The 56,661-nt window shown below is 61.5% G+C and carries 51 protein-coding genes, 1 other RNA gene and 1 riboswitch (1 of these 53 only partly in view); of the genes, 27 read left to right on the forward strand and 25 right to left on the reverse strand.

Annotated elements, in window-relative coordinates:
• The first annotated feature begins 106 nt into the window (after positions 1 to 106).
• From VL202_RS11470 to VL202_RS11480, 3 genes are all read left to right on the forward strand, one after another.
• Positions 107 to 1,768 (forward strand): urocanate hydratase, encoded by a 1,662-nt coding sequence (locus tag VL202_RS11470; RefSeq protein WP_325464248.1) that lies wholly within the window; start codon positions 107 to 109, stop codon positions 1,766 to 1,768.
• Positions 1,769 to 1,870: 102 nt separating this feature from the next.
• Positions 1,871 to 2,860 (forward strand): threo-3-hydroxy-L-aspartate ammonia-lyase, encoded by a 990-nt coding sequence (locus VL202_RS11475; RefSeq protein ID WP_325464249.1) that lies wholly within the window; start codon positions 1,871 to 1,873, stop codon positions 2,858 to 2,860.
• 74 nt (positions 2,861 to 2,934) lie between these two features.
• A complete protein-coding gene (locus tag VL202_RS11480; protein WP_325464250.1) occupies positions 2,935 to 3,804 on the forward strand; it encodes an aldose 1-epimerase family protein in 870 nt (289 codons plus the stop codon).
• A gap of 1 nt (position 3,805) precedes the next feature.
• Here the strand turns inward: VL202_RS11480 and VL202_RS11485 are convergent, their stop codons facing one another.
• From VL202_RS11485 to VL202_RS11505, 5 genes are all read right to left on the reverse strand, one after another.
• Positions 3,806 to 4,567 (reverse strand): SDR family oxidoreductase, encoded by a 762-nt coding sequence (locus VL202_RS11485; protein WP_325464251.1) that lies wholly within the window; start codon positions 4,565 to 4,567, stop codon positions 3,806 to 3,808.
• 3 nt (positions 4,568 to 4,570) lie between these two features.
• Positions 4,571 to 5,395 carry an ABC transporter permease gene (locus tag VL202_RS11490; protein WP_325464252.1) on the reverse strand — a complete coding sequence of 275 codons (825 nt, stop codon included), beginning with the start codon at positions 5,393 to 5,395 and terminating at the stop codon, positions 4,571 to 4,573.
• Positions 5,395 to 6,261: an ABC transporter permease gene (locus VL202_RS11495; RefSeq protein WP_325464253.1), complete on the reverse strand. Its 867-nt coding sequence runs from the start codon at positions 6,259 to 6,261 to the stop codon at positions 5,395 to 5,397. Before VL202_RS11495 ends, VL202_RS11490 begins: the two co-directional genes overlap by 1 nt.
• A 197-nt stretch (positions 6,262 to 6,458) precedes the next feature.
• Positions 6,459 to 7,619 (reverse strand): spermidine/putrescine ABC transporter substrate-binding protein, encoded by a 1,161-nt coding sequence (locus VL202_RS11500; RefSeq protein ID WP_325464254.1) that lies wholly within the window; start codon positions 7,617 to 7,619, stop codon positions 6,459 to 6,461.
• Between the two features lie 42 nt (positions 7,620 to 7,661).
• Entirely contained in the window at positions 7,662 to 8,744 is a 1,083-nt protein-coding gene (locus tag VL202_RS11505) for an ABC transporter ATP-binding protein (protein ID WP_325464255.1), read from the reverse strand.
• A 203-nt stretch (positions 8,745 to 8,947) separates the two neighbouring features.
• Between VL202_RS11505 and VL202_RS11510 the strand changes: the two genes are divergently transcribed.
• Positions 8,948 to 9,751: a helix-turn-helix transcriptional regulator gene (locus tag VL202_RS11510; RefSeq protein ID WP_325464256.1), complete on the forward strand. Its 804-nt coding sequence runs from the start codon at positions 8,948 to 8,950 to the stop codon at positions 9,749 to 9,751.
• A gap of 43 nt (positions 9,752 to 9,794) precedes the next feature.
• Here VL202_RS11510 and VL202_RS11515 read toward each other — a convergent pair whose 3' ends face one another.
• The 6 genes from VL202_RS11515 to VL202_RS11540 form a co-directional block, all read right to left on the reverse strand.
• A complete protein-coding gene (locus VL202_RS11515; RefSeq protein WP_325464257.1) occupies positions 9,795 to 10,268 on the reverse strand; it encodes a 6,7-dimethyl-8-ribityllumazine synthase in 474 nt (157 codons plus the stop codon).
• Positions 10,269 to 10,360: 92 nt separating this feature from the next.
• A riboswitch (FMN riboswitch) is annotated at positions 10,361 to 10,519 on the reverse strand.
• Positions 10,520 to 10,648: 129 nt separating this feature from the next.
• Positions 10,649 to 11,713, reverse strand: a complete 1,065-nt coding sequence (locus VL202_RS11520; protein WP_325464258.1) for an ABC transporter ATP-binding protein — start codon at positions 11,711 to 11,713, stop codon at positions 10,649 to 10,651.
• 14 nt (positions 11,714 to 11,727) lie between these two features.
• Positions 11,728 to 12,519 (reverse strand): ABC transporter permease, encoded by a 792-nt coding sequence (locus tag VL202_RS11525; protein ID WP_325464259.1) that lies wholly within the window; start codon positions 12,517 to 12,519, stop codon positions 11,728 to 11,730.
• Positions 12,516 to 13,391 (reverse strand): ABC transporter permease subunit, encoded by an 876-nt coding sequence (locus VL202_RS11530; protein ID WP_325464260.1) that lies wholly within the window; start codon positions 13,389 to 13,391, stop codon positions 12,516 to 12,518. Before VL202_RS11530 ends, VL202_RS11525 begins: the two co-directional genes overlap by 4 nt.
• A gap of 124 nt (positions 13,392 to 13,515) precedes the next feature.
• Positions 13,516 to 14,622, reverse strand: coding sequence for an ABC transporter substrate-binding protein (locus tag VL202_RS11535; protein WP_325464261.1), 1,107 nt, complete (start codon positions 14,620 to 14,622; stop codon positions 13,516 to 13,518).
• Between the two features lie 231 nt (positions 14,623 to 14,853).
• The gene (locus VL202_RS11540; RefSeq protein ID WP_325464262.1) at positions 14,854 to 15,732 is read right to left on the reverse strand and encodes a MurR/RpiR family transcriptional regulator; all 879 of its coding nucleotides are present in this window, start codon (positions 15,730 to 15,732) and stop codon (positions 14,854 to 14,856) included.
• A gap of 259 nt (positions 15,733 to 15,991) precedes the next feature.
• Here VL202_RS11540 and VL202_RS11545 point away from each other — a divergent pair, with 259 nt between their 5' ends.
• The 8 genes from VL202_RS11545 (at position 15,992) to VL202_RS11580 (ending at position 24,435) form a co-directional block, all read left to right on the forward strand.
• Positions 15,992 to 16,759, forward strand: a complete 768-nt coding sequence (locus VL202_RS11545) for an N-formylglutamate amidohydrolase (protein WP_325464263.1) — start codon at positions 15,992 to 15,994, stop codon at positions 16,757 to 16,759.
• Positions 16,760 to 16,871: 112 nt separating this feature from the next.
• Positions 16,872 to 18,419, forward strand: a complete 1,548-nt coding sequence (locus VL202_RS11550; RefSeq protein ID WP_325464264.1) for an amino acid permease — start codon at positions 16,872 to 16,874, stop codon at positions 18,417 to 18,419.
• Positions 18,420 to 18,523: 104 nt separating this feature from the next.
• On the forward strand, positions 18,524 to 19,894 hold the full coding sequence (locus VL202_RS11555; protein ID WP_325464265.1) for a glutamine synthetase family protein: 1,371 nt from the start codon (positions 18,524 to 18,526) through the stop codon (positions 19,892 to 19,894).
• Complete coding sequence (locus VL202_RS11560; protein ID WP_325464266.1) at positions 19,881 to 20,012, forward strand: hypothetical protein; 132 nt, start codon at positions 19,881 to 19,883, stop codon at positions 20,010 to 20,012. The genes VL202_RS11555 and VL202_RS11560 overlap by 14 nt, the downstream gene beginning before the upstream one ends.
• Positions 20,013 to 20,028: 16 nt before the next feature.
• Positions 20,029 to 21,408 (forward strand): aldehyde dehydrogenase family protein, encoded by a 1,380-nt coding sequence (locus VL202_RS11565; protein WP_325464267.1) that lies wholly within the window; start codon positions 20,029 to 20,031, stop codon positions 21,406 to 21,408.
• 3 nt (positions 21,409 to 21,411) lie between these two features.
• Positions 21,412 to 22,557 (forward strand): iron-containing alcohol dehydrogenase, encoded by a 1,146-nt coding sequence (locus VL202_RS11570; protein WP_325464268.1) that lies wholly within the window; start codon positions 21,412 to 21,414, stop codon positions 22,555 to 22,557.
• 186 nt (positions 22,558 to 22,743) lie between these two features.
• Complete coding sequence (locus VL202_RS11575) at positions 22,744 to 23,529, forward strand: ParA family protein (RefSeq protein WP_325464269.1); 786 nt, start codon at positions 22,744 to 22,746, stop codon at positions 23,527 to 23,529.
• Between the two features lie 213 nt (positions 23,530 to 23,742).
• A complete protein-coding gene (locus VL202_RS11580) occupies positions 23,743 to 24,435 on the forward strand; it encodes a ParA family protein (RefSeq protein ID WP_325464270.1) in 693 nt (230 codons plus the stop codon).
• Positions 24,436 to 24,500: 65 nt separating this feature from the next.
• Here VL202_RS11580 and VL202_RS11585 read toward each other — a convergent pair whose 3' ends face one another.
• Positions 24,501 to 25,790, reverse strand: coding sequence for an FAD-binding oxidoreductase (locus tag VL202_RS11585; protein ID WP_325464271.1), 1,290 nt, complete (start codon positions 25,788 to 25,790; stop codon positions 24,501 to 24,503).
• 360 nt (positions 25,791 to 26,150) lie between these two features.
• Positions 26,151 to 27,521, reverse strand: a complete 1,371-nt coding sequence (locus VL202_RS11590; protein ID WP_325464272.1) for a L,D-transpeptidase — start codon at positions 27,519 to 27,521, stop codon at positions 26,151 to 26,153.
• A gap of 216 nt (positions 27,522 to 27,737) precedes the next feature.
• Here VL202_RS11590 and VL202_RS11595 point away from each other — a divergent pair, with 216 nt between their 5' ends.
• Together VL202_RS11595 and VL202_RS11600 are read left to right on the forward strand one after the other, a co-directional pair.
• Positions 27,738 to 28,589 carry a DUF4432 family protein gene (locus tag VL202_RS11595; RefSeq protein ID WP_325464273.1) on the forward strand — a complete coding sequence of 284 codons (852 nt, stop codon included), beginning with the start codon at positions 27,738 to 27,740 and terminating at the stop codon, positions 28,587 to 28,589.
• A 73-nt stretch (positions 28,590 to 28,662) separates the two neighbouring features.
• Positions 28,663 to 29,001: a TIGR01244 family sulfur transferase gene (locus VL202_RS11600; protein WP_325464274.1), complete on the forward strand. Its 339-nt coding sequence runs from the start codon at positions 28,663 to 28,665 to the stop codon at positions 28,999 to 29,001.
• A gap of 175 nt (positions 29,002 to 29,176) precedes the next feature.
• On the opposite strand, the gene VL202_RS11605 is transcribed toward VL202_RS11600, so the two are convergent.
• From VL202_RS11605 to VL202_RS11615, 3 genes are read right to left on the reverse strand one after another with little or no spacing between them, the layout of a single operon-like run.
• The gene (locus VL202_RS11605; RefSeq protein ID WP_325464275.1) at positions 29,177 to 30,823 is read right to left on the reverse strand and encodes a thiamine pyrophosphate-binding protein; all 1,647 of its coding nucleotides are present in this window, start codon (positions 30,821 to 30,823) and stop codon (positions 29,177 to 29,179) included.
• A 34-nt stretch (positions 30,824 to 30,857) separates the two neighbouring features.
• Positions 30,858 to 31,811 (reverse strand): DMT family transporter, encoded by a 954-nt coding sequence (locus VL202_RS11610; protein ID WP_325464276.1) that lies wholly within the window; start codon positions 31,809 to 31,811, stop codon positions 30,858 to 30,860.
• Between the two features lie 7 nt (positions 31,812 to 31,818).
• On the reverse strand, positions 31,819 to 32,757 hold the full coding sequence (locus tag VL202_RS11615) for an alpha/beta hydrolase (RefSeq protein ID WP_325464277.1): 939 nt from the start codon (positions 32,755 to 32,757) through the stop codon (positions 31,819 to 31,821).
• A 262-nt stretch (positions 32,758 to 33,019) separates the two neighbouring features.
• On the opposite strand from VL202_RS11615, the gene VL202_RS11620 reads away from it, so the two are divergent.
• From VL202_RS11620 to metF, 4 genes are all read left to right on the forward strand, one after another.
• On the forward strand, positions 33,020 to 33,718 hold the full coding sequence (locus tag VL202_RS11620; RefSeq protein WP_325464327.1) for a ribonuclease T2: 699 nt from the start codon (positions 33,020 to 33,022) through the stop codon (positions 33,716 to 33,718).
• 92 nt (positions 33,719 to 33,810) lie between these two features.
• The gene (gene ettA / locus VL202_RS11625; RefSeq protein ID WP_325464278.1) at positions 33,811 to 35,460 is read left to right on the forward strand and encodes an energy-dependent translational throttle protein EttA; all 1,650 of its coding nucleotides are present in this window, start codon (positions 33,811 to 33,813) and stop codon (positions 35,458 to 35,460) included.
• A 173-nt stretch (positions 35,461 to 35,633) separates the two neighbouring features.
• Positions 35,634 to 36,662: a metalloregulator ArsR/SmtB family transcription factor gene (locus VL202_RS11630; protein ID WP_325464279.1), complete on the forward strand. Its 1,029-nt coding sequence runs from the start codon at positions 35,634 to 35,636 to the stop codon at positions 36,660 to 36,662.
• A 1-nt stretch (position 36,663) separates the two neighbouring features.
• Entirely contained in the window at positions 36,664 to 37,584 is a 921-nt protein-coding gene (gene metF / locus VL202_RS11635) for a methylenetetrahydrofolate reductase [NAD(P)H] (RefSeq protein WP_325464280.1), read from the forward strand.
• Between the two features lie 513 nt (positions 37,585 to 38,097).
• Here the strand turns inward: metF and VL202_RS11640 are convergent.
• The gene (locus VL202_RS11640) at positions 38,098 to 39,033 is read right to left on the reverse strand and encodes a DMT family transporter (RefSeq protein ID WP_325464281.1); all 936 of its coding nucleotides are present in this window, start codon (positions 39,031 to 39,033) and stop codon (positions 38,098 to 38,100) included.
• Positions 39,034 to 39,128: 95 nt separating this feature from the next.
• Here VL202_RS11640 and VL202_RS11645 point away from each other — a divergent pair, with 95 nt between their 5' ends.
• Positions 39,129 to 40,526, forward strand: a complete 1,398-nt coding sequence (locus VL202_RS11645) for a cation:proton antiporter (RefSeq protein WP_325464328.1) — start codon at positions 39,129 to 39,131, stop codon at positions 40,524 to 40,526.
• Here the strand turns inward: VL202_RS11645 and VL202_RS11650 are convergent.
• The 4 genes from VL202_RS11650 to VL202_RS11665 all read right to left on the reverse strand — a co-directional run bounded on the left by VL202_RS11650 (position 40,523) and on the right by VL202_RS11665 (position 44,808).
• Positions 40,523 to 41,731: a lytic murein transglycosylase gene (locus tag VL202_RS11650; protein ID WP_325464282.1), complete on the reverse strand. Its 1,209-nt coding sequence runs from the start codon at positions 41,729 to 41,731 to the stop codon at positions 40,523 to 40,525. The two genes, VL202_RS11645 and VL202_RS11650, sit on opposite strands and share 4 nt — an antisense overlap.
• 149 nt (positions 41,732 to 41,880) lie before the next feature.
• Positions 41,881 to 42,675: a GH25 family lysozyme gene (locus VL202_RS11655; protein ID WP_325464283.1), complete on the reverse strand. Its 795-nt coding sequence runs from the start codon at positions 42,673 to 42,675 to the stop codon at positions 41,881 to 41,883.
• A 223-nt stretch (positions 42,676 to 42,898) separates the two neighbouring features.
• Complete coding sequence (locus tag VL202_RS11660) at positions 42,899 to 43,561, reverse strand: class I SAM-dependent methyltransferase (RefSeq protein WP_325464284.1); 663 nt, start codon at positions 43,559 to 43,561, stop codon at positions 42,899 to 42,901.
• Positions 43,558 to 44,808, reverse strand: coding sequence for a DUF3419 family protein (locus VL202_RS11665; RefSeq protein ID WP_325464285.1), 1,251 nt, complete (start codon positions 44,806 to 44,808; stop codon positions 43,558 to 43,560). Before VL202_RS11665 ends, VL202_RS11660 begins: the two co-directional genes overlap by 4 nt.
• A gap of 246 nt (positions 44,809 to 45,054) precedes the next feature.
• On the opposite strand from VL202_RS11665, the gene VL202_RS11670 reads away from it, so the two are divergent.
• Together VL202_RS11670 and VL202_RS11675 are read left to right on the forward strand one after the other, a co-directional pair.
• Positions 45,055 to 46,521, forward strand: a complete 1,467-nt coding sequence (locus VL202_RS11670) for a putative bifunctional diguanylate cyclase/phosphodiesterase (protein WP_325464286.1) — start codon at positions 45,055 to 45,057, stop codon at positions 46,519 to 46,521.
• 197 nt (positions 46,522 to 46,718) lie between these two features.
• Positions 46,719 to 48,068, forward strand: coding sequence for a serine hydrolase (locus VL202_RS11675; RefSeq protein ID WP_325464287.1), 1,350 nt, complete (start codon positions 46,719 to 46,721; stop codon positions 48,066 to 48,068).
• 41 nt (positions 48,069 to 48,109) lie between these two features.
• On the opposite strand, the gene VL202_RS11680 is transcribed toward VL202_RS11675, so the two are convergent.
• The 4 genes from VL202_RS11680 to VL202_RS11695 form a co-directional block, all read right to left on the reverse strand.
• Positions 48,110 to 49,084 (reverse strand): lytic transglycosylase domain-containing protein, encoded by a 975-nt coding sequence (locus tag VL202_RS11680; RefSeq protein WP_325464288.1) that lies wholly within the window; start codon positions 49,082 to 49,084, stop codon positions 48,110 to 48,112.
• A gap of 115 nt (positions 49,085 to 49,199) precedes the next feature.
• Positions 49,200 to 49,835, reverse strand: coding sequence for a LysE family translocator (locus VL202_RS11685; RefSeq protein WP_325464289.1), 636 nt, complete (start codon positions 49,833 to 49,835; stop codon positions 49,200 to 49,202).
• 101 nt (positions 49,836 to 49,936) lie between these two features.
• The gene (locus VL202_RS11690; protein WP_325464290.1) at positions 49,937 to 51,151 is read right to left on the reverse strand and encodes a pyrophosphate--fructose-6-phosphate 1-phosphotransferase; all 1,215 of its coding nucleotides are present in this window, start codon (positions 51,149 to 51,151) and stop codon (positions 49,937 to 49,939) included.
• 88 nt (positions 51,152 to 51,239) lie between these two features.
• Entirely contained in the window at positions 51,240 to 52,115 is an 876-nt protein-coding gene (locus VL202_RS11695; protein ID WP_325464291.1) for a DMT family transporter, read from the reverse strand.
• 306 nt (positions 52,116 to 52,421) lie between these two features.
• On the opposite strand from VL202_RS11695, the gene VL202_RS11700 reads away from it, so the two are divergent.
• From VL202_RS11700 to rsmH, 6 genes are all read left to right on the forward strand, one after another.
• Positions 52,422 to 53,144 carry a TerB family tellurite resistance protein gene (locus tag VL202_RS11700; RefSeq protein WP_414692841.1) on the forward strand — a complete coding sequence of 241 codons (723 nt, stop codon included), beginning with the start codon at positions 52,422 to 52,424 and terminating at the stop codon, positions 53,142 to 53,144.
• Complete coding sequence (locus VL202_RS11705) at positions 53,141 to 53,905, forward strand: N-acetylmuramoyl-L-alanine amidase (RefSeq protein WP_325464292.1); 765 nt, start codon at positions 53,141 to 53,143, stop codon at positions 53,903 to 53,905. The genes VL202_RS11700 and VL202_RS11705 overlap by 4 nt, the downstream gene beginning before the upstream one ends.
• A 229-nt stretch (positions 53,906 to 54,134) precedes the next feature.
• Complete coding sequence (locus tag VL202_RS11710; RefSeq protein ID WP_325464293.1) at positions 54,135 to 54,662, forward strand: lytic transglycosylase domain-containing protein; 528 nt, start codon at positions 54,135 to 54,137, stop codon at positions 54,660 to 54,662.
• A gap of 178 nt (positions 54,663 to 54,840) precedes the next feature.
• Positions 54,841 to 55,239: RNase P RNA component class A (rnpB, locus tag VL202_RS11715), an RNA gene on the forward strand.
• Positions 55,240 to 55,661: 422 nt separating this feature from the next.
• Positions 55,662 to 56,102, forward strand: a complete 441-nt coding sequence (gene mraZ / locus VL202_RS11720; protein WP_325464330.1) for a division/cell wall cluster transcriptional repressor MraZ — start codon at positions 55,662 to 55,664, stop codon at positions 56,100 to 56,102.
• 14 nt (positions 56,103 to 56,116) lie between these two features.
• A protein-coding gene (gene rsmH / locus VL202_RS11725; protein ID WP_325464294.1) for a 16S rRNA (cytosine(1402)-N(4))-methyltransferase RsmH crosses the window boundary here: on the forward strand, positions 56,117 to 56,661 show its 5' portion. The gene runs 481 nt beyond the window's last position; 545 of the gene's 1,026 nt are visible here — the first part of the coding sequence; the start codon lies at positions 56,117 to 56,119; its stop codon lies beyond the right edge, outside the window.

The following is a 56,661-nucleotide window of genomic DNA, read 5'->3' on the forward strand; positions in this document are numbered from 1 at the left end:
TGTCGGCAAGGGAAAAAAATGATCTCCCGCGCTTGAGGGGGAGATGTCACGCAGTGACAGAGGGGGGCGAAACTCTCCGCGTAAAGATAGTAGAGAGGAACCCGCCATGCCCAAACCAAACCCGCGCCATCCTAATTTCCCGATTCCCGGCGGCCCGGAGCTGCGTGCCAAGGGCTGGCGGCAGGAGGCCCTGCTGCGGTTGATGGAAAACGTGCTGTCCGTCGGTGAGGACCCGGACAACCTGATTGTTTACGCCGCTCTCGGAAAGGCCGCGCGCAACTGGGCGTCCCACAAGGCCATCGTGAAAACGCTGCTTGAGATGGACGAGGACCAGACGCTGGTGATCCAGTCGGGCAAGCCGGTCGGGCTGTTGAAGACCCATGCCAAGGCGCCGCTGGTGATCATGGCCAATTGCAACATTGTCGGCCAGTGGGCGAAGGCCGAGGTGTTCTACGAGTTGGAGAAACAGGGGCTGATCTGCTGGGGCGGGCTGACGGCCGGCGCCTGGCAATATATCGGCAGCCAGGGCGTCATCCAGGGCACCTACGAAATTTTCATGCGCATCGCCGAAAATAGGTTCGGCGGCGATCTCGCCGGGCGCTTTATCCTGACCGCAGGTCTCGGCGGCATGGGGGGGGCGCAGCCGCTGGCGGGTCGCATGGCGGGAGCCGCGATCCTCTGCATCGATATCGATCCGGTGCGCGCCGAAAAGCGCAAGGCGATCGGTTATCTCGAGCATGTGGCGCCGGACCTTGATACGGCACTGGCGATGATCGATCAGGCGGTGAAGGAGAAGCGGGCGACTTCGATCGGCCTCGTCGGCAATGCCGCCGCCTTGTATCCCGAGATTGCTAGACGCGGCATCGTGCCGGATATCGTCACCGACCAGACCTCGGCGCATGATCTGGTTTACGGCTACGTACCGAAGGGCATGAGCATCGAGGAAGTGAAACGGCTGCGCGTCGAAGGGCAGGGCCAGTTGATGGCGGCCAGCCGCGCCTCGATTGTCGATCATGTCAAGGCGATGCTGGAATTCCAGGCGAAAGGATCCGAGGTCTTCGACAATGGCAACCTGATCCGCACCCAGGCACGCGAGGGTGGTGTCGCCAATGCGTTCGACATTCGCATCTTTACCGAAGCCTATCTCCGGCCGCTGTTTGCCCGCGCCATCGGTCCGTTCCGCTGGATGGCGCTGTCGGGTGAGGAAAGCGATATCGCCCGCATCGATGATCTTTTGCTGCAGATGTTCCCGAACAACAGGATCGTCACCAACTGGATCAAGCTTGCGCGCGTAAACGTGCCGTTCGAGGGCCTGCCCGCCCGCATCGCCTGGCTCGGTCATGGCGAACGCACCGAGCTTGCCGTCGCCGTTAATGCGCTGGTCGCATCCGGCGAACTCAAGGGGCCGATCGCCTTTTCGCGCGACCATCTCGATGCCGGCGCCATGGCGCATCCCAACATCATGACCGAGCGGATGAAGGACGGCTCGGACGCCATCGCCGACTGGCCGCTGCTCGACGCGATGCTGCTCTGCTCGTCCATGGCCGATCTCGTCGTCGTCCATTCCGGCGGCGGCGGTTATGCCGGCTATATGACCAGCTGCGGCGTCACCGTCGTTGCCGATGGCACCGAGGCTGGCGCGGAAAGGCTCAGCCACGCGCTGACCAACGACACGTCGCTCGGCGTCATCCGCTATGCGGATGCGGGCTATGAGGAATCCTCCGATGAGATCGAAAAGAAAGGCATCGGCTATATCGCGCTCGACTGAAGCGTCACGGTGACAATTGTTTCCTTGCGCCGGATGTCGCAACCGCGTGAATTGATGGCCTGACATCAGCATGCGGCGACAACCGGAGGCCAGGGAATGGATATGTCGACAGTTCAACGCGATCTGAAAATTCCGACCTTCGACGACGTCAGGGATGCGCAACGGCGCATTGCCGGCGTGGCGCATGTGACGCCGGTCCTGACCTCGAAGACCGCGGATGCGATGACGGGCGCCAGCCTGTTCTTCAAGGCGGAAAACCTGCAGCGGGCCGGCGCCTTCAAGTTTCGCGGCGCCTATAATTCGGTCGCCGCACTCGACCCGGCCGTGCGTGGCAATGGCGTCGTCGCCTTTTCGTCCGGCAATCACGCGCAGGCGCTCGCCTATGCTGCCCGGCTGCACGGAATTTCCTGCGTCATCGTCATGCCGAAGGATGCGCCGGAGATGAAGGTGGCGGCGACGCGCGGTTATGGCGCCGAGGTCGCTTTCTATGACCGCTACACCGAGGATCGCGAGGTTATCACGCGGCGGATCGCCACTGAGCGTAACGCCACGATCGTTCCGCCGTTCGATTATGCGGAGGTCATTGCCGGCCAAGGCACTGCGGCGCTGGAACTGATCGAGGAGGTTGGCCCGCTCGACTATCTCGTCGTGCCGCTCGGTGGTGGCGGCCTGCTTGCCGGCAGCGCGCTCAGCGCGCGGGCCTTGGCGCCCGGTTGCAAGGTTGTTGGGGTCGAGCCGGAGGCTGGCGATGACGGAAGGCAATCGCTGCAAAAGGGCGAGATCGTCACCATTCCCGTGCCGAAATCGATCGCCGACGGTGCGCTCACCACCGCCATTGGACGACACAATTTCCCGATATTGAAACAGGATGTCGACGACATCCTTGCTGTGAGCGACGCGCAACTGGTCGAAACCATGCGCTTCTTCGCCGAAAGAATGAAGATCATCGTCGAACCGACCGGCTGCCTTGCCGCCGCCGCCGTTCTGCATGGCGCCCTGGCCTGCAAGGGAAAACGCGTCGGCATCGTCCTCAGCGGCGGCAATGTCGATCTGAAAACGTTTGGCGCGCTGCTCGACGGCCGTCACATATAAATTTCCCGCCCGGCGGTTTCGTTTCCGGGGGACGGGCACTATTGTGCATCCGCGAACAATGCGGAGAGGCTGCCATGCCATCATCGATACGGATCGGCAATGATCACCTGACCGTCGAGGTCTCATCGCTGGGGGCGGAAATGCAGTCGGCGACCGGCCGGGATGGCCGATCCTGGCTCTGGAATGGCGACGCCACCTTCTGGGGTGGACGCTCGCCCGTGCTGTTCCCGATTGTCGGCAAAGCGCCGGAGGACACGATCTCCATCGGTGGCAAGACCTATCCGATGGCGCAGCATGGCTTTGCGCGCCGCGCCGAATTTTTGGCCGCCGGCTCCAGCCCGACCTTATGCCGCTATGAGCTGGAGGCATCGGATGCGACGCGTGCGGTCTATCCGTTCGAATTCCTGCTGGCCGTCGAGCACGCGGTGCACGGCCCGGTCCTGACGGTATCGGCCGAGGTCAGCAACCGCGATACCAGGCCAATGCCGTTTGGTGTCGGCTTCCATCCGGCCTTCCGCTGGCCGCTGCCGGGGGCAGACGGTCGGCCGCATGTGGTGACGCTGGACAATGGCGGGGAGCCACCGATGGTGCGCGTTCGCGGCGGACTGATCGATCCCGCTCCGCTGCCGTCTCCGTTCAGGGCCGGGAGGCTGGTACCGGAGGCGTCGATGTTCGAGGCCGACGCGATGATCTTCCCGGAAGGCGCAGACGATGGCCTGTGCTTTGGCGTCGAGGGCGGGCCGGAGTTGACGTTCAAATTCGAAAACCTGCCCAATCTGGCGCTCTGGACCAAGCCGGGGGCGTCCTTCCTCTGCATTGAGCCCTGGCATGGCACGGCGGCGCTGGTCGGCGGCTCGAATGCGCTGGAGGCGCGGCCCTATGCCCGGACGTTGGAGCCGGGCGAGACGGCGCGATATGCGTTTTCGGTCGAAATCCCGGCTTAATTCAAACGACGGCTTCGCCACCGTCGACCACGAGGATCTGGCCGGTCATGTAGCTGGATCGGTCGGAGACGAGAAAGAGGATCGACTCGGCGATTTCCTCGACCTGCGCCCAGCGTCCCATCGGCACCTTTTCGCGCACATAGGCTTCGATCGCCTCGCGTCCGCCCATCTGGGCGATGAACGGGCCGTTGAACGGCGTATCGACCCAGCCGGGGCAGAGTGCGTTCACGCGGATGCCAAAGCGCGCATAGTCGCCGGCCATCTGCCTCGTCATGGCAATGACGGCATGTTTGGTGGTGGTATAGGCGATCATCTCCCGGTCGTAGAGCACTCCGGAGGAGGACGAGGTGTTGAGGATGACGCCGCGTCCGGCGGCCTTCATCGCCGGCATGGCGAAGCGGGCGGCCATGAAATGGGCGCGGACGTTGAGGCTCCACGAGAGATCGAAGCCCTCGACGTCCACCTGTTCAAGATCGCCGGCGATCTGCGCGCCGGCGTGATTGTGAAGGATGTCGATGCGTCCGTGGCGCTTGAGGATGGAGGTTATGCCGGCCTCAAGCGAGATATCGTCGGTGACGTCGAGGATCAGGCTCTCCGCGCTGCCGCCGGCGTTGCGGATCATCTCAACGGTTTCGGTAGCCCCCGCCGTATTGCGGTCGGCAACCGCCACATGGGCGCCTTCGCGCGCCATGATTTCAGCGCCCGCCCGGCCGATGCCGGAGCCGGCGCCCGTGACGATGGCGATCCGGTCCTTGAGGATCATGGTCTACTCTCCCGCCTGCGGTTTTGTTGTCTTGTCCCGCATCAGCACCCGGGCGATGAGGATGAGCAGAAGTGAGGCCACCAGCACCATGGTGGCAATCGCGTTGATTTCCGGTGTCACGCCCCGGCGGATCGACGCGAAGACGTAGATCGGCAGCGTCGTCTTTGAGCCCGCGACGAAGAAGGCGACGATGAAATCGTCGAAGGAAAAGGTGAAGGCCAGCAGGAAGCCGGCCAGAATCGACGGCAGGATTTGCGGCAGGACGATCTGGCGGAAGGTCGTGAACGGCGTCGCGTAGAGATCGCTGGAGGCTTCGACGATATCGCGGCCGAGGCTCGCGATGCGCGCCTTGACGATCATCGTCACCAGCGCCAGCGAGAACAGGCCATGCGCGGCGATGATCGAGCCATAGCCGAGGCCAAGTTGCGGCGGCTTGTCGCCGGGCCAGATCGAGGCCAGCGCCGGATTGAGGAAGGAGAAGACCTCCACCAGCGCCACCAGCGTCGCGATGCCGATGACGACGCCGGGAACGACGATGGCCGCGGCAAACAGCCCGTCGAAGATGGCGCGTCCGCGGCTGCTCAGGCGCTGCATTCCCAGTGCTGCCATCGTCCCGAAGATTGCCGCCAGCACTGCGCTGGTAAACGCTATCATCAGGCTGTTCTGCAGGGCCGTGATCAGGAACGTGTTTCCGAGCGCCTTGCCGTACCACATGGTCGAGAAGCCGGTGAACTCGCTGGCATTGCGGCCGGCGTTGAACGAGAACAGCACGACCAAGGCGATCGGTGCGTAGAGAAACAGATAAACGGAAGTGACGAGGGTGCGCATCAGACGAGATCCACCTGTCTGGAGCCGGAGACTTTCCAGGCGATCCGCATGGCGACGCTGAGCACGATGACCACGACCACGACCAGCGTCACCGCGATCGCCGAGCCGAACGGCCAGTTGCGCGATTGCAGGAAGAGGTCGACCAGCGCGTTGCCGATGAAGAACACCTTGCCGCCGCCGAGCAACTGCGGGATCAGGTATTCGCCGAGCAGGAGAATGGTCACCAGCGCCACGCCGGTCATCACACCGGGAAGAGATAAAGGCAGGGTGACACTGAGGAAGGTCGAGATCGGTCTTGCGCCGAGATCGGCGGAGGCTTCGAGCAGCCGGCGGTCGAGCTTTTCGAGGCTGACATAGATCGGCATGATCATCAGCGGCAGGTAGCCATAGACGATGCCGAGCAGCACGGCGCCTGGCGTGTTGAGCAGGCGCACATCCTCGATGCCGATCATGCCGAGCAGATTGGGAATGCCGCGCGAGCCGAGGATATACATCCAGGCGTAGGTTCGCACGAGCAGGCTGGTCCAGAACGGAACGACGACGAGCGAGACGAGCACGATCCGGTATTTCGGATTGGACTTGATCGCAAGGTAATAGGCAACCGGATAGGCGACGATCAGGCAGAGGAAGGCGCCGACCGGCGCGATCATCATGGTGTTCCAGAAGGCCGCCGCGCGCGAGGGAAGATTGGCGAACTGGGCAAAGGTGAACGCCGCCTGGTAGCCGCCTTCCGGCGCCCGTTCGCCGAAGGCGAAGACCACCATCGCCATGAACGGCAGGACGAGAAAGACGAACAGCCAGATGCCGGCCGGAGCCACAAGGGCTGCCGTCGTCAGCTGTCGTTTCCTGTCCGGGGTGAGGGGCATGGAGGCGTCGTCCTTTTGATGGTTTCGAGCGAGAGGCTTTGCCCCCCACTCTAACCCTCTCCCCACTTGCGGGGAGAGGGGACTATCGAGCTTTAACGGCTATTTGGGTAATCCGAATAAGCGAGAGCGTGCCGCACTTTCCTTCTCCTTGTTTACGGGAAGAAGGTGGCCGACAGGCCGGATGAGGGGCTTTACCCTCATGCCGACTTGAATCGCGCCATCAGTTCCGCACGCGCCGGATCCGTCAGTGTCACGGCGGCGCCGAATTCGAGCTTGGTGAGCGAAGCCTCATCGGGGTAGACGATCTTGTTCGAGGTGATTTCGGCCGGCAACAATGCAAGCACGCGGCTGTCGGTCGTCGGCGCGCCGTTGGCGATGTGTTCCTTGACGGCATTTTCCGGCGTCATCAGGTAGTCGAGCAGGGCATAGCCGGCCGGCTTGTTGGTGGCGCTCTTCGGGATGGCGTAAAAATCCGTCCAGATCTCGCCGCCGTCGGTGCCGAGCACATAGGCGATCTCCGGCATGTCGCGGGCGAGCTGGGCGCCGTCGTTGGTCCAGCACATGGTGAGCCAGGCGTCGGTGGCGCGCATGCCGGGCTGATAGTCGCTGTTGATGCCGTAGAGATGCGGCTTGACCTTGATCAGCAGCTCCTCGGCCTTGGCCAGTTCGTCCGGCTTGATCGAATTGAAGGAATAACCGAGCGAGACCAGCGCGCTGCCGATGGTGGTCAGCTGGTAGTCATGGACCATGGCGCGGCCGTCGGCCTCGGTCATCGCGACCTCGAAGAAGTCCTTCCAGGAGGTCAGCTTGGTCTTGATCTTGGAGGTGTTGACCGCCATGCCGGTCGTGCCCCAGTTCTTCGGCAGGGCATAGGTCGTGCCGTCGACAGCGCCTTCGGAGGTGAAGCGCGCCGATTGCGACGCCTGCGAGAAGGCCGGAAGCTTGCTCATGTCGAGCGGATCAATCAAGCCGAGCTTCACATAGGTCGAGATCGTGTAGTTGGTCGGAACGAAGAGGTCCCAGCCGGTGCCGCCGGCCTGCAGCTTGGCCAGCATTTCCTCGTTCGAGCCGAAGACGTTGACCTCGACGGCGACGCCGGTCGCGGCCGTGAAGGCCTCGAAGGTCGCCGGATCGTGGTAGTTGGGCCAGGTCGCCAGCGACATGGTCGTGCCGAGATCCTCGGCATAGGCGGCGGAATTGAACAGGCCCGGCTGGCGGGCGAGGACGGCAGCCGCAAGGCCAAGCCCGGTGACACCGAGGAAGTGGCGGCGGGTGACGGAGCCGCGTTTCAGGCGCATCCATTCGTCGGTGAGGTTTTCGGCAGTGATCGGGGCATTTTCTCTGTACCACTTTGTCATGACTGTGTTCCCTTTTTTGTCTTGACGTGTACGGCCTTTTCCTCAGGCCGGAAAAACATGCACTTTGCCGGGATCGAAACTGAGCACGACCCGTTCGCCCGGTTCGACGAGGTCGCTTTCCTGCACGCTGCGCCGGTCGGCCGTGACGAGGAAATCGCCAAGGCCATCGACGCTGATCTGATATTCGGCGGTGGAGCCGAGGAAGATGCGGTGGGTGACGGTTCCAGTGAGCGCGCCGGCGCCGCCACCCGCTTGCCGTGAAAGCGCGATGGCTTCGGGGCGCAGCGCCACGGTGGCGGCGCCTTGTTTCTGGCCCGGCTTCACCGCCAGAGCTGTGCCGTTCGACAGTCGCAGCGTCGCTCCGTCAGCCTGGACCGTCGCCGCAATCCGGTTGGTCTTGCCGACAAAATCGGCAACGAAGAGATCGGCAGGCTTGTCGTAGACATCCTGGGGCCTGGCCATCTGGACGATGCGGCCGGCATTCATGACGCAGACCATGTCGCTCATCGACAGGGCTTCTTCCTGGTCGTGGGTGACCAGCACGAAGGTGATGCCCAGTTCACGCTGCAAGGTCTGAAGCTCGATCTGCATGGCCGTGCGCAGCTTCTTGTCGAGCGCCGCCAGCGGCTCGTCCAGCAGGAGCACCGACGGCTTGTTGACGATGGCGCGGGCGAGCGCCACGCGCTGCTGCTGTCCGCCGGACATTTCATGGATGCGGCGCGTCTCGAAGCCGCCGAGACGGACCATTTCGAGCGCTTCACGCGCCCGGGCGGAAATCTCGGATGCCGCCAGCCTCGGCCGCGCCTGCTTCAGGCCATAGGCGACGTTCTGCTCGACATCGAAATGCGGGAAAAGCGCGTAGTGCTGGAACACCATGTTGACGGGACGGCGGTAGGGCGGAACGCCGTTGATCGCGCGGCCGTCGATCAGCACCGTGCCTTCGCTCGGCTGCTCGAAACCGCCGATCATCCGAAGGCACGTGGTCTTGCCGCAGCCGGAAGGGCCGAGCAGGGCCACGAAGGCGCCCTTGGGTACGGCCAGATTGATGTCCGTCACGGCGGTCACGCTGCCATAGCGCTTGGTGACCGAACGGAACTCGATGTCGTTCGCTTGAGCGGCTGTCACGTCTAAAATTCCCCGCGGCTGTTTTTCAGAATACCGGACAATCCTGCGATCGCCCCGTTTCTCACCGTCTGGCATCAACCTATTCAAGCCTGCCGTTTGCGGTATATACCCCGAAAGAGGTATTTCAAGATGTTTGCCGCTGTGGAAGGTGTATATCCCGCAGGCAGTTGCCGTTCTTTTCCGCAGAATCTGGGCTTGAGTGCATGAGCATTGATCTGGAAGCATTGTTCAGGACGATCGGGCCGATGATCGGTGGCGGCGGTACCGGCGACGACGAGGCAGGCGGCGTCTTCTGCTCGCTGATGCGCTCGCTGGTGACCTTCGATTATGCCGTCATCTTCGCCTATCGCGAGAAGGAACGGCCGATCGATCTCTACAGCACCTTCACGCCGGAGGAGCATGTCGTTTTCGTCAGTCTCTACCAGGCCGGCCCGTTCCTGCTCGATCCGTTCTATCATGCCGCCCGGGAACCGAAGCCGGGCGTCTGGCGCATGCGCGAGCTCGCTCCCGATCGATTCTTCTCCAGCGAATATTTCCGCAGCTACTACACGCAGACGGGACTGGCGGAGGAGATCGGTTTCTTCATCGTGCTGGAAGAAGGCATCACGGTCGTGCTGTCGCTGATGCGGCGAGAAAGGTCCGGCGTTTTTTCAGGCGCGGAGTTCGCGCTTCTGAAGAAGGCCGAGCCGATGGTTGCCGGCCTCGTGCATCACGCCTTTCGGGATCTCGGGCGGCGCTTCGATGCGGCGCTTGCGAAAAGGACAAAGGGCGGCCGCAAGGCGGCGCACCCGGCTGCCGACCGCGTCTGGCGCAATCTCAATCTCACGGAACGGGAAGCTTCGATCATCGAGCTGGTGCTGCAGGGCCATTCCTCGGAATCGATCGGCTTGCGGCTCGGCATATCCACCGGAACCGTGAAGGTTCACCGCCGCAACGTCTACCGCAAACTCGGCATTTCATCGCAGACGCAATTGTTGTCGATCTATCTCAAGAACCTGGGGCAGTAGGGTGGCAAGGCGCCAAAGCAGGCGCCTCGCCGAAAGCGGTGGATCAGGCCGTGACAAGTGCCAGCTGGGCGCGGGCCTGCAGAATCTGCGAGGTCGCATTGGCGGCTTCGGTGCCCTTGACGACGAAATGCTCGCGGAAGAAGCGGATGTGCTGTTCGCTCTCTTGGAAGTGATGCGGCGTCAAAACGGTGGAGAGCACCGGAACGCCGGTGTCCAGCTGGACACGCATCATGCCGTCGAGCACGGTGCCGGCAACGAAATCATGGCGATAGATGCCGCCATCGACGACGAAGGCGGAGCCGATGATCGCGGAGAAGCGGCCGGTCCTGGCCAGCGTCTGGGCATGCAGCGGGATTTCCAGTGCGCCGGGCACGTCGAAGATCTGAACGTCGGATGCCTTGCCGCCGAGCTTTTCCCAATGGGCGACGAAGGCGTTGACACACTGGTCGACGATATCGGCATGCCAGCGGGCGCGGATGATGGCGATTTTCTGGGTGGGGTTCGAAGCAATTGTCATGTCAGTCTGGCCTTTCAAGGTTGCCATTTTTCAATGATCCCCTTGGGCGAACGCACAGGCGCGGAACACCCTTGGCAGGCGTTGCCTCGTCTGCTTGCTCTCTTCCTTCCGGACTTTGACCGTCGGCTCCGGAATTCAACCGGATCTGCTGACCTTTATCCCCGTAATCGCCGGGACATAAAGCGCTCGCGGGCTCCGGGATCTCTCCCGTTACCGCCGGTGGGGAGTTTCACCCCGCCCTGAGAACGTACGCTGACGACTATAAAGCCTGAGACCGTGCGGTCAAACGCGGCAAGCGACGCCGGACATGAAAAAGGCGACAGATTTTTTCTTAAAAACCCGTCGCCCGGAACATATTTTCCCGCAGAAACCAGAAGGGTTTATTCGCGGATGATCAGGAGGTCGCTGGCGGTGAAGCGCAGCGTCACCGTTTCGCCGACAGAAGGCGGGTTGAGGCCCGGCGCGTTGAACATGTCGAAGGAAATCACCGCGTTGCCGACCTTCATGCGCGTGCGGATGACCGAGCCGAGGAAGTTGCTGGACACGACGTTACCGGTGAGCGCGGTATCGCCCTTGGCGCCTTCGGCAATCGAGCCGGCTTCTGGGCGCAGCGCCAGCGAAACGGTGTCGCCGGCCTTGGCGATGGAGCCGAGTGGTTCACGAAGCGTGATGCCCTGGTCGCCAATCGTGATCCGGTTGCTGGCGGGATCAACGACCTTGGCCTCGATCAGGTTCAGCGTTCCGACGAAGGAAGCGACGAATCGGGTCGCAGGCTTGTTGTAGATGTCGAACGGTGTTCCGATCTGGTCGGCGCGGCCGGCATTCATGACGACGATGCGGTCGGAAATGGACAGCGCTTCTTCCTGGTCGTGCGTGACGAAGACGGTCGTGATGCCGAGTTGTTGCTGGATCATCCGGATTTCTTCGCGCAGCGAGACGCGGATCTTGGCGTCGAGCGCCGACAGCGGCTCGTCGAGCAGCAGGACCTGTGGTTTCGGCGCAAGCGCCCGGGCGAGCGCCACGCGCTGCTGCTGGCCGCCCGACATCTGGTAGGGATAACGGTCGGCCAGATGACCCAGATGGATCAGGCCGAGCATTTCCTTGACGCGGTCGTCGATCTCGGCTTTCGGCTTGCCGGCGACCTTGAGGCCGAAGGCAACGTTTTCGGCGACGTTCATGTTGGGAAACAGTGCATAGGCCTGAAACACCATGCCGATATTGCGCTGGTTGGGTTTCAGGTTTTCCTGGCTCTTGCCGCCGATTTCTATCCTGCCGCCGGTTGGCCTCTCGAAGCCTGCGATCATGCGCAGGATGGTGGTCTTGCCGCAGCCGGAGGGGCCGAGGAAGGAGACGAATTCGCCCTTTTCGATGCCCATGTTGAAGTCTTTGACGACCTGCACGGCTCCGAAGGATTTTTGGATACTGGTCAGTGTAAGAAACGACATACGTAAAATATCCCTCAAGCCTTGCGGGGGGCGGATTTGGAGAAGCGGCTGACGAGTTGAATCAGAGACAGGCAGCCCCAGGTGATGGCGAAGGCGATGACCGACAGCGCAAAGGGCTCATAGGCCTTGTTGGCGCCGATCCGCTGGAGATACGGTCCGAATGCCGGCCTGTCGAGAAGCGCCGCCAAAGTGAACTCGCCGATGACGATCGCGAAGGTGAGGAAGGCGCCGGACAGGACGGCCGGGATGACGTTCGGGAGAATGACGCGGCCGAGAATGGTCGTCCAGCCGGCGCCGAGACTTTGCGCCGCTTCCGTCAGCGTTCCGACATCGACGGTTCGAAGGCCCGTATCGACGGCGCGGTACATATAGGGCAGGGCAAGGATGGTATAGCCGAAGGCGAGCAGCACGTTCGTGCCGAAAACGGAACCTGTCAGCGGCAGCCAGCTCGAGGTGTTGTAGAGCCGGATATAGCCGAACACGATGACGATAGCCGGAATGACCAGCGGCATCAGTGTCAGGAACTCCACGTAAGGCCGCGCCCACGGCATCTTGAGACGCACCCAATAGGCGGTCGGTACGACGATCAGGATGCCGATGACGATGGTGACCAGTGCCATGACGACGGAATAGCTGAAGGTCTGCTGGAACTGCGGATCGGCGAAAACGCTGAGATAGGCGTCGATGCTGTAGACGCCGCGCCGGGCCTTCAGCGAAAACTCGAACAGGCCACCGAGCGGAACGAAGAAATAGAGCAGGCCGAAAAGGAGAGCGGCCCAGCCGGCAATGCGCGCCCAGATACTCATTTCAGCCACCTTTCGGCGCGGATGCGCAGCCAGATATAGACGATATTCGCGATGGCGGTGACGACGATCATGCCGAAGGCCATGGCATAGCCGAGGTGGGGATTGCCCAGCACGTCACCGCGGATTTGCGCGTAGAGCTGGATCGGCACGATGTTCAGACTTGAACCCGTCAGCGCGATCGCGGTCGCCACTGCGCCGAACGCGTTGGCGAACAGCAGCGCGAAGGTACCGAGCAACGACGGAAAGAGGATCGGGAAGGCGACCATTCGCCAGTATTGCACGGCCGTCGCGCCAAGCACCTCGGCCGCTTCACGCCATTCCTTCTTCAGTCCTTCCAGTGCCGGCGCGATGATGAGGATCATCAGCGGAATCTGGAAGAAAAGATAGGTGACGGTCAGCCCCCAGAAACTGAGGATATTGAAGCCAAGATCACGCTGGAGAACGATGCCGAAATTCTGGCGCAGAAACAGGGTGACAAGGCCGACCGGGCCAAACGTTGCAAGGAATGCGAAAGCAAGCGGCACGCCGGCAAAATTCGAGGCGACCCCCGAAAAGGTCATCAGCGGCGACTTGATCCAACCGGGAACTGCGCCGAAAACCACTGCCGCAGCCATGGCGAAGCCGATGATGCAGCCAAGCCCGGCGGAGGCGAATGATATCTTCACCGATATCCAGTAGCTGGATGGAATCGTCCCTTTTTGCAGATCGATGAGATTCTGCAGGGTGAAGGAGCCGTCACTGGTCTGAAATGCACCGATGATGATGTGCATGGTCGGCAGGATCAAGAACATCGTGACGAAGATCACGAAGGGCATGAGGCCCACCCATGTCAGGGGAAGGCGAAAACGGCGTGCGGAAGGAGCCTGGTTCATCTCGTCGATCTTCGCGCTCAGCGCTTTCGGTGTTCATTTATGGCTAAAATAAGGCTTATCGTTCGTCTGTGGCAAGCCCCGGCCCGGACCGGCGGGCCGGGGCTCTTTTCAGCAGCTCAAAAGCTTACTGGACGTTCGCGCCGACGACGCTGTCCCAACCGCCGGTGACGACGGCCTTGTTGGCGTTCTGCTCTTCAACCGTCGGGAAGACGGCAGATTCATAGGCTGCTGCCGGCGGCAGGGCATCGATCAGGTCCTGCGGAACCTTGCCGGCCTTGACCATGGCGTTGAAGCGAGCCGGATGGCAATAGCCCTTCAGCCACAGGTTCTGGCCTTCATCGGAATAGAGGTATTCCATCCAGAGCTTGGCTGCGTTCGGGTGCGGAGCGAAAGCGGAGATGCCTTGGACATAGACGCCGGCGAGAACGCCGGTCTTCGGCACGACGACTTCAACCGGCGGGTTGCCCTTCAGTTCATCACGCCATGCAAGGGCATTGTAGTCCCAGGCAACGGCGATCGGGGTTGCACCCTGAGCGATGGTGCCGGCCTTGGCGATGACCGGAACGAAATTGCCCGCCTTGTTCAGTTCGGCGAAGTAATCGAGGCCAGCCTTGCCGGACTCTTCACCAGCCTTGGCGCCCTTGTGGAGGCCGGCTGCGAGAACGGCCAGGATCGCCTGGTTGGAGGCGCGCGGGTCACCGGCGAGAGCCACCTGACCGGCATATTCCGGCTTCAGGAGATCAGCCCAGTCGGCCGGAACGTTCTGAACGAGGTCCTTGTTCACGATGAGCGAGAGAACGCCGTAATAGTCGCCATACCAGTAGCCTTCGGCATCCTTGACGTTTTCGGGAATTTCATCCCAGGTCGAAACCTTGTACGGCTGCAGCAGGCCATCGGTCTTCATCTGCGGACCAAAGGCAAGGCCAACGTCGATGACGTCGGGAGCCTGCGGGCCCTTGTTGTCCTTGTTCGCCTTGATGGCTTCGACTTCGTCCGCCGAGCCGGCGTCGGGGTTCAGTTCGTTGACCTGGATTTCCGGATACTTGGCCTTGAAGCCGGCGATGACGTCGCCGTAACCGCACCAGCTGTGGGGCAGGGCGATGGTGGTCAGCGCGCCTTCAGCCTTGGCAGCCGCGATCAGTTCCGCGCTCGGCTCCGCATAGGCAAGGGCGGACGAGGTCATGACGATGGCCGTCGTGAGCGAAAGCAGGCGTCTCGTATGTGACATCACGGGTGTTCTCCTTTTGTGTGTCAGTCAACTTCGGCGAAGCTGATACTGGGGTCCGGTGAAGCTTATGTGACAGGCGATGTCCGCTTTGCGACCGACGGTTCGCAGACGGAACACATTCATTTTATTTTCAAATTAGCTCGCCCGATTAAGGGCGGTTTATGACAGGCGTCAACGCCGGATCACGAAATCAGATGCCGTCCGTCCTGCCTCGCGTCCTGTGTACGGCTCCTCCTAAAGCGGCTTGCGAAAAAGCCTTGTTGAATCGAACAGGCCCTCGAGCGTCTTCATGCGGTCGCGCGTCTCGTCCCAGATGGAACTCTGCACGGCCTCGATCAGCGCTTCGACTGCAAACAGGATGACGACCGAGCTGTCCCAGGCGGAGGGCGCTTCGATCTGGATGCGGAACACATGCCGCGCGGTCTTGGCGACGGGCGAGCTCCACTGGTCGGTGAACAGGATGATCTCGATGCCGCGCTCGCGGGCAATACGGGCAAGCGTCTCCATCTCCTGCTCGTAGCGGCGGATATCGAACATGATCAGGACGTCGCCCCTTTTCATGTCGAGCACATAATGCGGCCAGGAGCTCGAATTGGCGGCGATCTGGGTCACGCCGGAGCGGATCACCTGCAGATGTGTAAAGAAATAGTCGGCCAAGGCGCGCGTGATACGACCGCCGACCAGATAGACATTGCGCTTGCGGTCGGCGATCAGTGCGGCCGCGCCATCGAACTCGGCGGTTTCGAGCTGAGCAAGCGTGGTGCGCATGTTGTTCATCGTCGCATCGGCGAAGCGATTGAGAATATGGGTGCCCGGCGCGTTGGTGGCCCAGCGGTCATGCTTGTTGATCGGGTTGGAAATGGTCGCTTCAAGTTCTTGATGGAGCCGCGCCTGGAAATCCGGAAAGCCGCGAAAACCGAGCTTCTGGACCATGCGGGCAACGGTCGGCGTGGATACGCCTGCGTTCTCGGCAACAGTCGTGATGCTGCCGAGGCCGGAAACCGGGTAATTGTCGAGAAGCGTCTCCGCCAACTGCTTCTCCGCGCGGGTGAGCACGGTGAAGTGGGCATTGATCACATCCGACACCGTCATGGTGCCTGCGGTGCTTGTCATCGGGTCCCCTGCGCCGGTCTTTGCCAGCTTTGTGACAGAGTAAACATCGCTGTCACAATTCGAGTCAATTGATTTTTTGAAGAGATTGTTTCAGATTTCGGTTGACACCTGTCGAAACCTGAAGAATTCTTTTCATTAATGATCCACGCCTTCGCCAGCGGCCAGCATGGATGGTTCGAGTCCTGTTTGCGCGTATTCCCCGATCCGAGTTTTGTAGAAGGGCAATGTCGCCGGACAGGCAACCGGAAAGGGACCGGAGTTGACGGGACTTTTGACAGTGGCGGATGGTTCGCCCGTAGCATTGGAAAATCCGGATGCGTTCGGTCCAGTCCTGCTGGTCTGCGAGCACGCATCGCGCCAACTACCCGAGAAGATGGGTTCTCTTGGTCTTTCCGATGAAGCGCTTGGTGGCCATATTGCCTGGGATCCCGGCGCGCTCGCGGTGTCGAAACTGCTGGTCGAGAGCCTGGACGCCGCGCTTATCCATCAGCGGTTTTCCCGCTTGGTCTACGATTGCAATCGCCCGCCGGAAGCAGATGCCGCCATGCCGGCCGTCAGCGAGGTTTTCCAGATTCCCGGCAATGCCATGATTTCGCCGGTCGAACGGCTGGCGCGCACCGAGGCGATTTATTTTCCCTTTCGTGACGCGTTGTCGGACTACATCGCTGTCCGCAAGGCCAATGGCCGCCCGCCCGTGCTCGTCACCATGCACACGTTCACGCCTGTCTATCACGGTCGGCAACGCGGCGTCGAAATCGGCATCCTGCACGATACGGACAGCCGGCTTGCGGATGCGATGCTGGCCTCGGCCGAAAAATCGACACGTCATGTCGTCCGGCGCAACGAGCCCTATGGACCGGCCGACGGTGTCACGCATACACTCATTGAGCATGGCCTGAAAAACGGCCTGCCCAACGTCATGATCGAGATCCGCAACGATCTCGTCAAAGATGAAATCGGCCAGAAGGTCATGGCCGATTATCTGACAGGCCTGCTGGGCGAAAGCTTGGCTGTCCTGTCACAATAAAAAGACCTGGGGAGCGGCATGTCCGCGGAGACTGACCCATGGAGTTCCATGGGCACTGGCACTTCAGCCGTCCGGTAATAACGCCGGAGGTGGGTCGATACAGGGGAAAAAAATGTCAGACTACTCAGATACCGATAAACATGATGACCTGAAGGTCCTCCATTCGATGGGCTATGCGCAAGAACTCGAACGGCGCATGAGTTCGTTTTCGAACTTCGCCGTTTCGTTCTCGATCATCTGCATTCTTTCGGGCGGCATCAATTCCCTGGCGCAGGCGACGTCGGGTGCGGGCGGCGCGGCGATCGGCATCGGCTGGCCGCTCGGCTGCTTCGTCTCTCTCGTTTTCGCCGTCGCCATGGCGCAAATCTCGTCGGCCTATCCGACCGCGGGCGGCCTTTATCACTGGGGTTCCATCCTCGGCAACCGCTTTACCGGCTGGGTGACTGCCTGGTTCAACCTGCTCGGTCTCGTGACTGTTCTCGGCGCCATCAATGTCGGCACCTATTATTTTTTCATGGGTTCCTTCGGAACGCCCTATTTCGGCCTGGAAGATTCCACCACGATTCGCATTCTCTTCCTGGTCGTCATCACCGGCCTGCAGGCGCTCGTCAACCACATGGGCATCGGTTTGACCGCCAAGCTCACCGACTTCTCGGGCTACCTGATCTTCGCGACCGCGATTGTGCTGTCGGTCGTGTGCCTGACCGCCGCCGATACTTATGAATTCGGCCGCCTGTTCACGTTCTCCAACTATTCGGGCGAAGCCGGCGGCAACGTTTGGCCTGAGACCTCGGGCATTTGGGTATTCCTGCTCGGCCTGCTCCTGCCGATCTACACGATTACCGGCTATGATGCTTCCGCACACACCTCGGAAGAAACCGTCAAGGCGGCAACGTCGGTTCCGCGCGGCATGGTTTCCTCGGTCCTCTGGTCGGCTCTCTTCGGCTACATCATGCTGTGCAGCTTCGTTCTGATGCTCCCCAACATGGACGAAGCCGCAAAGCAGGGCTGGAACGTCTTCTTCTGGGGCATGGACGCGCAGGTCAATCCGCTCGTCAAGGACATCCTCTATCTGGCCATCCTCGTCAGCCAGTGGCTGTGCGGTTTGGCAACGGTCACCTCGGTTTCGCGCATGATCTTCGCTTTCTCCCGCGATGGTGGCCTGCCTGCTTCGAAGGCTCTGGCAAAGGTCAGCCCGACCTATCGCACGCCGGTGGCGGCCATCTGGACGGGCTCCATCCTTGCGGTTCTGTTCGTCTGGGGATCGTCGCTCGTGACGATCGGCGAGACGCCGGTCTACACGATCGTCGTTTCCTGCACGGTCATCTTCCTGTTCTTCTCCTTCGCAATCCCGATCACCCTTGGTCTTTTTGCCTGGGGCACGTCGAAATGGGACAAGATGGGTCCCTGGAATCTGGGCGAAGGTATCTTCAAGCTGTTCGCCGTGTTGACGATCCTGGCCATGATCCTGATCTTCGTTCTCGGCGTTCAGCCGCCGAACGACCCGGCCCTCTACGTTACGGTCGGCTTCCTGGTTCTCACCGGCATCGTCTGGTTCGGCTTTGAGAAGCGCCGCTTCCGTGGCCCGCCGATTGGCGCCGAAGTCGAGCGCCGTGCAGCCGAGATCGCTGCGGCTGAAAAGGCAGTCGGTCAGATCTAACTCTTGAGAAGCGAGACGGAAGCCGCGTGTTTGCGGCTTCCGCACCATATTCAGTGGCCGCGTCACGACGCGCCGGCCCAGCACAATCACAGGATATTTTCCAAATGAGCGCCAGCTATTCATTCGAAGAGTTGAAAAAGGATGTTGCCGAAGGCCGCATCGATACGGTCCTGGCCTGTCAGGTCGACATGCAGGGACGTCTGATGGGCAAAAGGTTCCATGCACAGTTCTTCGTCGACAGCGCCTGGGAAGAGACCCATAGCTGCAACTACCTTTTGGCGACCGACATGGAGATGGACACCGTCTCCGGCTATAAGTCGACGAGCTGGGAAGCGGGCTATGGCGACTACACGATGAAGCCGGATCTTTCGACGCTTCGCCGCATTCCCTGGCTTGAAGGCACGGCGCTGGTTCTTTGCGACATGCTCGACCATCACACCCACAAGGAAGTTCCGCACTCGCCGCGCGCCATCCTGAAGAAGCAGGTCGCCCGGCTCGAAGCGATGGGGCTGAAGGCCTTCATGGCGACGGAACTCGAATTCTTCCTGTTCGATCAATCCTACGACGATGCCCGCGAGAGCGGCTACCGCGACCTGAAGCTCGTGAGCGGCTATAACGAGGACTACCACATCTTCCAGACCACCAAGGAAGAAGACGTGATGCGGGCGATCCGCAACGGTCTGCAGGGTGCCGGCATTCCGGTCGAGAACACCAAGGGCGAAGCCTCTGCCGGCCAGGAAGAGGTCAATGTCCGCTATGCCGATGCGCTGACCATGGCCGACCGGCACGTCATCATCAAGAACGGCTGCAAGGAAATCGCCTGGTCTCGTGGCAAGGCGATCACCTTTCTTGCCAAGTGGAACTACGATGCTGCCGGATCGTCGTCGCACATCCACCAGTCGCTGTGGAGCGCCGACGGCAAGACGCCGAAATTCTTCGACAAGGACGCCAAATACGGCATGTCGGACCTGATGCGCCACTATGTGGCCGGCCTTTTGACCCATGCCGGCGAAATCACCTATTTCCTGGCGCCCTATATCAATTCCTACAAGCGCTTCGTCGCCGGCACGTTCGCGCCGACCAAGGCGGTCTGGAGCAAGGACAACCGCACCGCCGGTTATCGTCTGTGCGGCGAGGGCTCGAAGGCAATCCGCATCGAATGCCGCGTCGGCGGTTCCGACCTCAATCCGTATCTGGCCATGGCGGCGCTGATCGCGGCCGGTATCGCCGGTATCGAGGGCAAGATGGAACTCGAAGCCCCCTTCGTCGGCGACGCTTATGGCGGCAAGAATGTCCGCGAAATTCCGCGCACACTGCGTGATGCCGCGGCATCTCTTAACAGTTCCAAGATGCTGCTCGACGCCTTCGGCGAAGATGTCATCGAGCACTATACCCGCGCCGCCGAATGGGAGCAGGAAGAGTACGACCGCCGTGTGACGGATTGGGAGGTGGCGCGCGGCTTTGAGCGGGCTTGAGATAATCGCAACACGGCCGATCGCCACCGCCCGGGAGCGAGACCTCACCATCATCACTCGTGACCGGGCGATCCTCGCCTATGGCGCCGCCGGTCATGTCAAGACACTCGCCTGTTGAAATTTCGGAGACACTGATGACCATGATCCAATGCATTTCCCCGGTGAACGGGGAAGTTTACGCGGAACGCCCCGCGGTTGACGCGGCCACCGCCTCGGCTGCGGTTGCCCGTGCGCGTGCGGCACAGAAAAACTGGGCGAAACGGCCGGTTGAGGACCGGGTGAAGCTGGTTCTGTCCGGCGTTGCGCGGCTTAACGAGATGGTCGAGGACGTCGTGCCGGAACTCGCCTGGCAGATGGGCCGGCCGGTGCGTTACGGTGGCGAATTCCGCGGCTTCAACGAGCGGTCCAACTATGTCGCGACGATCGCTGCCGATGCGCTTGCTCCGATCATCGTGGAAGACAGCGCCAGTTTCGAGCGCCGCATCGAACGCGTCGCGCACGGCGTCGTCTTCGTCATCGCGCCCTGGAACTATCCGTACATGACGGCGATCAACACGGTTGCGCCGGCGCTGATGGCGGGCAATGCCGTCATCCTCAAACATGCCAGCCAGACCATCCTCGTTGGCGAGCGCATGGTGCGCGCCTTCGTGGAAGCCGGTGTTCCGGAAGATATCTTCCAGAACATCTTCCTCGATCACGCCACGACCTCGGCGCTGATCGCCGCCAAGAGCTTCGACTTCGTCAATTTCACGGGCTCCGTCGAGGGCGGTCGCTCGATCGAGCGGGCTGCCGCCGGCACCTTTACCGGCCTTGGTCTTGAACTCGGCGGCAAGGATCCGGGCTATGTCATGGAAGACGCCGATCTGGACGCCGCCGTCGATACGCTGATGGATGGGGCCATGTTCAATTCCGGACAGTGCTGCTGCGGCATCGAGCGCATCTATGTGAACGAAAACCTCTACGACGATTTCGTCGAGAAAGCAGTTGCCTTCGCCTCCGCCTACAAGCTCGGCAATCCGCTGGAACAGGAAACCTCGCTCGGCCCAATGGCGCACAAGCGTTTTGCCGCCGAAGTTCGCGCGCAGACAGCCGAGGCCGTCGCCAAGGGTGCCAAGGCTCTGGTCGATCCCAAACTCTTCCCGGCCGATGACGGCGGCGCCTATCTTGGCCCCCAGGTTCTGGTCGATGTCGATCACTCCATGAAGGTCATGACGGAAGAGAGCTTCGGCCCGGTCGTCGGCATCATGAAGGTGAAGAACGACGCGGAAGCACTCGCGCTGATGAACGATTGCAAATACGGACTGACGACGTCGCTCTGGACGAAGGATGCCGAGCGCGCCGCGCGTATCGGCCAGGATCTCGAAACCGGCACCGTCTTCATGAACCGTGCAGATTATCTCGATCCGGCGCTCTGCTGGACCGGCGTCAAGGAAACCGGCCGCGGCGGCTCGCTGTCGGTCATCGGTTTCCAGAACCTGACCCGCCCGAAATCCTACCACCTCAAGAAAGCCTGACCCATGACCATCACTGCCAATTGGAGCTACCCGACATCCATCAAGTTCGGGGCAGGGCGCATCAAGGAACTCGCCGACCATTGCAAGGCACTCGGCATCAAGAAACCGCTGCTGGTCACCGACCGTGGCTTGGCGCCGATGCCGATCACCCAGAACGCGCTCGATATTCTCGACGCCGCCGGACTTGGGCGGGCGCTGTTCGCCGATGTCGATTCGAACCCGACGGATGTCAATCTCGAGGCCGGCGTCAAGGCGTTCAAGGCGGGCGGTCATGACGGCGTCATCGCCTTTGGTGGCGGCTCGGGCCTCGATCTCGGCAAGGCGGTCGCCTTCATGGCCGGGCAGAGCCGGCCGGTCTGGGATTTCGAGGATGTCGGCGACTGGTGGACGCGCGCCCGCGTCGAGGGCATCGCGCCCATCATCGCCGTGCCAACGACAGCCGGCACCGGCTCGGAAGTCGGCCGCGCTTCGGTGATCACCAATTCGCAGACCCATACGAAGAAGGTCATCTTCCATCCGAAGTTCCTGCCGGCGATCACCATCTGCGATCCGGAACTGACGGTCGGCATGCCGAAGGTGATCACCGCCGGCACCGGCATGGATGCCTTTGCCCATTGCCTTGAAGCGTATTCTTCGCCCTTCTATCATCCGATGTCGGCCGGCATCGCGCTGGAAGGCCTGCGGCTCGTCAAGGAATATCTGCCGCGCGCCTATAAGGACGGCACCGATATCGAAGCCCGCGCTCACATGATGTCGGCGGCCGCCATGGGGGCTGTCGCGTTCCAGAAGGGGCTGGGCGCCATCCATTCGCTGTCGCATCCGGTCGGCGCGATCTACAATACCCATCACGGCATGACCAATGCCGTCGTCATGCCGCCGGTGTTGCGCTTCAACCGTTCGGCGATCGAAGGCAAGATCGCCATGGCTGCCGCCTATCTCGGCATTTCCGGCGGCTTTGATGGCTTCTATGACTATGTCCTGAAACTGCGCGAAGAACTCGGTGTTCCCGACAAGCTTTCGGCGCTCGGCGTCGGCACCGACCGTATCGACGAAATGGCCGCGATGGCGATCGTCGATCCGACGGCCGGCGGCAACCCGGTCGAACTGACGCTCGACGCCGCCAGGCAGTTGTTCAAGGACTGCATCTAAATAAACGTGCGTTTTTTTTCCGCCTAGCAGCATCAACAATTCAGGAGGGCCAGCACCGATGCTGGCCTTTTTGTTTTCCGGCTAAGGATTGTTTGCCGTTTTTTAATCCTGTTTTGCAACCTTGTTGATGGAGAGGCGCGACCTTCGAGGCGGATCGGGTGCGTGCGGTGCAGGTTCCGGAAGAAAATGGCGATCATTTCAATTGCGAATGCAAAAGGCGGCACCGGCAAGACGACGGCGGCCGTGCTGCTTGCCATGGAGTTTGCCCAAAGGGGCGGCAAGGTCGTGATCCTCGATTGTGATCCTCTTGCCTTCGCCGCCAAATGGCATCGCCTGCCCAAGGCTATCGAAACCGTTTCCATCGTCACCGGTGTGACCTTCGCCAATCTCGGCGGCAATCTGCGCATGCTGCAGGGGCAGGCTTCGCATATCATCGTCGATCTCTCCTGCGCCCGCGATGCGCTCGTCGCGCTTGCCGCCGGTCTCTCCGATCTCGTTCTCATTCCGGTGCAGGGATGCGCCATGGATGCGCAGGGCGCTGCCCATGTGCTCGATCTCGTCGGGCAGGTGCAGAGCAATGCGCGCGGCCACATCAATCATGCGGTGGCGCTGACCCGCGTCAATTCCTTCGTCACGACGCGCGCCATGCGCAACGTCAAGGCGCTCCTAGCCAGCCGCGGCGTTGCCTTCCTCGATATTCCGATCATGGAACGTAGCGCCTATCGCGACATGTTCGAACATGGTGGCTCGCTCTATGCGATGGACGAAGGCCGGGTCAGCAACCTCGCAAAGGCACTCGGCAACATGCAGGCACTGGCGCTGGAGGTCGAGCACTGCATAGCCGGACCGCAACATCTGCAGTCCAATTGCAGCCTGGCCCGCATCGGCTACAAGGCTCCCGCCGAAGCGGTAGCACCCTGGAAGGTCGCGGCCGCGCCGGTCGATCCCGACGTCTTCCGCATCGAGTTCTGATCGCGGGCATTTTCCCGTTTTTATCAAAAGATTCAGCCGAGGTTGCGTTGAACTCCGTCCGCCTGCGTCCAGCAATCGTTAATTCTCGGGAGGCGCGCATTCAGACTTTGTTAACCACGTTCTGGAAGATTTGATTAACCGAAGCGCGATGGTTTTCGAGCGTTAGATGGGAGCCATGCGGGGGCTCGGACTTCTTCTCAGACAGGAACAGACATGCCAGTCATTACATTCGCCAATACAAAGGGCGGCGCGGGCAAGACGACCGCCGCACTTATCCTGGCAACCGAACTTGCGCGCCACGGCGCCCGCGTCACCATTCTCGACGCCGATCCGCAGCACTGGATTTCCCACTGGCATGATATTTCGGGCAAGATCCCGAATGTCGATGTCATCTCCTACGTGACCATGACCTCCATCCAGGGGCACATCAACGAGAACAAGGCGAAGACCGACTATTTCATCATCGACCTCGCCGGAGCGCGCAACACCCTGATGGCAACCGCGATCGGTCTTTCCGATCACGTCATGATCCCGATCCAGGGCTGTGCTATGGATGCCAAGGGGGGCGCCCAGGTTCTCGAACTGCTCGGCTATCTCAAGGAAAAGGCCGGCGTCGATATCCCGCATTCGGTCGTGCTCACCCGCGTCAATTCGCTGGTTACCACCCGCGCGCTTCAGGTCGTCAAGCAACTGCTCGCCCAGCGCGCCGTGCACGTCCTCGAAACGCCGATCATCGAACGTTCAGCTTTCCGCGACATTTTCGACTGTGGAGGCACGCTCCAGACGATGGACCCGCACCGGGTCAGCAATCTCGACAAGGCCTGCGAGAACGCCCGGGCCTTTGGAGATGAAGTCCGCAAACTGCTGCCGCTTCGTCTTGCCGGCGGTATGCGTCGCGCCGCCTGACGGGAAATCACTCCAAGGAAACGGGCCGCGCATCGATTGCGCGGCCCGTTTTGTTTGGACGACGATCAGAACCGTCGGTCGATGAAATGCTTGGCCTGCGCGCCGACATGGTAGAAAGCGGACTTCATGCTGCGCCACGGGTCCGGCGCCACGGGCGTTTCGAGGATGGGCAGGGCGGCCGGTTCGCCCGTCACATGATTGGCAAGTGCCCGGCCGAAGACGGTGCCCGGTGCGATGCCACGGCCATTATAGCCGCTGACGGAAAACACGTTCGGCGCCATTACATGCATCTGCGGCAGGTTGTTGGTGGTCATGCCGATGCGGCCGTCCCACCAGTATTCGAAGCGAATATGGCCAAGTGCCGGAAACAGCTTGCGCAGCGACCGTTCGGCGAAAGCCCGGTGCGTGCCCTCCGCCAGCGCGTCGAGCCGGCCGACGCTGCCGAAGATCAGCCGGTTCTGCTGGTCCATGCGGAAGGACGTCATGACGAGACCTGTGTCCCAGCAGCCCTGCCGTTCCGGCAGGATGGAGCGGGCGAGATTGTCCGACAGCGGCGTGGTGGCGAACTGGAAATAGGGCAGGATCGTCAGTTCCTGCGTATAGTTGGTCCAGGGCGTCTGGCTCAGCATGTCGCCATAGGCATTGGTGGCAACAATGACGGATTTCGCCGTGATCGTACCGCTGCCGGCCGACAGTTTCCAGAGATCACCGACGCGTGTCGCCGAGCGCAGCGGGGTATCGGTATAGATCTGCGCGCCGGCGGCAAGGGCAGCGCGGGCAAGACCACGGGCATAGGCAAGCGGCTGGATCGTGCCGGCCCGCCGGTCGAGCAGGGCGCCGGCAAAACCTTCGGCTCCTGTCAGCGCGGTTGCCCGGTTTGCGTCGAGAACCTCCACCGGCGCGCCGAAGGTTTTCCATTGACGTTCGCGGTCCTGGATGTCCTTGACGCCTTCCGCCCCGACAGCCAAGTGAAGCGTGCCGTTGCGCACGGCCTCGCAAGGGATGCCGTGCTTCTCGACGAGTTGATAGACCAGCGACGGGCCGTCGCCGAGTTCGCGCAGCAACCGGGTTCCGACCTCCTTGCCGAGCGTGGCGATCAGGTCCTCGGGCTTTGTCCACATGCCGGCATTGACCAGGCCGACATTGCGGCCTGAGCCACCAAACCCGATCATCTTCGCCTCGGCGACCGCGGCCGTGACGCCCTTCTCGGCGAGATGCAGGGCGGCGGAGAGGCCGGTAAAGCCGCCGCCAATGATGGCGACGTCGACGGTGATATCGCTGGAAAGCGGCCGGGTTTCGGGAGCGGCGGGCGCCGTTGCGTGCCATAGGTTCGGAAGGGGGCGTTCGGCGGCCATCAAGGCATTCCTCGTCTGTCGGATTTGGTCTTCGATGTCTCCGACAGATAACGCATCGCGGCAATGTTTTTTTATGAGAATATCTGATGAAGTCATGATTCCGGGCAGTGCCGGCGCCCGACACAAATGGAAAGGTCGTGGCGCGCTTCCAAGCTCAACGCCACGACCGTGATGTCCATTTTTCGCGAAATCGGACCCTAACTATGGCTTTTTCCGAACCGCGGACGCGCAGCGGCGAATGCTTTCGCGCTGAAGGCCTCAGGCCGCAGTTTGATCGCCAATCCTGAAGATCGTCATTTTCGCTTACAAAAGATCTTCGTCACTCCCCCAAACAGGGGAGCTGAGATATTTTTTTCGTCCTCAGTCCAGAAATTCGACAGTCGTCCCGACGCTGACCATCTTGGCCAGTTCCGTTGCGTCCCAGTTGGTGAGGCGCACGCAGCCATGGCTCTGGGTCTTGCCGATCTTCGATGGTTCCGGCGTGCCGTGGATGCCGTAGGTCGGCTTCGACAGGGCAATCCAGACGGTACCGACCGGGCCATTCGGACCGGGTTGCAGCGTCAGCACCTTGTCGTTTTCGCCCTGCTTGAAGTTGATTTTCGGATTGTAGGTATAACCTGGATCAAAGGCGATGCGGTCGACCTGCACGGTGCCGGACGGCGACGGTGTATCCGACGAGCCGATCGTGGCCGGATAGGCCGCAACGAGCGTACCGGCATCGTCATAGGCGAAGACCTGCTTGCGGTATTTGTCGGCAACGATGCGGGCGACCTTGCCCTTCTTCATCTCGCCGGGATTGATCACCTTGATGGTCGTGCCGGGAATGGTGAAATCGATGCCGGGATTGAGTTCGCGCAGATAGGCCTCGTCCATGTGGAATTTTTCGCCCAGCATTTCCGTCGTGGCGGTGAAGGAGAGATGCGGCAGGGCGGCCTTGTGGGCGTAGTCTTCCGGGATGGAGGCGACATAGGGACCGGCGGCATCCGCTGCGGTGATCGTGTAGGTGGTGATCGGCAGCCCGCCGGTGAACCGCAGGCGCTCGAGGATGTCGTCGGTATTGTTCGGATCCAGCGTCTCGCCGGTCGCCTGTTGCCAGGCTTCGATCGCCTTGGTGACGTTCGAGCCGTTTTTTCCGTCGATTACACCAGGCGAAAAGCCTTCGCGATCGAGGAAGACCTGCAGAGCGGTGATTTCAGCGCTCGACTTCTTACCGATGCGGGTCGCGGCCGGCAGTGTCTGGCGCTGCGGCTGCATGTCTTCCGTCGGCTCGGACGGCAGGGCGACCATGTCGTTCTCGTCCGGTTGCGAGGGCAGGGCCTGGCGTTCAACGCCGGGGGGCGTGACATCGCGATAATCCGGGATCGAGCCGGTCACGTCACCGGGCTGCGAGAAATTCTGGTAGCCCCGGTCGGAGAAACCAAAGCCCTGATTGTTGTATGCCTCGCGATTCACGTCGCGGCGGCGCACGGTGTTACGCTCGCGGCCCGTTCCCATGACGGTCGCTACGATATTGCCCCAGCTATCGACCAGCACGGTGCGGCCCCGATGGTCGCGCATCATCCGCACTTCGCCTGATTCGGGGATGTAATCGAGAATTTCACCTTGTGGCGTCACCAGCACGGCGTTGTCGGGCAGGCGGCCAAACGCATCCTGTGCCTTGGCGGCAGGGGTAAGCGCAAGCGCGCTGGCGCAGGCAAAAAGGGCGATACTGAATCGTAATGCGAACGTCACGGTAAACCTGTTGTCTGGCAGTTGAGCTCGGGGCGTACAAATCAAATGGGACGGTAATATGAATAAACTGAATTCATTATGAACAGTTCCCTAAAATCCATGAATTTCGGTGTGTTGGCCTTTTTCGGCAGGTGAACCGCTGGCGGCCTTGCGATACTTTTTTCAAAGCATAGTCGTGGCGATTCCCGCCGGACGAAACCTGGCGGAGGAATACGCATGCCCATCACGATATCCGGTGGCGGTGAGGGCGAATTCCAGATCCTGCTCGACCGGCAGTCGGCGCTGGATATCGGCGCTTTCGTCGTCGATGGTGTCGATATTTCGCCCGGGATCGCCGTCCCCTCGGACGGCGACCGCCGCATCGACCACGCGTTGCAAGGGTTCTTCTTCACTTGCGGCCCCGATCACATCCGCCATCCGGAGCCGATCGAAGGCGATGCGGAGGGACGGATATTTCCCTTGCACGGTTCGCTTTGCGCGACACCGGTCGGGCAAACCCGGATGGCGGAAGCGGATGAGGCACCGGGCTGTTTGGCGGAAACCGTCGTCCAGCTTGCGGGCGGCGGAACGGCGCGTATTTCGCGGCGGTGGTCGATCAATCCCGATACATCCGAAGTCATGCTGGCGGACCGGTTCACCAATACAGGGAACCGGCCGTTTGCACCGATGCTGATGTATCACATGAATATCGGTGGCTGGCTGATGGGCGAGCAAACGCGGATTTCCGGAACCATGTTTTCGGAAGAGACACGCCCGTGGCGTTTCGGCGAAGGGGAAAGCGCACATTTCTGTCTGCCCGCCGCAGCGTCTGCCAGGGATGGCTGGGCGAGCGTGACGCTCGGTCCGTTCGAGGCCCTGTCCGGACGTTCTCTGACCGTCCGGTTTTGCACCGTCACCTTGCCCAATCTGCAGATGTGGCGTTGCCAGCGCGGATCGGCCAATGTGATCAGCATCGAACCTGTCTCGCACCGTATCGCCAAACGGACGGAACTTGCCGCCGACGGTGAAATGCCGCTGCTTGAGGCGGGGGAGAGTATCGACTACGCGCTGGTGTTCCAGATCGGCTGAACTGCTTTCCGATTGACGCATCATGCCGCCGGTCTTACATCAGTCCGGGCATCATTTTCGAGGAAGGCTTTCCATGGACATCCGCCAGATCAACGATGAATATTCGGTCACCGGTCAGATTTCGGTCGAGGACCTCGACGCGATCAAGGCCATGGGGTTCAAGTCCATCGTCTGCCATCGCCCCGATTTCGAGCAGCCCGACCAGCCGCAGTTCGAAACCATTGCCGCCCGCGCCCGCGAGCTGGGCTTAGACATCACCCATATCCCGGTCGGCCCGATGGGCGTGACGGCGGATGCCGTGCGCGACATGGTCGATGCGCTCGACACGTTCGAGCGCCCCATGCTCGGCTACTGCCGCTCCGGCGCCCGCTCCACCAACGTCTACCAGCAGACCCAGCATCTGCGCGGGTAAGCGCACGTTAAGTCGGGTATCAGCCACCGGGAGAGCGGTCGGTTTCATTTCGCTGTTCTCGGGTGAATTGTCGAGGCTGAGGCGCCTCCCCAACCTCCGTCATCCTCGGGCTTGACCCGAGGATGCATCAGCGGATCGGCATCGCTCGATGACCGATCTCACCAGGCTTCAGCCGCTACCCATTCCGGATCTGCGACAGGGTCCGTGTCGGCGTGATGGCTTCGGGATCAAGCCGGATCTCGATGATCGACGGTTTGCCGCTTTGCCGCGCGCGCAGGAAGGCGCCGGCGAAATCTTCCGTCTTTTCCACCAGTTCACCATGGCCCCCATAGGCGCGGGCGAAGGCGGCAAAATCCGGATTGGTGAGGTCGGTTCCGCTGACCCGGCCGGGATAATCCCGCTCCTGGTGCATGCGGATCGTGCCGTAGATGCCGTTGTTGATCACCAGCGTGATGATCGGCAGGTCGTAGCGCACCGCGGTCGCGAACTCCTGACCGTGCATCATGAAACAGCCGTCACCGGCAAAGCAGATGACTTCGCGGTCCGGAAACAGATGCTTGGCAGCGACTGCCGCCGGCAGTCCGTAGCCCATGGAACCGGAGGTCGGCGCGGCCTGCGTGTTGAACCGACGGAACCGGTGGAACCGATGCACCCAAGTCGCATAGTTGCCGGCGCCATTGGTGAAGATCGTGTCCTTGGCGGTATTCTCCTCGATAAAACGCATGATCGGCCCCATCTGCACATCGCCGGGCCCGGTTTCCGGCGGGGTCGACCAGGCGAGATAGGCCTGGTGCATCGTCGCTGCCCGGCCGCTCGCTGCCGGGTTTGCCGCAGGGGTCAGTGTTTCAAGCGCGGCGGCGAAATCGGCGGGTGACGCGACGATCGCCAGATCAGGGCGATAGACGCGGCCGAGTTCGCTCGGGTCCGGATGGACATGCACCAGCGTCTGGCGCGGATAGGGAATGTCGATCAGCGAATAGCCCGACGACGGCATTTCCGAAAACCGGCCACCGATCAGCAGCACGAGGTCCGCCTCGCGGATTTCCTTGCCCAGAGCCGGATTGATGCCGATGCCGACATCGCCGGCATAGTTGGGATGCAGGTGATCGAACAGCATCTGGCGCCGGAAGGAGCAGCCGACGGGAAGATCGAACCGTTCCGCAAAGACCTGGAACTGGCGGACGGCATCCTCCGTCCAGCGCGTGCCGCCGAGGATGGCGACCGGGCGTTGTGCCTTGGCGAGCAGGGTTTCGAGCGCTTTCATCTGGCCGGGGCCGGGATGGCTTTCCACCGGCTGGTAGGGACGTGCGGCAACCGCTTCGGTCTTCTGTGTCAGCATGTCCTCCGGCAGGGTCAGAACCACGGGGCCGGGACGGCCCGAGGTCGCGACGGCGAAGGCGCGGGTGACGAATTCGGGAATGCGGGCGGGATCGTCGATCTCGCCCACCCATTTGGCGATCTCGGTGAAGGCGCGGCGATACTCGATCTCCTGGAAAGCTTCGCGTTCACGGGCTTCGCGCTGCACCTGGCCGATGAACAGGATCATCGGGATCGAATCCTGTCTTGAAATATGCAGGCCGGCGGACGCATTCATGGCGCCGGGGCCGCGCGTGACCATGCAGATGCCGGGCTCGCCCGTCAGCCGGCCCCAGGTGTCGGCCATCATTGCCGCGCCACCTTCCTGGCGGCAGACGACGACATCGATATCGGTGTCATGGAGCGCGTCGAGCACGGCGAGATAGCTCTCCCCCGGCACGCAGGACACCCGCTTGACGCCGTTCGCCTTCAGCGCCTCGACGATCAGTTCTCCGCCTGTCTTCATGTCCGCTCCTCCCAAAAGCCTAAAAACCATATTCTTAAATGGCCGGTGATACCGGCGCGATACCAGCGCTCTTGTTTATCCTGCGTTCGCGCCAGATGATGTAGAGACCGGAGGCGATGATGATCGCGATCCCCAGCCATTTCAGGGCATCCGGCAGGTCGCCGAACACCAGCCAGCCGAAGATCGTCGCCGAGACGATTTCCAGATATTGCAAAGGTGCCAGCACCGAGGCCGGCGCGGCACGATAGGCATAGACGCCGAGCACGCCGGAAATCGTCGCCACGACGCCGACGCAGAGCAGGTAGAGGCTGGCGGTCATATCCGGCGTGACCGGATCGAAGACCGCCGAACCCGTCCCTTCGCCAAACAACAGCAACAGGCCGCAGAACAGCGCGCCCCAGAGACCGGCATGGAACTGCATCGACCAGGGATCCTCGCTCTGGGCGACCATGCGCGTCACCAGCAGGAAGATCGCCAGGCCGAAACCCGAAACGATGGGCAAAAGCGCGATCCAGCCGACTTCCTCCATGCTCGGCTGGATGACCAGCAGCGCGCCCAGAAAGCCGACGGCGCAAGCCGTGTAGCGCCGCCAGCCGATGGTTTCCTTGAGGAAGATGCTGCCGAGAATGGTGAGGATGATCGGTTCGACGAAGAAGATGGCGATGGCATCGGCAACCTCCATCACCTTCAGGGTGGTGATGAAGGAGAGCATGGTGATCAACAGCAGGCCGCCGCGCAGCATGTGTAGGCCGGTCTTTTTCCATGTCAGGTCAAACAGTGTGCCGCGCCACAGCACGATGGGCAGGATGAAGACCATCTGCAGCACGAAGCGGATCGCCGTGATCTGTGCCGAAGGAACCGTTACGATCGCCAGCTTGGAAAAGATATCGATCAGCGGCGCGATCAGGACCGCGATCACCATCAGGCCCAGCCCGAAGGAGATGTCGCTGCCTTTCGCAAATGATGATGGTGTGGTGAGACTGGTCATGCCGTCGTCAGATCCGCTTGTCCGCGACTGTCGTCAGGCACCAGTCGGCAAAGTCCCGCATTGCGCGATCACGCTCGGTTTCGTTCAGCGTCTCGTGGCGCATCGTCGGATAGATGATCGTTGTCACGCGCTCGAAACCGGTCGTGGCCATACGCTGCGAAAGCCAGCGGATTTCGCGTCCGCCGTTCGTCGCCGGATCCTCCCCGCCGCCAACGAGGTGGACGGGCAGGGCTGAGGGCAGTTTCCGCAGGCGATCCGGCCTGGCGCCCGCAAATGTCAGTTCGAACAGGTCAATCCACATCGAAACGCTGGCATCGAAGCCGCAGAGCGGATCGTTGACATAGAGCGCCACCTCGGCCGGGTCATGCGAGAGCCAGTCGAAATCGGTCGTGTGGCCGGCGATAGACTTGCCCCAGGCGCCGAAGGTGAGCTTTGGCAGCACGCCGCTCGGCACGTCCGAGCCTTTCAGCATTTTCTCCGTGGCAAGTATGATCTGCGCGGCGCGGCCGGCGAGGCCGGGATTGAAATTGGAGTTCCAGATGGCAAGCCCGGCATACCGTTTGGGATCGTCCTCGGCTGCGTTGAGAGCGATCAGCCCGCCCATCGAATGGCCGAACAGGATGACCGGCAGGCCGGGATGGCTGGCGCCCACCCTGTCGCGCATGGCCCGGACATCGGCCACCACCTTGGCGACGCCCTGCGTGCCGGCATAACGGCCGAGCGGCGCATCACTGGCGCGCGTCGCGCCATGGCCGCGATGGTCGTGGGCGTAGACATGAAATCCCTGCGCCGCCATGAAGGCGGCGAAGCGGGCGTAGCGGGCGGAATGTTCGGCAAGGCCGTGGCTGATCATCAGCACGCCGCGTTCCGGCGAGACGGCGCCCTGACGGCGCCAGGCAAGGGCCGCTCCGCTGGGGCTTTGCAATGTCTCGACCGTGGTGAACACCCCGAATCCTCTCCCCGGTGAAGTTCCAGCTCAAAGAGTTATCAACTTGATTTATCAGGCAAAGGCAATTGCTGCATGGTGCTCGTTTCGCATCAGGTCATAAAATATCCGTCGCATGACGATTCCTGGTTGCATTTTTCTCGTTTTAGTCCTCATATGATCTTGTTTTGTTCTTATTTAACGGGAGATGGTCATGGAGGGGAATGCGAAATATCTCGGGGTTGCATTGGTGTACTGCATGAGCCTCGTCGGCATCGTGGTGATGATGACCCAGCTGGCCGTTGCGGCCGAAAAGACGTCTTCTCCTCCGCCGAAAACCCAATATATCCTCGCCGTCAGTTGGCAGCCCGGTTTTTGCGAAACGCGGCCGAAGCGCAAGGAATGCGCCGGGCAGACGGCGGAGCGGTTCGATGCGACGCATTTTTCCCTGCACGGTCTCTGGCCCGTGAAGAAGAGTTATTGCGGCGTGGCGGCCGATATTCGCGCCCGCGACAAGAAGGGTAGCTGGCTGGACCTGCCGCAACTGGCCATGGCCGAAGACACAGCGGCCCGTCTCCTTGTCGCCATGCCCGGAACGCAATCCGGTTTAGACCGGCACCAATGGCTGCGCAGCGGCACCTGCCAGGGCGGCACGGCGCAGGACTATTTCGCGCTTCAGCTCAAGTTTCTCGATGAGTTCAACGGCTCGGCGGTGCGCACCTTGTTTGCCGGCCGGATCGGCGAGGAGGTGACGGAAAGCGAGATCAAGCAGGCCTTCGACACCAGCTTTGGCGCTGGCGCCGGCGAGCGGGTGCGGATGCGTTGCCAGAAGGCCGGGTCGCGCAGCCTCATTACCGGACTGACGATCGGCCTGTCGGGAGACGTTTCGGGCGGGCCAGGCCTGTCGCAGTTGATCCTTGCGGCCGGAAAGACCGATTTCAAATGCGACAGGGGCACCGTCGATGCGGCCGGCATTCAGTGAATGGCGTGCCTAAGGCCGGTTTCTTCATTGCTCCGGCGGGATAATTCGCCTACATAGCGGGCAAAATCCCATTCCGTCGGAGCAGTCTGTCCATGGCACGTCAATTCATTTATCACATGTCGGGGCTGAACAAGTCCTACGGCACCAAGAAGGTCCTGGAGAACGTCCATCTCTCGTTCTACCCGGACGCCAAGATCGGTATCCTCGGTCCGAACGGCGCCGGTAAATCGACCGTCCTGAAGATCATGGCCGGGCTCGACACCGAATATACCGGTGAAGCCTGGGTGGCCGAAGGCGCGACCGTCGGCTACCTCGCCCAGGAGCCGCATCTCGATCCGACGAAGACCGCCAAGGAAAACGTCATGGAAGGCGTTGCCGACAAGACGGCGATCCTCGAGCGCTACAACGAACTGATGATGAACTATTCCGACGAGACGGCCGATGAAGGCGCACGTCTGCAAGATATCATCGACGGCCAGAATCTCTGGGATCTCGACAGTCAGGTCGAAATGGCCATGGAAGCCCTGCGCTGCCCGCCGGCCGATGCCGATGTCACCAGTCTCTCGGGTGGTGAGCGCCGCCGTATCGCCTTGTGCAAGCTTCTGCTCTCCAAGCCGGACCTGCTGTTGCTCGACGAACCGACCAACCATCTGGATGCGGAGACGATCGGCTGGCTTGAAAACCACCTGCGCCAATATTCCGGCGCCGTCATGATGATCACCCACGATCGCTACTTCCTCGATAACGTTACCGGCTGGATCCTCGAGCTCGATCGCGGCCGCGGCATTCCCTATGAAGGCAACTATTCGGCCTATCTGCTTGCCAAGGCCAAGCGCATGCAGCAGGAATCGCGTGAAGATGCGTCCCGCCAGAAGGCGATCAGCCGCGAGCAGGAATGGATCGCGTCCAGCCCCAAGGCCCGCCAGTCCAAGTCCAAGGCGCGTATCAAGGCCTATGACCAGCTGGTCGAGGCGGCCGAGAACGTCCGGCCCGGCGATGCGCAGATCATCATCCCGGTGGCCGAGCGCCTCGGCCAGGTCGTCATCGAGATGGAAGGCATCACCAAGGGTTATGGCGACCGCGTGCTGATCGAGGACCTGACGCTGAAGCTTCCGCCGGGCGGTATCGTCGGCGTCATCGGCCCGAACGGCGCCGGCAAGACGACCCTGTTCCGCATGATCACCGGCCAGGAACAGCCCGACAGCGGTACGTTCCGCGTCGGCAATTCCGTCCAGCTGAGCTATGTCGACCAGAGCCGCGATGCGCTCGACCCGAACAAGACCGTCTGGGAGGAAGTTTCCGGCGGCGCCGAAGTCATCAAGCTCGGCAAGTTCGACATGAATTCGCGTGCCTATTGCGGCGCCTTCAACTTCAAGGGTACCGACCAGCAGCAGAAGGTCGGCAACCTGTCGGGCGGTCAGCGCAACCGCGTTCACCTCGCCAAGATGCTGAAGTCCGGTGGCAACGTCCTGCTGCTCGACGAACCCACCAACGACCTCGACACTGAAACACTCGGTGCGCTGGAAGTGGCGCTCGAAAATTTTGCCGGCTGCGCCGTCATCATCAGCCACGACCGCATGTTCCTCGACCGGCTCGCCACGCATATCCTGGCGTTCGAAGGCGACAGCCATGTCGAATGGTTCGAAGGCAACTTCGAGGATTACGAGCAGGACAAGATCCGTCGTCTCGGCGCGGAATCGGTCAATCCAAGCCGCGTCAGCTACAAGCGCCTGACCCGCTGACGGTCATCAGTCATGGGATGCATCCGGCTGCGGATGCGAGAGTTTATTGATGAAAGATCAAGGCGGTCCTCTCGGATCGCCTTTTTCGTTTGCGCGAACCCGCTGCCACATTTCGTCTTGCGATGCGTGTGAAAATCACATAAACATATCTTTATGTGTTGATGGGGTTTTGAATGGCGCACGAGCAGGGACTTGGTTTGGACGAATTGGTCGACGTGCTCAAGGCGGCGGGGGAGCCGACGCGCATGCGTCTTCTCGCGCTGCTCGCGGCCGGCGACCTGACCGTCACCGATCTTACCGAAATTCTTGGCCAGTCGCAGCCCCGAATCTCCCGCCACCTGAAGCTGCTGGCCGAGGTGTCGCTGATCGATCGGTATCAGGAGGGCGCCTGGGCCTATTTCCGCCTGAAGGGTGAGGGGGCGGGCGTGGCGCTGGTGCGTGGCCTCCTGTCCGCCGCCAATCTCGACGATGCCGTCCTGACGCGTGACGGCGAGCGGCTCTCGGCGCTGAAACTGGCGCGATCCGAGAAGGCGCAGGCCTATTTCAGCCGCAACGCCGCCGAATGGGACGAGTTGCGGCGCCTGCATGTCAGCGAAGCCGATGTCGAGGCGGCACTGAGGGCCATGATCGGGCCGGAGCCGGTCGATGGCCTGCTCGATCTCGGCACTGGCACGGGACGCATCCTGCAGCTCTTCGAAGGCATCTATCAACGTGGCGTCGGCGTCGATGCCAGCCGCGACATGCTCGCGGTTGCCCGCGCCAATCTCGACCGGGCAGGCATCACCAAGGCCTCGATCCGCCACGGCGACATCTTCAACCTGCCGCTCGACGGCCGTCAGTTCGATCTCGTCACCATCCACCAGGTCCTGCACTTCCTGCAGCAGCCGGACGCCGCGATCGCGGAAGCGGCGCGCATGCTGTCGCCCGGCGGACGGCTGGTGATCATCGATCTTGCGCCGCACGCGCTGGAATACCTGCGGGACGACCATGCGCATGTGCGTTTGGGCTTTTCGCGGCAGACGATGGAAGAATGGCTTGAGAAGGCCGGGCTGACCGTCGAGCAGGCCGTCGATCTGAAGCCGGATACCGACCGCGACCGGCAGCTGACGGTGACCATCTGGCTTGCCCGCGACCAGCGGCAGGCCTCCGCATCCGATACACCGGCGGGCAAACGCGCGCTGGCCCATGCCGGGAGGACATGACATGGCGATACACACTCTTTACCCGGCGGAACGCGGAAACCTGCGGCTCTCGTTCGAATATTTCCCGCCGAAGAACGACGAGATGGAGGTCCAGCTTTTCCAGACCGTTTCCGATCTTTCGGCGTTCGGCCCGGCCTTCGTGACGATGACCTATGGCGCCGGCGGATCCACCAAGGCGCGTTCGCTCACTGCCGTGCGACGCATGATCAACGAGGAAGGGTGTGCCGATACGGCGGCGCACCTGACCTGCGTCGGCGCATCCCGCGCCGAGGTGGATGCGATCGTCACCGAATTCATCGACAGCGGCGTGCGTCATTTCGTGGCCCTGCGCGGCGATCCGCAGGGCGGTATCGGCGCGCGTTACGAGCCATTCCCGGGCGGGTATGAAACTGCCGCCGCGCTCGTTGCCGCGATCCGTTCGCGTGGCGATTTCGAGATTTCGGTCTCGGCCTATCCGGAAAAGCATCCGGAAAGCCCGAATGTCGATGCCGATATCGATATGCTCAAGCGCAAGGTCGATAGTGGCGCGACGCGGGCACTGACGCAGTTCTTCTTCGACAACAACGATTTCGAGCGCTACCTGGAGCGGGTGCGCCGGGCGGGCATCAATATTCCAGTGGTGCCCGGCATCCTGCCGATCAACAACCTGACCCAGGTGAGAAAGTTTGCCGGCCTCTGCGGCGCCACGGTTCCGGATGCGATCGTTACGCGGCTCATCCATCTCGACGAGAGCCCGCAGGAGCGTTTCAAGGAAGCGACGCTGATCGCCGCCGAACAGATCGTCGATCTGGCGCGCCGGGGCTTGCGCGATTTTCATGTCTATACGATGAACCGGTCGCCGCTGGTTTCAGCCGTATGCGATCTCGTCGGCTTCGAGCGGGTGAAACGCACCGTTCTTCAGGCGACGGGAGCGGCGGCCTGATCGTCGCCCATCCACCGCGTTCGGCAGAAAAAAGCCCTTGAGACCGGAAGGTTTCAAGGGCTTCGTTTTTGAGGCAGCTGTTGCTCTGCGGTGATCCTTTGAGCGTTTCACCTTGCTCGATCATGCTGCAATGGATTTACGGTATTAAAGTCCCTTGTTTACCGAATGGACTGGCGCTTTTCAGATGAAAAGCATGGTTGCTACGAAAACAAACGCTGCACTTATCATGAGGACATTCAACGAATGTGTAAGTCCCATAACCGGCCCTCCTTGCGTTGACCCTCGAAAGATAGGGTGAAAATGTCACGCGTGAAAGGAAAAGTTATGCTGCACTGCGGCGGGCGACGCTTGAGAAGTGGTTATTCACAGGCTTAAATCACTGATTAAAAAGGCCTTTATTCGCCGCCACATTTTTTTCACAATGTCTTAAGCCTGGTTAATGTAACGCGTTGAAATGCGCCGTGAGTGACCGATTAGACACATGCGCGCGGCGCTTTGCTCCTGCCGATTCCATCATCCCCGGCGGCGCTGCAGGATTCGCCCGTCGAGAACCACGAGACCGCCGGCGATCAGCAGCATGCCGGCGACGTCGGTCGGCTCCAGGGTTTCGCCGAGAAAAAGGAAGCCGAGCAGGATGGCGCTCGGCGGCACCAGGAGCGTTACCAGCGACGTGTTGGTGGCGCCGGCGCGGCTCATGATGCGGAAGAACAGGATATAGCCATAGGCGGTGGAAAGCAGGGCGAGCGCCAGCACCGCGAGCAAGGAGGTCATCGGCGGCATGGCCAGCGTCCAGGGCCTGTCGATGACGAGGGACAGCGGCAGCATGATCAGCGATGAGGCCGTCAGTTGCCCCGCTGCCGTCAACGGGGCTGCCAGCCCGCGAAAACGCTTGCCATAGGTCGCGGCCAAGCCGTAGCTGACGGCGGCGATCACGGGAAACAGCAGGGCCCAGAGCGGAATAGTGCTGCCGGATGCGGTCAGGCCCGGCAGGGCGCTCGGGCCGATCAGCACCGCCGTTCCGGCAAGACCGAGCAGGCAGCCGGCGATCTTGGCAAGGCTCAGTTTCTCGTCCTGCGTCAGCGTGTTGGCGATCAGCACGGTCCAGACCGGCGTCGTCGCATTGAGGATGGCCGCCAGCCCGGCCCCGATTTGTGTCTGGCCGAGAAAGATGAAGGTGTGCGGAATGGCGTTGTTGATCAGTCCCATCAGCAGGAATTGCGGCCAGCGGGCGACAAGCTCGCGATAAATGTCGAAGCGGCCGAAAACGTAGACGTGCAGGGCGAGCGCGGCGAGCGCGACGCGCAGCAGGACGAGCGTGAAGGCCGGCACATGCTGGATGGCGATGCGCGCGAAGAAGAACGAGCCGCCCCAGATCAGCCCGAGCAGCGCCAGAAGCCCCCAGGTGGCGAGTGTCATCCTGTTCTGTATGTCGCCCGTTTTTGCGTGCATTCGACTTGACCTTCCCCTGTCTCCTCCGGATCATGGTCAGGGTTAAGACCTGTCGTGGAAATTTGCCACCCGATTCTTGGGGGTGGGCCGTGAACATGAAGGACGATCTGCTGGAGCCCGTCGCGACACATTCGATTGCCGCTGCCGCGCATGAGGGGCAGGGGCTTATCTCCATTGCGATCGTGGTTGCGGTCGCGGCGTTTCTGGGCCTCGGGTTCCTGCGCTTGCGCCAGCCGCCGCTGGTGGGCTTCATTCTCGCCGGCGTAGCACTCGGGCCGACGGGCTTCGGCTTCATTTCCTCAAGCGGCAATGTCACGCTTCTCGCTGAAATGGGCGTCGTCGTCCTGCTCTTCTTCATCGGCATGGAATTGTCGATCAAGGCCTTCGTGCTCAGTCTACGGCAATCGATTCTGGTGGCCGGCGGCCAGGTCGTCGCCGCCATCGCGGCGGCGGGCCTCATCCCCCTGATCACCGGGGCGAGCCTCGCCGAGGGGCTTATCCTCGGCTTCGTCATTGCCATGTCATCGACGGTCGTCGCCATGAAGATGCTCGAGGATATGGGGGAATTGCGCAGTGAAACCGGCCGGATCGCGGTCGGCGTGCTGATCGCCCAGGATATCGCCGTCGTGCCCATGCTGATTCTCGTTTCGAGCCTGGGTGGTGACGAGCAGAACATTGGCCTGATCGTCGCGAAGATCGTCATCGCCATCTCCATTCTCGCAGCGCTGCTGTGGTGGTTCGGCCATAGGGGCAAGCTGAAGATCCCGTTCAGCGCCGAGATGGAGGACAAGGTCGAGATTCTGGCGCTCGGGGCGCTGGCCGTCTGTTTCGGGGCGGCGGCGATCTCGGGCCTGGCTGGCATGTCGCCGGCCTATGGCGCTTTTCTCGCCGGCATCGTCATCGGCAATTCCACTTTGCGCAGCCGAGTCATCCCGGTCATCGAGCCGATCCAGAGTGTGCTGCTGGTCGTTTTCTTCCTGTCGATCGGACTGCTGATCGATCTGGATTTCATCGCGGCAAATTTCTGGTCTGTGCTGTTCGGGGCATTGTTCGTCATCGCGGCAAAGACGGTGCTGAACATCTTCCTGTTGCGCAAGTCCGGCTCGCCGCCGCACATCGCATTGGTCGCGGGCCTGTCCATGGCTCAGATCGGCGAGTTTTCGTTCGTGCTGGCAGCAGCCGGCCTTGGCGCCGGCGTGTTGCGGTTTGAGACCTACAAGGTGGCGATCGCCGTCACGGCGTTGTCGTTGCTGGTCTCGCCGCTCTGGGTCAACATGATGCACAGGCTGGAAAATATCGCGTCCGAGCATCTCTCGACCTATCGGACGGCCTTGGCGATCGCCTATGCGCGGGAATTGAACGAGTTGTCGAAGCGGGGTGCTGCTCTCGATGGCGCGCGCTTGTCGCTCAGGGCACGCTACCGGGCCTTCCGTCTTGCCCGCCAAGACCGGCGGCGGGCAAGGATGTCGAACGAAATCCGAAACGACGATTAAAGCGCGTCGAGAACGGCCTGCGTTGCCCAGCCGTCGGCGGGCAGGCCGAGGCGCAACTGCTCCTTCTGCAGGGCGGCACGCGTGCCCGCGCCGAGGATGCCATCGATCTTGCCGACATCGTGGCCCACGCCCTGCAGCTTGGTCTGCAGCGCCTTCATGCCGTCGTCGCTCAGGCCGGGCTCCGGATGATGCGTATCGTAGGGCGGTGCGCCGGCAAGCCGGGTGGCGAAATAGGCGGCCGATGTCGTGTAGATGAACGACTGGTTCCATTCGAGATAGACGTTGAAATTCGGATAGGTCAGGAAGGCGACGCCGTGGCGGCCCTGCGGGATGACCAGCGAGGCGGCGAGTTGTGGGAAGGTCGTGTTGCCATCGCGCGGCGAGACGCCGAGCTTGAACCAGTCGCCGGCGGTCATGCCCGTCTGCAACCCGGTTTTTTCCCAGGGCAGGTTTTCCGGCAGGCTCACTTCCTGGATCCAGGGCTGACCGGCAGTGAATCCGAGGCTCTTGATGAACTTGGCGGCCGTCAGGATCGCATCGGGCGAACTCTGCTTGAGGTTGACGTGCCCGTCGCCATCGCCATCCATGCCCTGCGCGATGATATCTTCCGGCAGCATCTGCACCTGGCCGATTTCGCCGGCCCAGGCGCCCGTCGTCGTGGCGGGGTCGAGATCGCCGTGCTGGACCATCTCGATCGCGGCGATCAGCTGCGGCCGGAACATTTCCGGGCGGCGGCAGTCATGCGCCAGCGTCACCAGGGCGTTGCGGGTGTTGAAATCGCCTTGGACGGCGCCGAAATCGGTTTCCATTGCCCAGAAGGCGGTGATGACAGGCGCGGGAACGCCGAATTCCTTCTCGGCGCGGTCGAAGACCGCGGCATATTCCTTCATCTTCTTGGCGCCGATATCGAGACGCGCCTTGCTGACGGTGCGCTGCGAGAATTCGGTGAAGCTCTGTTTGAAGACACCCTGCGCGCGGTCGCGGCCCAGAACCTTTTCGGAAATCGCAGCACCTGCCAGCGCGCGATCGACGACATCGGCCGGAATGCCCTTGCCAATCGCCTCGGCTTTGACGCCTTCCAGAAAAATGGCGAGATCACCGCCGCAGGGGGCGACCGGCGGGGCTGCGCCCTGGGCAAGCGCAGTGGAGGTCAAAAGGGTAAGAAAACCGATCGAGAGAACGGAGCGCAGTGTGGCGCGTGTCATCGCAAGTCCTTGTTGGCAGGGCGGGTTGTCCGGTCGTGTCCGGCCGGGCTCGGCCGAGGGAGAGGGCCGATGCCGTCGCGGCAACGTATGAGAGCCGCTTTCGCACGGCAATGGGGCTGAAAGAAGAATTACCGCGTCCGGATGGAAAATTACGACGTTGGCCGCGGTTTCGAGACTGCGGCGACCCAATTCTTCCAGTTCTTCAGCGATCCGGCAAAGACATTGATGTCGGTATTGCCTTGGATGCCGGGAATGACGCCGGTGCTGGTATATTGCCAGAAGGCCCAGCGTCGCTCCTCATAGATTTTCGTCGGATGCGCCGCGACCGAGCGCACCCAGAAATGATAGTCGTTGAACTGGCCGACGAGATTGTCGCGGTGGAAGTCCACCGACGTGTAGATGATCGGGCGCTTGCCGTAATGGGCTTCCAGCCGGTCCATGAAGCGCTTCATTTCGGTCTGCACGGTCAGCGGTGACGGCCGATAGGTACAGGTCTTGGACTCGCCATTCCATTCGACATCGAGAACCGGCGGCAGGTAGACCGCGCTCTTCGGCACATTGGCGATGAACCAGTCGGCCTGCTGGTCGGCCGTCGAGCAGAAATAATAGAAATGATAGGGCGCGTAGGGTAGGCCGGCGGCGCGGGCCTTCTGCCAGTATTCGTTGAACTTGGCATCGATCCGGTCCTTGCCTTCGGTCGCCTTGATGAAGGCGAAGGAGACGCCGGATGCCTTTACCTTGGCCCAGTCGACATCGCCTTGCCATTTGGAGACGTCGATGCCGTGGATGTTGTGATGGTGCGGCGTGCGCCCGCCGAAATCCTGCGGGTCCTTGTCCTGGAATTTCGGCGGGATCGATGCTGTCGAGACGAGATCGTAATCCGTGGTCGAACAGGCGGACAGGAGCGTCACAATTGGCAGCAGAGCCAGGAAAAGCCGGCGCATGAGGTATCCGTTTTCTAACGATCGACGACGCTGCCTCACACGATGATATCCGCTAATGTGATCATCCCCCAGGAGGCGTGAACCTCATCTTCACCATATCATCGTAAAAATTGGGTTAGTTTCAAGCACAATCGCCGAAACCCGGCCACCGCGCCGAGGCAGTCGGGAGCGGAAACCGGGATGATTATGGCGCGGGATCGTTACGCGGGGCTTGCGGTGTTGCTCAGGCGGGGCGGCGGTAGACGAAGAGCCAGGCATAACCACGGCCGAGCGGCTTGAATTCGACCGTGTGGCCGGCCTGCGCCGCCTTGTTTTTCAGGGCGGGGACGAGCGTCTTGCGCGGGGTGACGTGAAAGCGTGTCAGCCAGGCCTGCAGGCCGCGCCGGAACAGGCGAGGCAAGCGCTCCTGCTGGCCAAAATCGGCAATGTGGAGGGAGCCGCCGGGATTGAGCGCCGCAATCGCCGCGTCGATCGCCTTTTCCCAGTCCGGGATCATCGATAGGGCATAGGAGATGAAGATCCGGTCGAAACCGGTCTGACCGAATTCCGAGGGTGCAAAATCCGTGGCATCGGCGACCCGCAGGACTGTCCGGTGGAAGCCAGCCTTGTGCAGCTTCGCCTCGGCCGACATCAGCATTTCGGCGGAGATGTCGAGTCCGAAGAGCTGTGCCGTCGGAAAGCGGCTGCCGATCATCGCCAGGTTGCGGCCGGTGCCGCAACCGACTTCGAGCACGCTGCCGCCGGCCGGCACGTTCAGGCCGTTAATCATCGTGTCTCGGCCGAACAGATAGTATTTGCGCGTCAGGTCGTAGAAGTGGCGCTGGGTGCGGTACATCCGGTCCATGCGCTGTGCATGGCTGTCCTGTCCGTTGTCGATGGCGGTCATGCCGTCTTCCGGTAGATATGGAAGCCGCCATAGATCGCCGAGCGATCCTTCAGGTTCAGCACCTGAGACTGCTCGCCGTCGTAAGACCACTGGGCGAGCAGGGTCTGCGACACGCGGCCTTCGAGAACACTGGCTTCGGCGGCCGTGCGGAAGATGACGATGGCACCGTCTGCCGCGGTGCGGGTGATTTCCGTCCACAGATCGTTCAACTGTTTGTCGTTCATCCAGTCCTGCGCATCAAGCAGGACGTAGCGATCGACGGAGCCGGCGGCCTTCCCGACCAGCAGTTCAGTGAAGCTCGCGTGATGGACATGCACGCGCTCGGCATTGTTGCGGATCGTCTCGTGACGACCGGCCTGCAGATAGACCGGCAGCTCGCCCTCGTGCGGCATGGGATACCGACGGGCAAAGGCCTGCCAGGCAAAGTAGTTTTCCCGCAGGGGGAAGTGGCAGGAGAGCTTTTCCAGCCGCTGGCGCAACACGCCGGCGAGCGATTTCTCGTCGCTCAGGCTCGCCAGTTCGTCGAATTGCTGCGGCGGAATGCCGAGACCGAACAGCGAGCTCTTGCGGCTGGTGATCCAGCGGATGACCGGACGGTCGAATAGTGGCGCGAGGCGCTGATCGAAGAACTGGCGCTGTTCGCGCATCGAGCGGGCATTGGCAAGCTCGCTCGGATCCACGCCATGCAGGCGGGCGAGCAGGTGGCCAAGGCCGATGAAACGGCCGAGAAGGCCGGTGCGGTAGATGTTCTTGCCGAACACCCGGATGCGGCGCTGGCCGCTCAGGCCACGGCTGTTCCAGTATTTCCGTGTTGCATCGTCGAGCTTCGGCGCGATGAAGAGGTCATAGGCCTGAACGTTACTGGCAATGTCGTTGCGCGCCAGGAAACGGACGATGTCCTGATGGCCAGGTAGATGACGAAAGGCCGCGAGCTTCAGCCGGTTCAGTGCCACATGGTGCGGATTGAGATCAACGACGTCGATGCGCTCTGGGGCGGCGGAGAGATAGGCCAGCATGTTGCACCCGCCGGAGCCGATGGTAACGATATGGTGTTCCGGCCGGATCTGCATGGCCGCCATGTCGACGGCCGGGTCTTCCCAGATTTGCGGGTAGACGAGCCCCGTGAAAAGAAGTCCGAAAAGCCGCTCCGACAGGCCATCGAAGCTCAGGGCCCTGTGCTGGATCAATGCGGTCTTGAGCTTCTGGTTCTTCTTGCCAAAGCCTGCATCTGGCGCGAGATCGGTCATATCAGCCTGCCATCCGTTGACGATGCCGCGCTTCTAAGACGAGTCCGCTACACTTTGATGACGGCCTGAATATACAAGTTCTCATCCATAAGATTTGATTAAGTTTGTATGTGCTAGACAAGCTCATCTTTTTCGGGGCCTGACATGATGTTAAAGTCTTTTCTGCCGAAATCGGAGCAGCGTCATGCTGCGGCGGGCGCGGCAATCGGGTCGATTTTCCCGATCATCTGCATTTTTTATGACCGAATGACCGGGAGTGATTATGGCTTCTGGGGCAATGGCTCGGCGTCGATCGCCGTGAGCCTGATGCCGATTGTCTGCGGCGTGTTGTTTTATCAATGGGCATGCTCGCGCAGCCGCCTGATCGCGCAGCTTCAGCAGCACCGGAAAACCGAGGAAGATTTGCAGCGCGTGGTTCATACCGACCAGCTGACGGGTATCGCCAACCGTTTTGCCCTGGAGCGTGACCTTCGTGAACGGCTGGCAGCGGAGCCGAGATCGCAAGACCGCACCGCGCTTCTCCTGCTCGACCTCGACCGGTTCAAGTTCGTCAACGATTCCATGGGGCATGATGTCGGCGATGAGTTGCTGGTGGCGCTCAGCAAGCGGCTGATCCAGGCCGTGTCGGGCACGGCGAAGGTTTACCGCCTGGGCGGCGACGAATTCGTCATCGTCATCGCCGGAGCGCCGTCGGACGGCAAGATTGAGGATATCTGCGCCACGATCAAAAGCCTGTTCTCCGAACCCTTCGATCTCTCCGGTGCGCAGTTCTGGACCGGCGGCAGCATCGGCGTCGCCTATGTCGAGCCGGGCGACGAAACCATGTCGGCGGTGCTCAAGCGCGCGGACCTCGCGCTCTACAAGGCCAAGGAGATCGCCGGAAACAGTCACATGCTCTACGCGCCCGACATGGCGGCGGAAGCCGCGGAGAAGGGGGAGATGGAATATGACCTGTCCCGCGCTCTCGCCGCCGGCGAATTCTTCCTCGAATACCAACCCATCGTCGGCATCGAAAGCCGGGCGATCCGCTCGTTCGAGGCACTGATCCGCTGGCGCCATCCGGAAAAGGGTATCATCCCGCCGGATCGTTTCATCGCGTCGGCCGAAAAGACAGGGCTCATCCTGCCGATCGGCAACTGGGTCGTGCGCACCGCGTGCCTCGAAGCCGCGCGCTGGCCGGCGCCGACCGGGATCGCGGTCAACGTCGCCGGTGACCAGTTCAAGGACCGTGCCTTCGTATCGCATGTGAAGGCGTGCCTTGCCGAAGCCGGCCTTGCCCCCGGTCGCCTGACGATCGAGGTGACGGAATCGATCTTCCATGTCGATGTCGAGATCGTCAGCAACAGCCTGCAGGAACTGCGGGCCCATGGCGTCCGAATCGCGCTCGACGATTTCGGTATCGGCTTTTCCTCGATCAACAATCTCCGGCGTTTTCCGCTTGACCAGTTGAAGGTCGATCGTTCCTTCACGCGTTCGATGCTCGGTAACCAGCGCGACGCCGAACTGGTGGATATCATCCTGCAGCTTGGCAACACGTTCCAGGTGTCGACCACGATCGAGGGCATCGAAACCGAGGGGCAGATGGAATTTGTTCGGGCGCTTGGTGCTTCGGAGGCACAGGGTTTCCTGATTTCACGGCCCGTTTCCGCTCATGACGCCTTCGCCATCCTGCAGCGCGAACCGGCAAAGCTCGCGGCGCGATCAATAGGTTAGAAACATCTCTCGCACCACCGTGATCGCCATAAAGCCTTTCTAAATGCGTGGAATCCTGTTTTTGTGGCCTTACAGCGCCGCGCGTCCAACATGACGCGCGGAGGTTGCTGGTAAGACTTGAAAGACGCTGCATCATTTTATCCTTAAATCGATCACGATTTAAGGAATTATGCAGGAGCGAAGCAGGGACGAGGCGTATGCGCAGAAAATGGTTATGGCTTGCAGGCTCGGTCTCGATCGCCATTGCGGCTGTCGCGGCCTGGCTTGTCGTAATGCCGCCGGAACTGTTGCGCGTCGGCGATGGTTACGCTGCCAAGATCGTCTGCTCCAATGTCTTTGTTGCCGGCCGCGACCCGCAGGTCGTGCTGGCGGACGATGTTCAGGCGCCGGGCCATCCGCTGCTGCGCCTTGTGCGCATTTCCGTGGACGAGACCCGCAAGACCGTGACGGCGCGCATGTTCGGCTTTGCCGCGCCTGGGCATGCCATCTACCGCGAAGGGCTCGGCTGCACCAATGTCACACAGGGGGAGTTCGCCGCATTTCCGGGTAACCGGCAACTCCGCCGTCGTGCGCAACAGGTGGATGATTCCAAGCCCTGGCCGGATGGCAGCGGTACGGCGATCAATCCGGCGGTGCAGACGCTGGTGATGGACAAGCAACTGGCAGGTCCTGGTATGCGCGCCATTCTCGTGATCAAGAACGGCCGTATCCTGGCCGAGACCTATGCCGACGGTTTCAGCAGCACAACGCCACTTCTGGGATGGTCGATGACCAAGTCGGTGACGGCGGCGCTGATCGGCATCCGTGTTCGCGACGGAGAGATGGCGCTCGACCGGACCGAGCTCTTGCCGCAATGGCGCAATGATCCGCGCCACCAGATCACGCTCGCCGACCTGATGGCGATGCAGAGCGGGCTGCAATTCAACGAGGACTATGGTGACGTGACCGACGTCACCCGCATGCTTTACCTCGAAGGCGACATGGCCGATTTCGCCGCGGACAAGTCGCTTGAGGCAAAACCGGGCGAGCGCTTCAACTATTCGAGCGGCACCACGACGATCCTGTCACGGCTCTGGATGGATACGTTCGGCAGCGTCCGCGAAGCCCTGACCTTTCCACGCGCGGCACTCTTCCGGCCGCTCGGGATGACGAGCGCGGTGCTGGAGCCGGATGCACACGGAACCTTCGTCGGTTCTTCCTACATGTATGCAACAGCGCGCGACTGGGGCCGGTTCGGCTTGTTCCTGCTGCAGAACGGCAACTGGAACGGGGAGCAATTGCTGCCGGAGGGTTTCGTCGATTTCATGCGCACGCCGACCAAGGCATCCGAAGGACGCTACGGGGCGGGGCAGGTCTGGACGAAATATGGGAGCGACGGCGGCCCGGCCTTGCCGCCGGATGCCTATTGGATGCAAGGGCATGACGGCCAGACGGTGATGCTGGTGCCGTCTCTCGGGCTCGCGGTCGTCCGCCTCGGGCTGACCCCGTCCCGCAGCGGCTATGACGTGCGCATGCTGGAGGCCAAAATAATAGAGGCGGTCAAGTGACCGCCTCCAGAAGGTAAATCTCTATCGCGAATTCGCCGGGCTTATCGCATACCAAGCGTATCGAGCAGGCCCTTGCGCTTGGCGTGGTAATAGTAGCCGCTGGCATAGAGTTTGACCGCGCCGTCATTCTGGTTGTCGGCCACCATCCAGGCGCCGGCCAGGTACTTCGTCGCATATTTCAGGTTGGTTTCGGCATCGAAGAGGCCTTCAGCCGGACCTTCATAGCCAAGACCCTTGGCGGTGTTGTAGCGGATCTGCATCAGGCCGTAGTTGCCGGCGTGATAGGCGCGGGGATTGTAGGTGCTCTCGCGCTTGACGACGCGGTGAACCAGTTCTTCCGGAATATTGTTGAGCTTGGCGTAATAGGCGATCAGGCGATCGAGTTCCGGGCGGGAGCTTGTCGGCTTCTGGGTGATTCCCAAAGTGTCCGGAATGGACTTCGCCATTGCGATAGCGCTCTGGCCGATCGAGGGTTTCGGCATCGGCACGATCATGCGCTTGGCGACGAGCGTTTCAAGACCGACCGGTTCGCCGGTGTCGAAATCCGATTCCATCGCGGCCATCATCACCATGCCCTGCGGAATCTGCGCGGAGGTTTCGGTCGTCGCCGGCACCAGCGCGTTTGCGGTTTCCGGCATCACGACGGCCGTCGCAGCCTGGACGCTTGCCGATGCCTGCTGCTGCGTGACGAGCGCGTTGGCGGCCGATGGCGTCACTACCGCCGGATTTACGACCATCGCGGTCGCGACCTCGGTCGTCGCCGTTTCGCCGGGTTTCATCATCGCCGTTTCGGCGGCAAGGGCTGCCGCTGTCGCGGTGGCCGCGCCATCGGGTGTCGGCAGGGCGTAAGCCGTCATTTCCGTTCCAGGCTTCGGCAGCGGAGTTACCGTCTGCACCGCCATCAACTGTTCCATCGGCGTCCGCTCGACGCTCGAACAACCGCCAAGCAGTGTCGCCGAGATCAAGGCGCAGGCCGTAACGGCCGGTTTGTTAACGGAAAAAGGGGTTTTTGCCATGCTGTCGCTTTCATGCTGGCAGGCAAATCAATACCTGCAAATCAGCGGTCAAAAACCGCCATGCGCGAAACCTCATTAACCTATAGGGAAAACGATCGCAAGCCGCCGCGGCGTTTCAGGCCGTCGCCCGCCTCAAGCCGGCGGTCAGAAGTCCTGCGCCGATCAGCAGAGTGCCGCCTGTGCGGTTGACGATCGCCTGCACTTTCGGCTTGCGGATGGTTTTTCGCGCGGCTGACGCCATGAGCGCGTAGGTCGTTGCATTGATGGTGGCAAGCACGAGGAATGTCGTCTCGAAAATCAGCATCTGGTTGAACAGCGGGCGGCTGAGATCGAGGAACTGCGGCAGGAAGGCCACGAAGAAAACGATGCTCTTCGGGTTCAGCGCCGTGACGATATAGGTGTGCAGGAAGATTCGCAGGGGCCGTTCGACCGGAGCGGCCATGGTGCCGTCGGCTGATTCCCGCGCGATGGGTGCGCGCCACAACTTGATGCCGAGCCAGATCAGATAGGCGGCGCCGACCCATTTCAGGACGGTGAAGATCGCAGCCGAGGTGGCGAGCAGGGCGCCGAGGCCAAGCATGGAGGCCGTCATGGCGGTGAAATCGCCGAGCGCCACGCCAGCGACCGTGGCGCCAGCCGTCTTGCGGCCATGGCCGAGCGCATACGAGATGACGAGCAGGATGGTTGGGCCGGGGATCGCCAGCATGATCGCGGATGCGGCGGCGAAAGCCAGCCAGTGTTCGATCGACATGAAAAGGGCTCCGTTTGAACGTGGTCCGATCGAGGAAGCCATGCGCAAACGGAGCCGTCAAGTATGATTCCCCGAAGGGAATTCAGGGGTTCCCGGAGGAATCAGTGGGCGTTCTTCCACTTCTGACCGATGACGTCCATCACATCGCCGAACCACTTGACCGAGGTGTCGAAGCGCTTGCCGCCCTTGATGCGCGGGAATTCGATCGTGCGGAGTTTGCCGTTCTGGTCTTCGTCATGGCCGGTCACGCCGGAGATCTTGTTGAGCGCGCTTTCGACTGCGAGATCGACCATGCCCTGGATCAACCGCAGGTCATCGACATTGGCGGGAGCCGAGCGCGCATAGTAGCCGGACTTCTGCACCAACGAGCGTTCGGCGCCGAGAAGGGCGGCGAACTGCCTGGAGAACCAGCCGCCGACATTGATCGTGTCGATCTTCACATGGCCGAAGGCATCGCGCTTGACGGCTTCGCCGGCTGCTTCGCGTTCGGCGACGACGGCGTCGAGGCAGGCGCCTTCCGAGATGAACAGGGTGACGAAGCCGTTGTTGTCCATCGTCTCGCGCAAGCGGGCTGCTTCCGCTTCTAGATCGAACGCGGTCTCTGGCAGGTAGAGGCCATCGATATTCTTCATCTGGCGGTTCATCATGAAGCCATCGACGAATTCCCGGTCGTCGACATGCTGGATATAGGCACGGGCGGTGGCGGCAGTCAGCCAGCCGCAATGACGGCCCATGACTTCATGCACGATCAGCGTGCGCGGTGCGGCGCTCTGCTCGTTGCTGACATTGTCGAAGAATTTTGCGCCATATTCGGCGGCCGTCCATGCGCCAAGCGACTGGCGGATCGGCACGACATCGTTATCGACCGTCTTCGGCAGGCCGACCACGGTGAGGTCGTAGCCATTGGCGCCCAGATAGGCGGCGAGATCGGCCGCGGTCGTGTTGGTGTCGTCGCCACCGATCGTGTGCAGGATGGTGATGCCATCGGCCGCCAGCCGTTCGGCGGCGACCCGCAACGGGTTCTGGCCTTCCTTGACGAGGCCACGCTTCACGCAGTCGGCGGTGTTGGTGAGCTTGACGCGGCTGTTGCCGATCGGCGAGCCGCCGTGGCGATGCAGGACATGCGCCTTTTCGCGCATGTCGCGGGTGATTTCGATTCGGTCGGCGAGCAGCAGGCCCTGATAGCCGGAGCGATAGGCGACCAGTTCGATGTCAGGAGCGATATCCGTATAGCGCTCGATCAGGCCGCCGACAGCGGAAGACAGGCAGGGCGCAAGCCCGCCTGCGGTCAGCATTGCAACTTTCTGTTTGGCCATGGTTCCTCCTCGGGGGTATCGGTGGGATCGTTCGGCGTTGTCTATCGCAAAACCCATGGAAGTTAAATGACATACAGAGGAGTATGCGTCAGGCGATGCGCGCCTTCCTGCCTAACCAGACGATGAGGGCGACGGCCACCGCGAAGCCGATCGTCGCGGGGCTGATCGCTTCGCCGACGAGCATGGCGGAGACGGCGAGCGTGACGAAGGATTGCAGCAACTGCACCTGCGCGACGCGGGCGATCCCGCCAAGCGCAAGGCCTGCATTCCAGAAGACGAAACCGCCGAACATCGACATCAGGCCAAGATAGGCAAGCGCGCCCAGTTCGCCGTGGGTCGGGGCATGGACGCCGCTATCCATCACCAGAAGGGTTGCGATTACCGATATCGGCGAGGTGATGACCAATGACCAGGAAATCACCTCCCAGCCGGGAAGGGTGCGCGACACCTTGGCCGACAGGACATAGCCGAGCGAGGCCGTGACGGCGGCGAGGAACAGCCAGAGATCGCCTGCCTGTAGCTGGAAGCCGCTGTCGCGGATGGAGAAGAGGGCGACGAGCGCCGCGCCCGCCAGGCCGTATGCCCAGAAGGCCGGCCCCGGTCGTTCGCCATCGACGATGGCGGCGAAGATCGAGGTCAGGAGTGGCAGGATGCCGAGGATGACACCGCCATGGCTTGCGGGAATGGTCTGCATCGCCGTGGCGGAAAAGATCGGAAAGCCATAGACCACGCAGATGCCGGCGCCGAGCAGCATGCCGCCCTGTCCCTTTGGCCAGCGCTTGCGCAACAGGATGAGTGTCAGCCCGGCAGCCACCGAAGCAATGACGGCGCGACCGAAGGTGATGAAGAAGGGGGAGAAGCCGCCAAGCGCGATATGCGTCATCGGCAGCGTCGCACCGAAGATGGTGACGCCGATCAGTCCGAGCACCATGCCCATGGCCTGCGGATGTGTGGAAATGCGCATGGGGGCTCCGGAGGCGGATGTTAAGGACAGATAAGTTGCGGTCGCATCCGGAACCGTTTCCCGTCAAATTCATTTGCCTTATTGGACGATCACTGGCATGAATGCGCAGATAATGAGGTGCCATCACAAATTCGTCATTTGACCCTCAAGTTTCGGATTGCTGCCTTGCAATAGGTCCTGAATTCTGGTCATGCTGGAGACCAGCAGGTTGCATTTTCACAAGACGATGCGGCCTTCGGCCAGACTGGTCTATCCGCCCGGGCATGCGGCCCTTGCGGCTCGCCTCAATTTTTTTACGAAGAGACCATGGGAAAGCACGTAGCCATATCGCTTTGGGACAGCATCCTCAGCATCGTCAACGCGACGGGCAACGCGCTCGCCGGCGTGGTCGAGGCGATCCGGACACTGTTCGAGGGGGATCCTGAAACCCGCCGCAAGGTGGCGTTTTCCGTTGCCATGATCGCCCTGTCGGCCAAGATGGCAAAAGCCGACGGCATCGTCACCGAAACCGAGGTCTCCGCTTTCCGCGATATCTTCAAGTTTCCCGACGACCAGGCGCAGAACGTCGCGCGGCTGTACAATCTGGCCCGCCAGGATGTTGCCGGTTATGAAGCCTATGCCGAACGCCTGGCGTCGCTTTGCGTTTCCTGCGAGCAGAACTGCCCCGTGCTGGAAGACATCATCGACGGTCTGTTCCATATTGCCAAGTCCGATGGCGCCGTGCACGAAAAGGAACTGTCCTTCCTGATGCGCGTCGCGGAAATTTTCCAGATCAAGGAAGAGCGTTTCCAGGAAATCATGGCCCGGCACGTCCATGCCGGCAGCGACCCCTACAAGATTCTTGGCGTTTCGCCGAAGGACGATTTTTCGCTCATCCGCAAGCGCTACCGTGTGCTGGTCTCGGAAAACCATCCCGACATGCTGGTTGCCCGCGGAGTTCCGGAAGAACTTCACGCGCTTGCCAATGACCGCATGGCCGCGCTGAATGCCGCCTATGAGGCCATCGAGAAAGAACGCCGCGCCGCATGATGGACTTCGCCTGCGACTACCCCGCCGCGCGTGTCGTGCCGTCGCCCAATCAGGGAGAGCGGATCGGCGTCCAGGCACCGGACATGATCATTCTTCATTACACCGGCATGGAGACGGCGGCGGCCGCGCTCGATTGGCTGTGTCGTGAGGAGAGCCAGGTTTCCAGCCATTACTTCGTCCACGAGGACGGTCGCGTCGATCAGTTGGTGGCCGAGGATCGCCGCGCCTGGCACGCGGGCAAGAGCAACTGGAAGGGCGAGGCCGACATCAATTCCCGGTCGATCGGCATCGAAATCGCCAATGCCGGCCATCCCGGCGGGCTGCCGGATTTCCCGCCGGCACAAATCGCTGCGGTCGTTGAACTGTGTCGAAACTGTGGCGAACGGTGGTCGATCGCCCCTGAGCGGGTGCTTGCGCACAGCGATGTCGCGCCTATTCGCAAGGTGGATCCGGGCGAAAAATTCCCTTGGGCGACGCTCCATGCCGGCGGGGTAGGGCACTGGGTTGCACCGGCCCCGATCGGCGGCGGCCGGTTTTTCCAGCGTGGCGATCAGGGCCAGCCCGTCGAGGCGGTACAGACCATGCTGTCGCTCTACGGCTACGGAATTGAAGTCACAGGCGTTTTTTGCGAGAAGACGGAAGGTGCTGTGGCCGCGTTCCAGCGGCATTTCCGCCCCGCCCAGGTCGACGGGATCGCCGATATTTCAACGCTCGATACGCTGCACCGGCTTCTGTCCGCGCTGCCGGATTTCAGCCTTTGAACGACCGCCGGAAACATGTTTCCGGCGACCCCGTTTTCGAGATGTCTCACTAATTTTGCGCGTTGCCACATCATCACCATGATGCGTGGGTCTTTTGCGGCCATACCAAACCGCAGGTGATTTGCACGGCTTCGGCCTTCTCCTGTTGATGATGAGAATCGGGACGTTAGACGGCAGGACGGGGTGCGTCCTCAACGTCATCGGCCCGGAATCGGAGACTTCAATTCATATGAGACTATCGAAACTTGCTGCGGCCGCGGCATGCTTCTGCATGCTGTTTTCCGGGGTTGAAACTTCCTATGCCGGGGGCAAGGACAAGACCATCACATCGGCCATTCCGTCCGCGACCAGAACGACGGGTTATCCGGTTCCGGATGTTTCCTTCAAGCATTCGGTCTATGCGGGACTGATCCAGACCTATGCCAAGCAGTACGGCGTGCCGGTCGATCTCGCCCATGCGGTCATCAAGGTAGAAAGCAATTTCAATCCGAAGGCGCGCGGCAGCGCCGGTGAGGTCGGCCTGATGCAGATCAAGCCCGCCACAGCCCGGATGATGGGCTATTCCGGCGGCAAGCGCGGCCTGTTCGATCCCGAAACCAATATCAAGTTCGGCATGAAATATCTGGCCGCGGCACACGAACTGTCCGGCGGATCTACCTGTGGAACGATCCTGCGCTACAATGCCGGTCATGGCGCCAAGAGGATGAACCCGGTGTCGCGCCGCTATTGCGGCAAGGTGCAGTCCATCCTCAACTGAGACGGACGATGCCGGCCTGGTCCGGCATTTCTCCGTTGCGACGGCCAGCCGCGCGGCGCCATGATATCCGGGTTGCCGATATGGATTTCGCGGTCTGCTACCGGTAACGGATCATATCCCTGAACCTTTTTGCTTTTGGTGCTGGCAATTGGCCGGAGGCTCGGCTATGCACCGCCTGCCAGTTGGCCGGGCAGCCGCGCTCCGCTAGGACCGAAAGGTTGCGGGGGGAGGAAAGTCCGGGCTCCACGGAAAAACGGTGCCGGATAACGTCCGGCGGGGGCGACCCCAGGGAAAGTGCCACAGAGAGAATACCGCCTGCGTCCGCGCAGGTAAGGGTGAAAGGGTGGGGTAAGAGCCCACCGCGCGCATGGCAACATGGGCGGCAAGGCAAACCCCACCGGGAGCAAGACCGAATAGGGATGACGCGGTTCGCGCAAGCGCACCGGCCTTTTCCGGGCCAGTCATCCGGGTGGGTTGCAGGAGGCAACGCGCAAGCGTTGTCCCAGATGAATGGCTGCCACGTTCCGGCTTTCGGGCCGGTGCCATACAGAACCCGGCTTACAGGCCAACTGGCACATTTCCTCTTTTTTTCATCAATGGTCAGGCGTTTTCGCAAATCGCGTATCCGCTTGAATGACTGCTTTTTTTAGATTTTACTAAATTTAAATTAGTCATTTTTGGGTGCCGGGATTCGGATGTAAATCCAAGGTGTTGACAGTCCAATCGTAACCATTTGTTAAACTTAACAGACTATCAATATTTGCTCGACACGCATGCCGAAATAGAGCAAATCCCATTGACGCCCATATGGTCCCATGCTATCCCAATCATGCACTGTACAAGGGCTGATTAAGGCCCATTCACCGCAAGCTTCGGGATCGCCCTGCCAGGGGTTTTCGCGCGGACATGTCGTTCGTCGTTGGAGTGCTGTGTATTGTTTTGAGGGTGCTTGCGGGCTGTTGGGGTTGGTATGTCTACCAGAAACGGCTGTATTGCGTCATGAACCGCTTCTTATCGCATGCGACAAACCGGATCGATGCGAAGGGGCGGGTTTCTGTTCCTTCGATGTTTCGCTCGGTTCTGTCTGCGCTCGATATTCGGGAGCTTTATTGCTTTCAGGATTTTGTTTTTCCGGCTATCAGCGCCGGCGGTCCGGACCTTCTGGATCGTTTCGAAAGGCAAATCAGCGGCGAGGACCCCTTTTCGCCGCAAGCCAATCAGATGTCGCTCCTTGTTCATGGGGGCGGGGTCTTCATGAAGCTCGATCAGGAAGGCCGGCTGATGGTCACGGATTTCATCCGCGATTTCACCGGGATTACCACGGAGGTCACTTTCGTGGGGCGGGCGGATCATTTTCAGTTGTGGGCGCCGCAGGTGTTTATCGAGACTCAGGCGGCGGCACGGGAAGAGCGCAGGTTGCGAGGTCTGCGTTCGGACTAGAGTGGAGAAACGGAATGATGGCGGATCAAGGCGGAGGTTCTACTGATGCCGATGGCGGACCGGTCCGCCACATTCCGGTTCTTCTCCCCGAGGTTTTGGCGAGCCTCGACCTTCAGCCCGGCAAGGTCATCCTCGATGGTACGTTCGGAGCTGGCGGTTATACGTCGGCGATCCTGGCGGCCGGCGCCGATGTCATCGCGCTTGATCGGGATCCGGCGGCCATTGTCGGTGGTCAGTCTCTGGTCGAGGTAAGCGACGGCCATCTCAGGCTGGTGCATTCCCGTTTTTCCGATCTGGCCCAGCATGCTCCCGAGGACGGCCTGGACGGTGTCGTGCTCGATATCGGCGTCTCCTCGATGCAGATCGACGAGGCGGATCGCGGCTTTTCCTTTCAGCGCAAGGGGCCGCTCGACATGCGCATGTCGTCCGATGGTGTTTCGGCGGCTGATGTCGTCAACCGTGCCAAGGTTTCGGATCTCACGCGAATCTTCGGTTTCCTCGGCGAGGAGCCGCAGTCCGGCCGTATCGCCCGCGCCATCGAAAAGCGCCGCCTCGAGGA

This window comes from Pararhizobium sp., from assembly GCF_035497515.1.
GTDB lineage: Bacteria > Pseudomonadota > Alphaproteobacteria > Rhizobiales > Rhizobiaceae > Pararhizobium.

Excerpts from the sequence above, each read along its gene's own strand:
- VL202_RS11470 (WP_325464248.1), top strand. The coding sequence starts at position 107 with ATGCCCAAACCAAACCCGCGCCATCCTAATTTCCCGATTCCCGGCGGC.
- VL202_RS11475 (WP_325464249.1), top strand. The coding sequence starts at position 1,871 with ATGTCGACAGTTCAACGCGATCTGAAAATTCCGACCTTCGACGACGTC.
- VL202_RS11480 (WP_325464250.1), top strand. The coding sequence starts at position 2,935 with ATGCCATCATCGATACGGATCGGCAATGATCACCTGACCGTCGAGGTC.
- VL202_RS11485 (WP_325464251.1), bottom strand. The coding sequence starts at position 4,567 with ATGATCCTCAAGGACCGGATCGCCATCGTCACGGGCGCCGGCTCCGGC.
- VL202_RS11490 (WP_325464252.1), bottom strand. The coding sequence starts at position 5,395 with ATGCGCACCCTCGTCACTTCCGTTTATCTGTTTCTCTACGCACCGATC.
- VL202_RS11495 (WP_325464253.1), bottom strand. The coding sequence starts at position 6,261 with ATGCCCCTCACCCCGGACAGGAAACGACAGCTGACGACGGCAGCCCTT.
- VL202_RS11500 (WP_325464254.1), bottom strand. The coding sequence starts at position 7,619 with ATGACAAAGTGGTACAGAGAAAATGCCCCGATCACTGCCGAAAACCTC.
- VL202_RS11510 (WP_325464256.1), top strand. The coding sequence starts at position 8,948 with ATGAGCATTGATCTGGAAGCATTGTTCAGGACGATCGGGCCGATGATC.
- VL202_RS11515 (WP_325464257.1), bottom strand. The coding sequence starts at position 10,268 with ATGACAATTGCTTCGAACCCCACCCAGAAAATCGCCATCATCCGCGCC.
- VL202_RS11520 (WP_325464258.1), bottom strand. The coding sequence starts at position 11,713 with ATGTCGTTTCTTACACTGACCAGTATCCAAAAATCCTTCGGAGCCGTG.
- VL202_RS11525 (WP_325464259.1), bottom strand. The coding sequence starts at position 12,519 with ATGAGTATCTGGGCGCGCATTGCCGGCTGGGCCGCTCTCCTTTTCGGC.
- VL202_RS11530 (WP_325464260.1), bottom strand. The coding sequence starts at position 13,391 with ATGAACCAGGCTCCTTCCGCACGCCGTTTTCGCCTTCCCCTGACATGG.
- VL202_RS11540 (WP_325464262.1), bottom strand. The coding sequence starts at position 15,732 with ATGACAAGCACCGCAGGCACCATGACGGTGTCGGATGTGATCAATGCC.
- VL202_RS11550 (WP_325464264.1), top strand. The coding sequence starts at position 16,872 with ATGTCAGACTACTCAGATACCGATAAACATGATGACCTGAAGGTCCTC.
- VL202_RS11555 (WP_325464265.1), top strand. The coding sequence starts at position 18,524 with ATGAGCGCCAGCTATTCATTCGAAGAGTTGAAAAAGGATGTTGCCGAA.
- VL202_RS11565 (WP_325464267.1), top strand. The coding sequence starts at position 20,029 with ATGACCATGATCCAATGCATTTCCCCGGTGAACGGGGAAGTTTACGCG.
- VL202_RS11570 (WP_325464268.1), top strand. The coding sequence starts at position 21,412 with ATGACCATCACTGCCAATTGGAGCTACCCGACATCCATCAAGTTCGGG.
- VL202_RS11575 (WP_325464269.1), top strand. The coding sequence starts at position 22,744 with ATGGCGATCATTTCAATTGCGAATGCAAAAGGCGGCACCGGCAAGACG.
- VL202_RS11580 (WP_325464270.1), top strand. The coding sequence starts at position 23,743 with ATGCCAGTCATTACATTCGCCAATACAAAGGGCGGCGCGGGCAAGACG.
- VL202_RS11585 (WP_325464271.1), bottom strand. The coding sequence starts at position 25,790 with ATGGCCGCCGAACGCCCCCTTCCGAACCTATGGCACGCAACGGCGCCC.
- VL202_RS11595 (WP_325464273.1), top strand. The coding sequence starts at position 27,738 with ATGCCCATCACGATATCCGGTGGCGGTGAGGGCGAATTCCAGATCCTG.
- VL202_RS11600 (WP_325464274.1), top strand. The coding sequence starts at position 28,663 with ATGGACATCCGCCAGATCAACGATGAATATTCGGTCACCGGTCAGATT.
- VL202_RS11605 (WP_325464275.1), bottom strand. The coding sequence starts at position 30,823 with ATGAAGACAGGCGGAGAACTGATCGTCGAGGCGCTGAAGGCGAACGGC.
- VL202_RS11610 (WP_325464276.1), bottom strand. The coding sequence starts at position 31,811 with ATGACCAGTCTCACCACACCATCATCATTTGCGAAAGGCAGCGACATC.
- VL202_RS11620 (WP_325464327.1), top strand. The coding sequence starts at position 33,020 with ATGATGACCCAGCTGGCCGTTGCGGCCGAAAAGACGTCTTCTCCTCCG.
- ettA (WP_325464278.1), top strand. The coding sequence starts at position 33,811 with ATGGCACGTCAATTCATTTATCACATGTCGGGGCTGAACAAGTCCTAC.
- VL202_RS11630 (WP_325464279.1), top strand. The coding sequence starts at position 35,634 with ATGGCGCACGAGCAGGGACTTGGTTTGGACGAATTGGTCGACGTGCTC.
- metF (WP_325464280.1), top strand. The coding sequence starts at position 36,664 with ATGGCGATACACACTCTTTACCCGGCGGAACGCGGAAACCTGCGGCTC.
- VL202_RS11640 (WP_325464281.1), bottom strand. The coding sequence starts at position 39,033 with ATGCACGCAAAAACGGGCGACATACAGAACAGGATGACACTCGCCACC.
- VL202_RS11645 (WP_325464328.1), top strand. The coding sequence starts at position 39,129 with ATGAAGGACGATCTGCTGGAGCCCGTCGCGACACATTCGATTGCCGCT.
- VL202_RS11650 (WP_325464282.1), bottom strand. The coding sequence starts at position 41,731 with ATGACACGCGCCACACTGCGCTCCGTTCTCTCGATCGGTTTTCTTACC.
- VL202_RS11655 (WP_325464283.1), bottom strand. The coding sequence starts at position 42,675 with ATGCGCCGGCTTTTCCTGGCTCTGCTGCCAATTGTGACGCTCCTGTCC.
- VL202_RS11660 (WP_325464284.1), bottom strand. The coding sequence starts at position 43,561 with ATGACCGCCATCGACAACGGACAGGACAGCCATGCACAGCGCATGGAC.
- VL202_RS11665 (WP_325464285.1), bottom strand. The coding sequence starts at position 44,808 with ATGACCGATCTCGCGCCAGATGCAGGCTTTGGCAAGAAGAACCAGAAG.
- VL202_RS11670 (WP_325464286.1), top strand. The coding sequence starts at position 45,055 with ATGACCGGGAGTGATTATGGCTTCTGGGGCAATGGCTCGGCGTCGATC.
- VL202_RS11675 (WP_325464287.1), top strand. The coding sequence starts at position 46,719 with ATGCGCAGAAAATGGTTATGGCTTGCAGGCTCGGTCTCGATCGCCATT.
- VL202_RS11680 (WP_325464288.1), bottom strand. The coding sequence starts at position 49,084 with ATGGCAAAAACCCCTTTTTCCGTTAACAAACCGGCCGTTACGGCCTGC.
- VL202_RS11685 (WP_325464289.1), bottom strand. The coding sequence starts at position 49,835 with ATGTCGATCGAACACTGGCTGGCTTTCGCCGCCGCATCCGCGATCATG.
- VL202_RS11690 (WP_325464290.1), bottom strand. The coding sequence starts at position 51,151 with ATGGCCAAACAGAAAGTTGCAATGCTGACCGCAGGCGGGCTTGCGCCC.
- VL202_RS11695 (WP_325464291.1), bottom strand. The coding sequence starts at position 52,115 with ATGCGCATTTCCACACATCCGCAGGCCATGGGCATGGTGCTCGGACTG.
- VL202_RS11700 (WP_414692841.1), top strand. The coding sequence starts at position 52,422 with ATGGGAAAGCACGTAGCCATATCGCTTTGGGACAGCATCCTCAGCATC.
- VL202_RS11705 (WP_325464292.1), top strand. The coding sequence starts at position 53,141 with ATGATGGACTTCGCCTGCGACTACCCCGCCGCGCGTGTCGTGCCGTCG.
- VL202_RS11710 (WP_325464293.1), top strand. The coding sequence starts at position 54,135 with ATGAGACTATCGAAACTTGCTGCGGCCGCGGCATGCTTCTGCATGCTG.
- mraZ (WP_325464330.1), top strand. The coding sequence starts at position 55,662 with ATGAACCGCTTCTTATCGCATGCGACAAACCGGATCGATGCGAAGGGG.